The sequence below is a fragment of the Rhodococcus yananensis genome (genome assembly GCF_020515525.1).
Classification (GTDB): Bacteria; Actinomycetota; Actinomycetes; order Mycobacteriales; family Mycobacteriaceae; genus Rhodococcus; species Rhodococcus yananensis.
In genome coordinates, this window is the sequence record NZ_JAIYEP010000001.1 from 57672 (window position 1) to 115342 (window position 57671).

General features: G+C 68.6%; 50 protein-coding genes (1 of these 50 only partly in view). 27 read left to right on the forward strand and 23 right to left on the reverse strand.

Annotated elements, in window-relative coordinates; translation table 11 throughout:
* Positions 1–358 precede the first annotated feature (358 nt).
* Positions 359–2035, reverse strand: a complete 1677-nt coding sequence (dnaA, locus tag LDQ05_RS00285; protein WP_226434892.1) for a chromosomal replication initiator protein DnaA — start codon at positions 2033–2035, stop codon at positions 359–361.
* A gap of 520 nt (positions 2036–2555) precedes the next feature.
* Between dnaA and rpmH the strand changes: the two genes are divergently transcribed.
* From rpmH to LDQ05_RS00330, 9 genes are all read left to right on the forward strand, one after another.
* A complete protein-coding gene (rpmH, locus tag LDQ05_RS00290) occupies positions 2556–2699 on the forward strand; it encodes a 50S ribosomal protein L34 (protein WP_006550910.1) in 144 nt (47 codons plus the stop codon).
* Positions 2700–2719: 20 nt separating this feature from the next.
* Complete coding sequence (gene rnpA, locus LDQ05_RS00295) at positions 2720–3136, forward strand: ribonuclease P protein component (protein WP_226434893.1); 417 nt, start codon at positions 2720–2722, stop codon at positions 3134–3136.
* On the forward strand, positions 3133–3438 hold the full coding sequence (gene yidD / locus LDQ05_RS00300) for a membrane protein insertion efficiency factor YidD (protein ID WP_226434894.1): 306 nt from the start codon (positions 3133–3135) through the stop codon (positions 3436–3438). Before rnpA ends, yidD begins: the two co-directional genes overlap by 4 nt.
* Before the next feature lie 72 nt (positions 3439–3510).
* A complete protein-coding gene (gene yidC / locus LDQ05_RS00305) occupies positions 3511–4590 on the forward strand; it encodes a membrane protein insertase YidC (RefSeq protein ID WP_226434895.1) in 1080 nt (359 codons plus the stop codon).
* A 13-nt stretch (positions 4591–4603) separates the two neighbouring features.
* Positions 4604–5146, forward strand: a complete 543-nt coding sequence (locus LDQ05_RS00310; protein WP_226434980.1) for a Jag family protein — start codon at positions 4604–4606, stop codon at positions 5144–5146.
* Between the two features lie 129 nt (positions 5147–5275).
* Positions 5276–5956 carry a 16S rRNA (guanine(527)-N(7))-methyltransferase RsmG gene (gene rsmG, locus LDQ05_RS00315; protein WP_226434896.1) on the forward strand — a complete coding sequence of 227 codons (681 nt, stop codon included), beginning with the start codon at positions 5276–5278 and terminating at the stop codon, positions 5954–5956.
* Positions 5957–6342: 386 nt separating this feature from the next.
* The gene (locus tag LDQ05_RS00320; protein ID WP_226434897.1) at positions 6343–7338 is read left to right on the forward strand and encodes a ParA family protein; all 996 of its coding nucleotides are present in this window, start codon (positions 6343–6345) and stop codon (positions 7336–7338) included.
* Positions 7335–8558 (forward strand): ParB/RepB/Spo0J family partition protein, encoded by a 1224-nt coding sequence (locus LDQ05_RS00325; RefSeq protein WP_226434898.1) that lies wholly within the window; start codon positions 7335–7337, stop codon positions 8556–8558. Before LDQ05_RS00320 ends, LDQ05_RS00325 begins: the two co-directional genes overlap by 4 nt.
* A gap of 56 nt (positions 8559–8614) precedes the next feature.
* Complete coding sequence (locus LDQ05_RS00330) at positions 8615–9346, forward strand: GNAT family N-acetyltransferase (RefSeq protein ID WP_226434899.1); 732 nt, start codon at positions 8615–8617, stop codon at positions 9344–9346.
* On the opposite strand, the gene LDQ05_RS00335 is transcribed toward LDQ05_RS00330, so the two are convergent.
* From LDQ05_RS00335 to LDQ05_RS00350, 4 genes are all read right to left on the reverse strand, one after another.
* Positions 9330–10532 carry an N-acetylmuramoyl-L-alanine amidase gene (locus LDQ05_RS00335; protein ID WP_226434900.1) on the reverse strand — a complete coding sequence of 401 codons (1203 nt, stop codon included), beginning with the start codon at positions 10530–10532 and terminating at the stop codon, positions 9330–9332. The two genes, LDQ05_RS00330 and LDQ05_RS00335, sit on opposite strands and share 17 nt — an antisense overlap.
* Positions 10533–10695: 163 nt before the next feature.
* Complete coding sequence (gene trxA, locus LDQ05_RS00340; RefSeq protein WP_226434901.1) at positions 10696–11019, reverse strand: thioredoxin; 324 nt, start codon at positions 11017–11019, stop codon at positions 10696–10698.
* Between the two features lie 87 nt (positions 11020–11106).
* Complete coding sequence (trxB, locus tag LDQ05_RS00345) at positions 11107–12075, reverse strand: thioredoxin-disulfide reductase (protein ID WP_226434902.1); 969 nt, start codon at positions 12073–12075, stop codon at positions 11107–11109.
* A gap of 170 nt (positions 12076–12245) precedes the next feature.
* On the reverse strand, positions 12246–13445 hold the full coding sequence (locus LDQ05_RS00350; RefSeq protein ID WP_226434903.1) for an NADH:flavin oxidoreductase: 1200 nt from the start codon (positions 13443–13445) through the stop codon (positions 12246–12248).
* A gap of 96 nt (positions 13446–13541) precedes the next feature.
* On the opposite strand from LDQ05_RS00350, the gene LDQ05_RS00355 reads away from it, so the two are divergent.
* Complete coding sequence (locus LDQ05_RS00355) at positions 13542–14126, forward strand: TetR/AcrR family transcriptional regulator (RefSeq protein ID WP_226434904.1); 585 nt, start codon at positions 13542–13544, stop codon at positions 14124–14126.
* Positions 14127–14133: 7 nt separating this feature from the next.
* On the opposite strand, the gene LDQ05_RS00360 is transcribed toward LDQ05_RS00355, so the two are convergent.
* From LDQ05_RS00360 to LDQ05_RS00380, 5 genes are all read right to left on the reverse strand, one after another.
* Entirely contained in the window at positions 14134–14835 is a 702-nt protein-coding gene (locus tag LDQ05_RS00360; protein WP_226434905.1) for an RsmA family anti-sigma factor, read from the reverse strand.
* 54 nt (positions 14836–14889) lie between these two features.
* The gene (sigM, locus tag LDQ05_RS00365; RefSeq protein WP_226434906.1) at positions 14890–15438 is read right to left on the reverse strand and encodes an RNA polymerase sigma factor SigM; all 549 of its coding nucleotides are present in this window, start codon (positions 15436–15438) and stop codon (positions 14890–14892) included.
* A 174-nt stretch (positions 15439–15612) separates the two neighbouring features.
* On the reverse strand, positions 15613–19608 hold the full coding sequence (gene murJ / locus LDQ05_RS00370; protein WP_226434907.1) for a murein biosynthesis integral membrane protein MurJ: 3996 nt from the start codon (positions 19606–19608) through the stop codon (positions 15613–15615).
* A complete protein-coding gene (locus LDQ05_RS00375) occupies positions 19605–22034 on the reverse strand; it encodes a DUF6049 family protein (protein ID WP_226434908.1) in 2430 nt (809 codons plus the stop codon). Before LDQ05_RS00375 ends, murJ begins: the two co-directional genes overlap by 4 nt.
* Positions 22031–22636: an NUDIX hydrolase gene (locus tag LDQ05_RS00380; RefSeq protein ID WP_226434909.1), complete on the reverse strand. Its 606-nt coding sequence runs from the start codon at positions 22634–22636 to the stop codon at positions 22031–22033. The genes LDQ05_RS00375 and LDQ05_RS00380 overlap by 4 nt, the downstream gene beginning before the upstream one ends.
* 75 nt (positions 22637–22711) lie before the next feature.
* Here LDQ05_RS00380 and LDQ05_RS00385 point away from each other — a divergent pair, with 75 nt between their 5' ends.
* The 9 genes from LDQ05_RS00385 to LDQ05_RS00425 all read left to right on the forward strand — a co-directional run bounded on the left by LDQ05_RS00385 (position 22712) and on the right by LDQ05_RS00425 (position 35477).
* Positions 22712–24166 (forward strand): CCA tRNA nucleotidyltransferase, encoded by a 1455-nt coding sequence (locus LDQ05_RS00385; protein ID WP_226434910.1) that lies wholly within the window; start codon positions 22712–22714, stop codon positions 24164–24166.
* Between the two features lie 230 nt (positions 24167–24396).
* Positions 24397–28455, forward strand: a complete 4059-nt coding sequence (locus LDQ05_RS00390; RefSeq protein ID WP_226434911.1) for a bifunctional nitrate reductase/sulfite reductase flavoprotein subunit alpha — start codon at positions 24397–24399, stop codon at positions 28453–28455.
* A 73-nt stretch (positions 28456–28528) separates the two neighbouring features.
* Positions 28529–29074 carry a TetR/AcrR family transcriptional regulator gene (locus LDQ05_RS00395; protein ID WP_226434912.1) on the forward strand — a complete coding sequence of 182 codons (546 nt, stop codon included), beginning with the start codon at positions 28529–28531 and terminating at the stop codon, positions 29072–29074.
* 217 nt (positions 29075–29291) lie between these two features.
* Entirely contained in the window at positions 29292–30857 is a 1566-nt protein-coding gene (locus tag LDQ05_RS00400) for a GMC oxidoreductase (protein ID WP_226434981.1), read from the forward strand.
* A gap of 90 nt (positions 30858–30947) precedes the next feature.
* Positions 30948–32267, forward strand: a complete 1320-nt coding sequence (locus LDQ05_RS00405) for a lipase family protein (RefSeq protein ID WP_435277802.1) — start codon at positions 30948–30950, stop codon at positions 32265–32267.
* Positions 32268–32408: 141 nt separating this feature from the next.
* Positions 32409–32813 (forward strand): TOBE domain-containing protein, encoded by a 405-nt coding sequence (locus LDQ05_RS00410; protein WP_226434914.1) that lies wholly within the window; start codon positions 32409–32411, stop codon positions 32811–32813.
* A complete protein-coding gene (gene modA / locus LDQ05_RS00415) occupies positions 32810–33592 on the forward strand; it encodes a molybdate ABC transporter substrate-binding protein (RefSeq protein ID WP_372460994.1) in 783 nt (260 codons plus the stop codon). Before LDQ05_RS00410 ends, modA begins: the two co-directional genes overlap by 4 nt.
* A gap of 59 nt (positions 33593–33651) precedes the next feature.
* The gene (locus tag LDQ05_RS00420) at positions 33652–34410 is read left to right on the forward strand and encodes an ABC transporter permease (protein ID WP_226434915.1); all 759 of its coding nucleotides are present in this window, start codon (positions 33652–33654) and stop codon (positions 34408–34410) included.
* The gene (locus LDQ05_RS00425; protein ID WP_226434916.1) at positions 34407–35477 is read left to right on the forward strand and encodes a sulfate/molybdate ABC transporter ATP-binding protein; all 1071 of its coding nucleotides are present in this window, start codon (positions 34407–34409) and stop codon (positions 35475–35477) included. Before LDQ05_RS00420 ends, LDQ05_RS00425 begins: the two co-directional genes overlap by 4 nt.
* A 10-nt stretch (positions 35478–35487) precedes the next feature.
* Here the strand turns inward: LDQ05_RS00425 and LDQ05_RS00430 are convergent, their stop codons facing one another.
* The gene (locus LDQ05_RS00430) at positions 35488–36780 is read right to left on the reverse strand and encodes an MFS transporter (RefSeq protein WP_372460995.1); all 1293 of its coding nucleotides are present in this window, start codon (positions 36778–36780) and stop codon (positions 35488–35490) included.
* Between the two features lie 60 nt (positions 36781–36840).
* Positions 36841–37779: an NAD-dependent epimerase/dehydratase family protein gene (locus LDQ05_RS00435; RefSeq protein WP_226434917.1), complete on the reverse strand. Its 939-nt coding sequence runs from the start codon at positions 37777–37779 to the stop codon at positions 36841–36843.
* A 131-nt stretch (positions 37780–37910) separates the two neighbouring features.
* Between LDQ05_RS00435 and LDQ05_RS00440 the strand changes: the two genes are divergently transcribed.
* Positions 37911–38618, forward strand: a complete 708-nt coding sequence (locus LDQ05_RS00440; protein WP_226434918.1) for a TetR/AcrR family transcriptional regulator — start codon at positions 37911–37913, stop codon at positions 38616–38618.
* Between the two features lie 12 nt (positions 38619–38630).
* Positions 38631–39239, forward strand: a complete 609-nt coding sequence (locus LDQ05_RS00445) for a YqgE/AlgH family protein (RefSeq protein ID WP_226434919.1) — start codon at positions 38631–38633, stop codon at positions 39237–39239.
* A gap of 43 nt (positions 39240–39282) precedes the next feature.
* Here LDQ05_RS00445 and LDQ05_RS00450 read toward each other — a convergent pair whose 3' ends face one another.
* Entirely contained in the window at positions 39283–40248 is a 966-nt protein-coding gene (locus tag LDQ05_RS00450) for a DUF1648 domain-containing protein (RefSeq protein ID WP_226434920.1), read from the reverse strand.
* 19 nt (positions 40249–40267) lie between these two features.
* Complete coding sequence (locus LDQ05_RS00455; RefSeq protein ID WP_226434921.1) at positions 40268–40672, reverse strand: SdpI family protein; 405 nt, start codon at positions 40670–40672, stop codon at positions 40268–40270.
* 103 nt (positions 40673–40775) lie between these two features.
* On the opposite strand from LDQ05_RS00455, the gene leuS reads away from it, so the two are divergent.
* From leuS to LDQ05_RS00475, 4 genes are all read left to right on the forward strand, one after another.
* Positions 40776–43634 (forward strand): leucine--tRNA ligase, encoded by a 2859-nt coding sequence (leuS, locus tag LDQ05_RS00460; protein WP_226434922.1) that lies wholly within the window; start codon positions 40776–40778, stop codon positions 43632–43634.
* Between the two features lie 250 nt (positions 43635–43884).
* The gene (locus LDQ05_RS00465) at positions 43885–44268 is read left to right on the forward strand and encodes a nuclear transport factor 2 family protein (protein ID WP_226434923.1); all 384 of its coding nucleotides are present in this window, start codon (positions 43885–43887) and stop codon (positions 44266–44268) included.
* Entirely contained in the window at positions 44268–45245 is a 978-nt protein-coding gene (locus tag LDQ05_RS00470; protein WP_226434924.1) for an alpha/beta fold hydrolase, read from the forward strand. The genes LDQ05_RS00465 and LDQ05_RS00470 overlap by 1 nt, the downstream gene beginning before the upstream one ends.
* Positions 45246–45273: 28 nt before the next feature.
* Positions 45274–46338, forward strand: a complete 1065-nt coding sequence (locus LDQ05_RS00475) for a DUF6777 domain-containing protein (protein WP_264184213.1) — start codon at positions 45274–45276, stop codon at positions 46336–46338.
* A gap of 9 nt (positions 46339–46347) precedes the next feature.
* On the opposite strand, the gene LDQ05_RS00480 is transcribed toward LDQ05_RS00475, so the two are convergent.
* The gene (locus tag LDQ05_RS00480; protein ID WP_226434925.1) at positions 46348–47037 is read right to left on the reverse strand and encodes an SDR family oxidoreductase; all 690 of its coding nucleotides are present in this window, start codon (positions 47035–47037) and stop codon (positions 46348–46350) included.
* A gap of 142 nt (positions 47038–47179) precedes the next feature.
* Here LDQ05_RS00480 and LDQ05_RS00485 point away from each other — a divergent pair, with 142 nt between their 5' ends.
* Positions 47180–48619: a flavin-containing monooxygenase gene (locus LDQ05_RS00485; RefSeq protein ID WP_372460996.1), complete on the forward strand. Its 1440-nt coding sequence runs from the start codon at positions 47180–47182 to the stop codon at positions 48617–48619.
* 5 nt (positions 48620–48624) lie between these two features.
* On the opposite strand, the gene LDQ05_RS00490 is transcribed toward LDQ05_RS00485, so the two are convergent.
* The 3 genes from LDQ05_RS00490 to LDQ05_RS00500 form a co-directional block, all read right to left on the reverse strand.
* A complete protein-coding gene (locus tag LDQ05_RS00490) occupies positions 48625–49650 on the reverse strand; it encodes a pirin family protein (RefSeq protein WP_226434927.1) in 1026 nt (341 codons plus the stop codon).
* Entirely contained in the window at positions 49647–50552 is a 906-nt protein-coding gene (locus LDQ05_RS00495; RefSeq protein ID WP_226434928.1) for a spermidine synthase, read from the reverse strand. Before LDQ05_RS00495 ends, LDQ05_RS00490 begins: the two co-directional genes overlap by 4 nt.
* A gap of 147 nt (positions 50553–50699) precedes the next feature.
* On the reverse strand, positions 50700–51080 hold the full coding sequence (locus LDQ05_RS00500; RefSeq protein ID WP_226434929.1) for a gamma-glutamylcyclotransferase family protein: 381 nt from the start codon (positions 51078–51080) through the stop codon (positions 50700–50702).
* Positions 51081–51184: 104 nt separating this feature from the next.
* Here LDQ05_RS00500 and ggh point away from each other — a divergent pair, with 104 nt between their 5' ends.
* Positions 51185–52522, forward strand: coding sequence for a glucosylglycerate hydrolase (gene ggh, locus LDQ05_RS00505; RefSeq protein WP_226434930.1), 1338 nt, complete (start codon positions 51185–51187; stop codon positions 52520–52522).
* A 3-nt stretch (positions 52523–52525) separates the two neighbouring features.
* Here ggh and LDQ05_RS00510 read toward each other — a convergent pair whose 3' ends face one another.
* From LDQ05_RS00510 to LDQ05_RS00530, 5 genes are all read right to left on the reverse strand, one after another.
* The gene (locus tag LDQ05_RS00510) at positions 52526–54628 is read right to left on the reverse strand and encodes a PhoX family protein (protein ID WP_264184214.1); all 2103 of its coding nucleotides are present in this window, start codon (positions 54626–54628) and stop codon (positions 52526–52528) included.
* Positions 54629–54712: 84 nt separating this feature from the next.
* A complete protein-coding gene (locus LDQ05_RS00515; protein WP_226434932.1) occupies positions 54713–55921 on the reverse strand; it encodes an alpha/beta fold hydrolase in 1209 nt (402 codons plus the stop codon).
* A 61-nt stretch (positions 55922–55982) separates the two neighbouring features.
* Positions 55983–56777, reverse strand: a complete 795-nt coding sequence (locus tag LDQ05_RS00520) for an LLM class F420-dependent oxidoreductase (protein WP_226434933.1) — start codon at positions 56775–56777, stop codon at positions 55983–55985.
* Positions 56774–57634, reverse strand: coding sequence for a glycosyltransferase 87 family protein (locus LDQ05_RS00525; protein ID WP_308013135.1), 861 nt, complete (start codon positions 57632–57634; stop codon positions 56774–56776). The genes LDQ05_RS00520 and LDQ05_RS00525 overlap by 4 nt, the downstream gene beginning before the upstream one ends.
* Positions 57631–57671 carry the 3' portion of a hypothetical protein gene (locus LDQ05_RS00530; protein ID WP_226434989.1) on the reverse strand. 208 nt of this gene lie beyond the right edge of the window, so only the last 41 of its 249 coding nucleotides appear in the window; its start codon lies off the right edge, out of view; it ends in the stop codon at positions 57631–57633. Before LDQ05_RS00530 ends, LDQ05_RS00525 begins: the two co-directional genes overlap by 4 nt.

The window sequence follows — 57671 nt, forward strand, 5'->3', positions numbered from 1 at the left end:
TCAATGAAGAACTCACAGAAGTAGTAATAGGGCCTGTGGAATCTGTGGACCGATGACGGTCTACGCTGGTGGGGTGGCCTTCTCGAGGCCCCTCCACTCGAGGATGAACTCGAGGAATTCTCGAGGATGAATGTGGATACCTCGAGACTGTTCGCACTCTGTCCACCGTTCGTCCACAAAGATCCCACGTTGTGCACACCGTTGTCCACAGCCGTGGGGATGCCGATCGTCTCGAGATCCGGGATGACGACACACCCCCGGAGTTCGCCCTGTGGATGAACGCCGGGGGTGTGGACAGATCTGGGGATGATGTGGATGAGCGCAGGTCACGGGGTGCGCCGGGTGGGGCGCACCCGCGTCACCGCTTCGACCGCTGCTTGATGCGGGCGGTGAGCTCCTGCACCTGGTCGTAGACCTTGCGCCGCTCGGTCATCTCCTTGCGAATCTTCTTGTCCGCGTACATGACCGTCGTGTGGTCGCGACCGAACGTCTGGCCGATCTTCGGTAGCGACAGGTCGGTGAGCTCCCGACACAGATACATGGCGATCTGTCGCGCCGATGCGAGCGGACGTGCTTTGCCCGGGCCGCAGAGATCGTCGATCGACGTCCCGAAGTACTCGGCGCAGACCGCCATGATCGTCGCCGCGTTGATCTCGAGCGCCGTCGAATCGGGGATGAGATCGCGCAGCACCACCTCGGCCAGGGTCAGGTCGAGTGGCTGCCGATTGAGCGAGGCGAAGGCCGTCACACGGATGAGCGCACCCTCGAGTTCACGGATGTTGCGTTCGATCCTGCTGGCGATCAGTTCGAGCACGTCGTGCGGCACGTCGAGCCTGTCCATCCGTGCTTTCTTGCTGAGGATCGCGATCCGGGTCTCGAGTTCCGGTGGCTGCACATCGGTGATCAACCCCCATTCGAAGCGGGTCCGGAGGCGCTCCTCGAGCGTCGCCAGCTGCTTCGGCGGACGGTCGGACGACACCACGATCTGCTTGTTGGCGTTGTGGAGGGTGTTGAAGGTGTGGAAGAACTCCTCCTGGATGCCTTCCTTGCCCTCGATGAACTGGATGTCGTCGACGAGGAGGATGTCGGTCTCGCGGTAGCGGCGTTTGAAGGCGACCTTGCGGTCGTCGCGCAGGCTGTTGATGAAGTCGTTCGTGAACTCCTCGGTGGACACGTACCGCACACGCATTCCCGGGAACAGTCGTTGCGCGTAGTGCCCGGCAGCGTGCAGCAGATGTGTCTTGCCGAGACCGGACGCACCCCAGATGAACAGGGGGTTGTACGCGCGGGCGGGCGCCTCGGCGATCGCGACCGCCGCGGCGTGCGCGAACCGGTTCGAGGCGCCGATGACGAACGTGTCGAAGGTGTACTTCGCGTTGAGGCTGCTGCTGGCCCCGGCCGCGGTGTCGGGAGGGGGCGGCTGGGTGAAGTAGGACGGCCACGATTCGCGCACCGCGGTCAGCGCTTCGCGATCGTCGTCCACCTCGTCGTGGTCGCCGTGCTCGATGTCGAGTGGCTCGGCCGTCCTGGCCGGCGCATAGCGGCGTCGGTACGCGCCGACGGTGTCGACGGTGTCCGCACCGCCGAGGCCGTCGCGCGGCGTGTGGCCGGAATCGCGCACGGCACCGTCGCGCGGATCGTTGTCGCGACGGCCGGCCTCGCGGGGCCGGTGCTCACGCGGGTGAGGTTCGGCGGGCAGACCCTCGAGAGGAAGGGTGTCGCGCGGTTCGGCGTAGGGATCGTCCGCGGAGGTGTCGGGCCGCTCGCGGGGTTCGACACGCACACCCAGACCTTCGACGCGATGCCCGAGATTGCGATTGAGCACCCGCAGGATCGGCTGCCGCAGGTCGCGTTCGATGGACTGCTGCGCGAGTGCCGACGGCACCGACAGCAGTGCGAACCCCTGGGTGAGCGTGATCGGTTTGACGAGCGCGAGCCACGCCTTCTGACTCTTGGTCAGACCGCCGTCGTCGACGGTGAGTTCGGCGACGACGTCCGCCCACACGTCGGCGAGTGCGTTCGGTTCGTCGCTCACGAAGCTTCCTCCCACAGGGTCGACAGGGTTGTCCACACGATTATCCACAGGTGTGGACAACCGGGGGAAATGGCCCGGTGGAGGTGTGGATGAACCCGGTGTGGTGTGTGGAGAAGGCCCTCGTGGCCGTGATGTACGACGTTCGGCCGATGCTGTAGGAATCGCGTGTGTCACGTGGTGACGATGTGACACCGTACCCGATGCCGTGCGCAGGCCTGTGGATCCCCCGCTTCCGTTCCCTGGTGAACACTCCCCGACAGTTCTTCGAGCAGAAGCGTACAGCAGCGTGACCGCCGTCACGGGGTTCTCCGGCGAGAATCCCGCGCCGACGGCGGCGGCGTGTCGGGTTGCGCATGCCCCCACGTCGCGGTTTGATTTCGCGCGCTCGCACGAGTAGCCTCGAAAAGTCACTCGTACAGCAGTGGCGGATCCGTGCTGCGCCTGGCGCGTTCGGATCATGCGAATTTCTACCTGACCCAGGGCGCCATACCGGTGCCGCAATTCTCGAGGAGTGTTGACCGTGGCCAAGGGCAAGCGGACGTTCCAGCCGAACAACCGACGCCGCGCGCGCGTTCACGGCTTCCGTCTCCGGATGCGGACCCGTGCGGGTCGCGCTATCGTTTCCGCGCGTCGCCGCAAGGGCCGCGCTTCGCTCACCGCCTGATCCCGTCACGGGAGCTCGGGGTGCTACCTGAGCCGTATCGACTGCGGCGCCACTCGGACTTCTCCGAAGCGGTGCGTCGCGGTCGCCGGCAGGGGCGCCGGGATCTGGTCGTGCACGCCTATGTGCGGGATCGCCCGGATCCTGTGGTGAGTGGTGTCGACGGGCCGCGTTTCGGTCTCGTCGTGAGCAAGGCTGTCGGGCCGGCGGTGATTCGACATCGAGTCGCACGCCGGCTTCGTCATATCTGCATCGGGTTGGTCGATGCGGTACCCGAACACACCGATGTCGTGTTGCGGGCGCTTCCGGGTGCCGCAGCGGCGACGTCACGAGATCTCGAGCGGCAGATCCGATCCGGGCTGACGCGCCTGGGACTGCTCGACACCCCTCCTGATTCCGCGCCGGCGGGGTCACCGACCTCCGATACGGGTGTCGCATGAGCCCCGCGAGGACGATCCGGTGGCGAAGCGTGCGCTCGGCTCCGGCGCGGGCACTCATCTTCTGCATCGAGCTCTATCGCACGTATGTGTCCCCGACCCGCATGCCGACCTGCCGATTCACACCGACCTGCAGTGAATACGCGGTGGAGGCCCTCCGCGGCCGGGGTGTCGTCGTCGGATCGGTGCTCGCAGCTGTGAGACTGCTCAAGTGCGGTCCCTGGCACCCCGGTGGGTGGGATCCGGTTCCCGAACGGCGACGTTCCGCGGCGCCACCGGAGCGGCCACACCTCGCGGAAACCTGACGGGCCTCCCCGACACCCGAGACCGACGCCGCTGGTTGGCGACCATGGACGACCCGAGGAGTACACAGACTCGTGCTCAACTTCATCTATTACCCGGTGTCATGGATCCTGTGGTTCTGGCACAAAGTGTTCTCGTTCGTGCTGGCACCGGACAGCGGGCTGAACTGGGCACTGGCCGTGGTGTTCCTCGTCTTCACGCTCCGCCTCATCCTGTACAAGCCGTTCGTCAAGCAGGTGCGTACGACGCGGCAGATGCAGGAGTTGCAGCCGCAGATCAAGGCGCTGCAGAAGAAGTACTCGAACGACCGGCAGCGCCAGGCGCTCGAGATGCAGAAGCTCCAGAAGGAGCACGGCTTCAACCCGTTGATGGGTTGCCTCCCGGTGCTGCTGCAGGTGCCGGTGTTCATCGGTCTGTTCCACGTGCTCCGGTCGTTCAACCGCACGACGTCGACGGCATTCGGCCCGTTCGGATCGGGGCAGGAACTGACGCCGGAGGAGAACCGGCAGATCGGTAACTACGCGTTCAGTCCGGAGGACGTGCAGTCGTTCCTCGACGCGCGACTGTTCGGCGCGCCGATCTCGTCGTGGATCACGCAGCCCACCGAATCGCTCGCGGCGTTCGGCGGGGACATCCCGACGCGCTGGGAGATCGCTGCCGTCGCCGTGCCGTTGATGATCATCGCCGGTATCGCCACGCACTTCAACGCTCGGGCGTCGGTGGCGCGGCAGAGCGTGCAGGCCGCGGCCAACCCGCAGTCCGCGATCATGAACAAGCTTGCGCTGTACGTGTTCCCCCTCGGTGTGATGGTCGGTGGTCCGTTCCTTCCGATCGCGATCCTGATCTACTGGGTGAGCAACAACGTCTGGACCTACGGCCAGCAGCATCTGGTCTTCCGTCGCATCGACCACGAGGAAGAGCAGAAGCGGGAAGCGGCGCTGGCCCGCCGGAGCGAGAACGCCCCGAAACCGGGTGCGAAGCCGAACCGCGACAAGAAGAAGGGTGCGGCCGCGGCGACCGGATCGACGGACGACTCGGGTGTCTCCCTCGGTAAGTCGGACGCTCCGGAGTCGACCGGTGGTTCGGGTTCGGCGCCGACCGCTCCGAAGCCGGGAAGCCGACCGAAGAACTCCAAGCGCAAGCGACAGAAATAGAAGAGGGCTGATGATGGCGAGTGACCTGGACAAGGCACAGGAGGAGCTCGAGGTGGCGACGGAGCCGCGCGAGTCCGATGTCGAGACCGACGACGACGAGCTCCTGATCGAAGAGGGTGAGATCGCCGGCGATTATCTCGAGCAGCTCCTCGACGTCCTCGACTTCGACGGCGACATCGACCTCGATGTCGAGGGTGATCGCGCGGTGGTGAGCATCGACGGCGGCAAGGATCTGTCGAAGCTCGTCGGTCGCGGCGGTGAGGTCCTCGACGCGCTGCAGGAACTGACGCGACTCGCGGTGCAGCAGTCGACCGGTGAGCGGAGCAAGCTGATGCTCGATATCGCGGGTTGGCGCGCCGGTAAGCGGGCCGAGCTCACCGAGCTCGGTGAGGCCGCTGCTCGGCGTGTTCTCGAGTCCGGCGAGCGTGAGGAGCTCACGCCGATGACGCCGTTCGAGCGGAAGATCGTGCACGATGCGGTCGCGAAGGTCGACGGCGTGTCGAGTGAGAGCGAAGGCGCCGAGCCGCAACGCCGAGTGGTGATCATCAAGGATTGATCCGAGTACCGCATTCGAGTCAGGAATTCGAGTGCGACGCGGAAACGACAGGAGGGGCCCGGCTCGAGCCGGGCCCCTCTCGTCGTTGCAGGAGCCGAATGTTGTCGCGTCGACACGCGGCGGGAGAGGATGTTTCACGTGGAACATGACGAGTCCGGTATTCCGGCGACAGTGCAGCGGATCTTCGGTGAGCGCACCGAACTGGCGGAGCGCTATCATCGATCGCTGTCGACGGACGGTGTGGAGCGAGGTCTGATCGGACCGCGGGAGGTCCCGCGACTGTGGGAGCGGCACATCCTCAACTGTGCGGTTCTCGGGGAACTGATCGAGAGCGGCGAATCCGTCGTCGATGTCGGTAGCGGCGCCGGCCTTCCGGGGATTCCGTTGGCGATCGCGCGACCGGATGTGCGGGTGACGCTGGTCGAACCGCTGCTGCGACGGTCGATCTATCTCGCCGAATTCGTCGAGTCGAGCGGTCTCGACAACGTCCTCGTGGTGCGGGGGCGGGCCGAGCAGCCGGGCGTGATCCAGGAGGCCGGTGGTGCCGACGTCGTGACATCCCGCGCGGTGGCTCCCCTCGCGAAGCTCGTCAAGTGGTCGTTGCCGTTGATTCATGAGGGCGGGCGGATGCTCGCACTGAAGGGTTCGTCGGCGGCCGAGGAGATCGAGCGTGACCGCGCCGAGTTGACGCGGCTCGGAGTCGGGGACCTCGAGGTGCTCGAGTGCGGAGCCGATCTTCTCGAGGTGCCGACCATCGTCGTCAAGGCGGTGCGGAAGCCCAAGCAGTCCCGTCGGCGTGGCCGACGCTGACAACACGGTGCGATTCGGGCGAATGGAACATCGTCGCCGGCCCATGCTTCGCTGCCCGGCAGTTACGTCACTGTGACAGTAGGGGCAGGCGCGTTGTTTCACGTGAAACATCGCGACATCCGCACCCCTCCCCTCCCCCGCGACAAGCCGTCATGTTTCACGTGAAACATGACGGCTTGTCGTTTCACGTGAAACATCGGGTGCGAACGGGCGCCGCGTTTCGATCGTTCGCCGCTCTGGAATACTGAAGCGGTCGAGGGTGGGGGTGGTGAACTCCCGTCGTGTTCGACCCCGGTCCGGTCTGCGCCCCCGCGTGTGGCGCGCGCCGGACGAGGTGAAGGTTGTAGCGTTGCCAACCGAACGGGTCTACGTATAAGGAGCGTTCCATGTCGAGTGGATCTGAGTCCGCTGTTTCACGTGAAACCGAATCCGGCACTCGCGTGAACGAGTCCCAGAACGACGACGAATACTTCCCGGTCTCCTACGAGGACATCTCGATCGCGGACACTCCCATCGGAGCGGCGGCGCACCGAGCGAGTCAGATCCTGCATCCCAGTGCGACGGAATCGCTGCCGAAGCCGCGCGAACGGCGAGTCTTCACCATCGCGAATCAGAAGGGTGGGGTCGGTAAGACCACGACAGCCGTCAACCTCGCGGCGGCGCTCGCCATTCAGGGACTGTCGGTTCTCGTCGTCGACCTCGATCCGCAGGGAAATGCGAGTACCGCGCTCGGGGTCCCCCACCACTCCGGTATCCCGTCGAGCTACGAGGTGCTCCTCGGCGATGTCACCGCGGCCGAGGCGATTCAGCAGAGTCCGCACAGCGACAAGCTGTTCTGCATCCCGGCGACCATCGACCTCGCCGGCGCCGAGATCGAACTCGTCTCGATGGTCGCCCGCGAGAACCGCCTACGCAACGCGCTGACCCCCGCCGCGCTCGGTGACAGGGAGTTCGACTACATCCTCATCGACTGCCCGCCCTCGCTGGGGCTGCTGACGGTCAACGCGTTGGTCGCGGGGAAGGAAGTCCTCATCCCCATTCAATGCGAGTACTACGCGCTCGAGGGTGTGGGTCAGCTCCTGCGCAACATCGAACTCGTGCAGGCGCACCTGAATCCGGATCTCCACGTCTCCACCGTCCTGTTGACGATGTACGACGGCCGCACGAAACTCGCCGACCAGGTGGCGGCGGAGGTGCGTCAGCACTTCGGTGCCGCGGTGTTGCGATCGGTGATCCCCCGCAGCGTGAAGGTATCGGAAGCTCCGGGCTACGGGACGACCGTTCTCGACTACGATCCTGGTTCGCGGGGCGCGATGAGCTACCTCGACGCCGGTCGTGAACTGGCGGCACGCGGGCTACACGAGAATCAGGGGAAGGCATGAGCGCGACACGTAAGGGTGGGCTCGGACGAGGACTTGCTGCGCTGATCCCGACGGGCCCGCCCGTCGCGACCCCGCCGGCCGAGACGGACGAGCCCGCGTCCGCGTCGGAGGAACCCACCGCGGCCGCCGCTGCGGTGGCCACCGCAGCGAAACCGGCCGCGAAATCCACGTCCAGGACGTCGTCGGTGCGCCGCGCCCCGGCCGCCGGACTGACGATCGCGCCGTCGGGGTTGGGTACCGCCGCCGCCGACGTCGTCATCGGTGACGGGACCCCGGCATCCGCACCCGCCGGTTCGGATCCCGACGACACGGAGCGCGGGACGGCCACGCCAGCGAAGGGCGCGAGCAACCCCGACCGCGCCGCGGCCGTGACCGCGGCGGAGGGTGACCCCCTCCCCTCCCCCACCGGAGCGGTCTATCTCGAGATCCCGATCGATCGGATCGACCGGAACCCGAAGCAGCCGCGTCAGGTGTTCGACGAGGATGCGCTCGACGAACTCGTGCATTCGATCCGCGAATTCGGACTGATGCAGCCGATCGTGGTGCGTCGCATCGAGGACGATCGTTTCCAGCTCATCATGGGTGAGCGGCGTTGGCGCGCGTCCCAGCAGGCCGGTCTCACCACGATCTCCGCGATCGTCCGTGACACCGAGGACGATGCGCTGCTGCGTGACGCGCTGCTCGAGAACATCCACCGCGTTCAACTCAACCCCCTCGAGGAGGCCGCGGCCTACCAGCAGTTGCTGGAGGAGTTCGAGGTCACCCACGAGGAACTCGCCGCCCGTCTCGGTCGCTCGCGACCGGTGGTCACCAACATGATCAGGCTGCTGAAGCTGCCGATTCCCGTGCAGCGACGCGTGGCCGCCGGTGTTCTCTCGGCGGGGCACGCCCGCGCACTGTTGTCGCTCGATGCGGGCGCCGACGCACAGGAGGTGCTGGCCGCCCGGATCGTCGCCGAGGGCATGTCGGTGCGCGCCACCGAGGAAGCCGTCGTCCTCGCGAATCGGGGTACCGCTCCCGACACTCCGTCACCGCAGCGCCGCAAACCGATTCAGATGCCCGGTCTGCAGGATGTGGCCGAACGCCTGTCGAACTCGTTCGACACCCGTGTCACCGTCAGCCTCGGTAAACGCAAGGGCAAGATCGTGGTGGAGTTCGGGTCGGTCGACGATCTCGAGCGCATCGTCACGATGATGGAATCCCAGAAGGGTGCTTCCTGACTCCGCATTCGGAGCACATGGACGTGTGGATCAAGGCGTGGAGGCGAAGCTAAGCCGTGTCGACCCGAGTCGTACCGCTCACCCTGAGCGGCATCGAGCAGTTGCCGTTCCATGCCCGACGATGCGTCTTCTGGGAGATGGATCCCGCGGCGGCCGCCGAATCACTCGGCTTCGTGGACCCCGAGTTCGAGAAGGAGGCGTGGCTGTCGACGGTCATGCTGCAGTGGGGTTCGTGTGCCCGGATCGCGTCGATCGGCGACCGGATCGCCGGATGCGTGTTCTACGCGCCGCCCAGCATGGTGCCGCGGGCGCAGTGGTTCCCGACCTCCCCGGTGAGTGCCGACGCCATTCTCCTGACCACCATCAGGTTGGAACCCATCGCGGACGACACCGACGTCGCCGGTGACCTGATCCGCGCGGTCGTCGACGATCTGGTGCGCCGCAACGTCCGCGCGATCGAGGCATTCGGAATCAGGGGTGACGTGGCCACCCGGAAGCCGGCGGACACTCCCACCGCAACCGCCGGGCGCGAGTGTTCTCCCGCCGAATGCATGATTCCCGCGGACTTCCTCGAGGACATGGGGTTCGACGTGATCGCACCGCATCACCGGTATCCGCGGCTGCGCCTCGAACTGGATCGTGATCACGGTTGGAAGGAAGAGGTCGAGGCGGCACTCGATCGTCTCCTCGAGGCCGCGTCGCTGACCGTGGAGGATCTCGTCGTCAAACCGGCGGGGGCCGTGGTCGTCGACCACGGCGCTCCCGGATCGGTCAGCGGGTCTCGGTGATGGACAGTTCTTCGGCGAGAAGCTCGGCGAACGTGTAGGTGCCGGTGGGCTGATCGTCCTGGCCGAGCAGGTACAGACGTTTGACGGCGACGAGGATCGCCTCGGCGATCGTGTCGCGGTGGCGGGGATCGGACAGGACGGTGGAGTCGTGCCCGTTGGTGAGGTACCCGAGGTCGATCTGAACCGTCGGCATGTTCGTCAGCCGGAGCAGGTCCCACGTGCGACCGTGGCTGCGGCAATCCTGCAGCGGTGTCCGCGCGACGATCTCACGTTGGATGTAGCCGGTGAGAACCTGGCCGATCATCGATTCGGAGCCGTGGGAGTTCCCGTAGTGGAAACTCGCGATGCCGTTGGCAAGGGGGGACGAACTCGAATCGCATCGCAGGGAGATCATCAGATCGGCCCCGAAGGCGTTCGAGGTGCCCGCCCGCTCGATGTCGGTGGGGTCGGCGTGATACGGACGCGACAGGAACGTCTCCATGCCCGTCGCGGCCATCCGCCCTTCGAGTCGGCGCGCGAGATCCCACAGGATGTCGGCTTCGGAGATCACACCGTGCCGGTTCCGCACGATGTACCCGTGATGGTTTCCGCCGAGCCCCGGATCGACGACGATCCGCTTCCCGCTGAGCTGCGAACCGGAGCGTCGGACGATCTCCTCTTCGCTGATGGCGTGCGGCGACCCACCCGACACCCGCGTGCCGAGCAGGTCGAGCGCGCGCAGCGTCTCGGCGCCGCAGATCCCGTCCGGGGACAGGCCGATCTCCCGCTGGAACGAGCTGAGTCCGTCGTGTGTCCGCGGGCCGAAATAGCCGTCGACGCGATCCACGTAGAACCCGAGATCCTGCAACCGTGTCTGGAGCGACGCGACGTCGTCGCCGTACAGGGGGGCCGACAGCTGGTAGATCAGCGTGCGCGCACCGAGCCGGTACGACGCCTCACGCAGCGAGCGGTACGTGGCGGGACCGACGACGCCGTCGACGAGCAGACCACGCTGCTGCTGGAACGCGCGTACCGCACCGTCGAGGAGTCGATCGAACACGGCATCCTCGAGCGCGGGATCGAGTTCGCCGCCGCCGTCGATTCCGCCGTGCGCGGGCGTCCCGTCGTGGAGGAATCCCAGACCCGCCAGGATGCTGCGGATCTCGGCGACGGCAGGACCGTGATCGCCGTGACGAAGAGGACGCATGTCTCGGGCCTTTCCGTGCTGATCCGTACTGCGCTGATCTGAACTGACTGGGTACCGCTCGGTCGCGCCCGGCCCGAGGGCCGGGCGTCACCCGGACGGATTGTCTCAAACACGCTCCGAACAGGCTTTCCCGGGCGTATCCGAGGCTGATCCTGGGACGGTACTACAGCACGTCCCCCAGTTCGCGCAGCAACGCCGCCTTGCCCTTGGCGCCGACGATCGTCTTCACGGGCTTGCCACCGGAGAACAGGATCATCGTGGGGATCGACATGACCTGATAGTCACGCGCCGACGACGGGTTGGCGTCGATGTCGAGCTTGGCGACGGTCAGCTTCTCGGCGTGCTCACCGGCGATCTCCTCGAGGACCGGCGCGACCATCTTGCACGGCCCGCACCACGTCGCCCAGAAGTCGACGAGGACGGGCTTGTCGGCTTGCAGGACGTCCTCGACGAACGACGAGTCGGTGATGGTGACGGTGTTGGACACTGTGCCTCCTGGAATCGGGTGAACTGATGCGGGACGGCGGTTCGAGGTGGTGCCGGACCGGCCGTGGGGGTATCGACGGGGTGGGGCTCAGACGGACGCGGAGACCGCGGCGACAGCTTCGTCGCGATTCGCGGCGAGCCACCGCTCCGCGTCGATCGAGGCGGAACAACCGGTGCCGGCGGCGGTGATGGCCTGCCGGTAGGTGTGGTCGACGAGGTCTCCCGCGGCGAACACGCCGGGCAGCGACGTGGCGGTGCCGGGTGCGGTGACCTGCACGTAGCCCTCACCGTCCAGGTCCACCTGGCCGGTGACGAGGCTGCTGCGCGGATCGTGACCCACGGCGACGAACAGACCGGTGACGGCGAGGTCGCGGCGTTCACCGGTCACCGTGTCCTCCACGACGAGATTCTCGACGCTGTTCTCACCCTGCACCTCCACGACACGGGTGTTGGTGGCGAACCGGATCTTGTCGTTCTCGCGGGCTCGGGCCAGCATGACCTTCGATGCGCGGAAGTTCTCGCTGCGGTGGATGAGGGTGACGCTGCGCGCGAAGCGGGTGAGGAAGGTGGCTTCCTCCATCGCGGAGTCGCCGCCGCCGACGACGGCGATGTCCTGATCGCGGAAGAAGAACCCGTCGCACGTGGCGCACGCCGAGACACCGCGGCCGAGCAGCCGCTCCTCCCCCGGTACCCCGAGATAGCGGGGTTCGGCGCCCATCGCGAGGATCACGGCGCGGGCACTGTAGGTTTCGCCGTTCGCGACGACCGTCTTGACCGCACCGGTGAGGTCCATCTCCTCGACGTCCTCGGTACGCAGATCGGCGCCGAAACGCAGCGCCTGCTCGCGCATCTGATCCATCAGTTCGGGACCCATGATCCCCTCACGGAATCCGGGGAAGTTCTCGACCTCGGTCGTGGTCATCAGTTCACCGCCGAACTGGGTTCCCTCGAACACCAGCGGTGCGAGTTCGGCGCGGGCGGCGTAGATCGCCGCGGTGTATCCGGCCGGTCCCGAACCGACGATGATGATGTCGTGGATCGTGGGCGCTGTCGACATGTGAGCCTTCCGGGTCGTCTGGGGCTGGGGTTTCACATACCAACACCAGGGTAAACGGTGTTGTTCCCCGTATGCCGTGCCTCACGCCACACATCGGGACACCACCGTGTCCATCCGGTCTCCCGCGGACGGCTCCGGGACGGGCCGGGAGCCGGAGGCGGTCGCACGGTTCACACGCCGAGTTCGACGTCCCGCAGAGTCTCGCGGATCACGCAGCGGGTTCCCGTGTAGATCGTCGGCATGCACTTGTTGCAGTGGATGCACAGACCCTCGTGCGCGACCTCGCGCCGCATCTTGTCGACGACATACGGATCGCGCAGGAGCGCGCGGCCCATCGCGACGAACTCGAAGCCTTCGTCGAGCGCGGTCTCCATCGTGTCGCGGCGGTTGATTCCGCCCAGCAGGATCAGCGGCAGCGACAACTCCGACCGGAACTGCCGCGCCATCGGCAGGAAGAACGCCTCCTCGAACGGGAGCTTCGGGAAGATCCTCGGGCCGTACAGCTTCAGGCCCCAGCCGACCAGTTTCGGCTGCGACTCCTGGAATTCCTTCATCGGGACGTCGCCGCGGAAGAAGTACATGCCGTTGAGCAGGGAGCTTCCGCCCGTGAGCTCCATCGCGTCGATGTGCCCGTCCGATTCGATGAGTTTCGCGATGGGCAGCGATTCGTCGAGCCACAGTCCCTTGGGTACGCCGTCGGTCATGTTGAACTTCGCGGTGATCGCGACGTCGTCGCCGACCGCGCGCCGAACGGCTTCGAGGACGCGACGGGGGTAGGCGCTGCGATTCGCGACGCTGCCGCCGTAGCGGTCGGTGCGCTTGTTCAGGTTGGGACTGAAGAACGAGCTGAGCAGATAGTTGTGCCCGAGATGGATCTCGAGCGCATCGAAGCCGGAATCCACGGCGTACCGCGCGGCGGTGGCGTAATCGTCGACGATCGTGTCGAGTTCGGCGAGGGTGGCACCCTTCACGAGTCCCATTCCGGGCGCGCTGATGCGTGTGGACGGGGCGGTGCTGCGCATGCCGTTGGAGATCTGGTTGGCGACGAGGCCCGCATGACCGATCTGCGCCGACGCGAGCGCACCTTCGGCGTGGACGGAGTCGGTGAGCCTGCGGAGTCCGGGCACGGCGTCGGCATCCAGGACGAGGGTGTCGCGGTGCACGCGGCCGGCGGGTGACACGGAGCAGTAGGCGACGGTCGTCAGTGCCGTTCCGCCGCGTGCGACCTCGGTGTGGAACTCGACGAGGTCGTCGGAGACGGCGCCGCGCGGCATGACTCCTTCGAATGTGGCCGCTTTGACGATGCGGTTGCGCAGCGTCAGCGGTCCGAGACGGGCGGGTTCGAACACGGTCGGTCGCGGCGAAGACATGCCCCTACTTTCGATGCCGGTGGTATCGTAATTGTGGTCCGACTATAGCCTTGCGGGACATCGCACCGCCACCGTCGATTCAGAAAACAGGGACGAATGCCTGACGCCGCACCCGGACGCCCCCGCGACCCGCGTATCGACGCCCACGTCCTCGAGATCACCCGCAGGATGCTCGTCGAACGGGGGTGGGACGGACTCAGCATGCGGGCGCTCGCGGGTGAGGCGGGAGTCGGGCGCGCAACCCTGACCCGCCGGTGGCCGACCAAGGCGCACCTGGTTCTCGACGCGCTGCTGGGCTCCGCACCGGATCTCGCCCCGTACGGCGGCATCGACCGGCGAGGGTGGATCGAATGGGTGGTCACGGCCAGCGCCGAACTGTTCTCCCGCCCCGATGTCCGGGCCGCGCTGCCGGGGTTGCTCGCGGCGCTGCGCGACCACGAGGATCTGCGGACGGCCCTGTGGCGGACGTTCAGCGGTCCGAGCACCGCGCTGTTCGTCGACGGGGGAACCGACTCCGGTGATCCCGAGCTGTCGGATGCGCAGTTGGACGCGCGCGCAGTGCTGGTCATGGCAGCGGGATCGGCGCTCTTCGCCGGTCTGATCGCGGCCGAGGACGACACCCCGGCGCTGCGCGCACGCATCCTCGAACTGCTCCTGCCGGTTGCGCGCGATCGCGGGTGAGCCCGCGTCAGCCGAGAACCTCCACCTGCACTGTCGCGGGATCTGCTGCACTGCAGTGTGTTCCGACGACCAGCGCGGTGAGTTGGGGTGGCACGGGGCCACTGAGCAGCAACGCGATCACCTCGTCGCCCGCTCCCCGGATCACCTGGGAACCGACGATCACCGAATCGGGTGCGAAACCGTTCGCCGACAGGCACTCCCCCAACCGGTCGGGATCCGACAGCGGGCCGAGCCCGGAACTGCCGACGACGGCGCGAAGTGCGTCGGGGGGCAGTGTGCCGTCCACGAGGTGGGTGCCCCCACCGGTCGCCGGCTGCGCCTGCGGCGCGGTGTCGTCGCCGCCCGGTCGCAACCCGAACGCGATGACGGCGGCGCATGCCGCGGCGACACCGATCCCGGCCGCGGCCGCCGCCCAGCGTCCGACCCGTGCCGGAGCGGGCCGTTCCCGAGCCGCCAGCGCGGTGTCGATCCGCGCGGCGATCTCGGGTGGGATCCGTCCGCCCTCACCCGCGCCGTCGACGTCCGGTACCCGCAGTTCACGCAATTGCAGCCGGATGTCATCGAACCGGTCGAGAATCGCCATGGCGTCGGCGTCGCGGCGGACCGACGACCACAGTCGCTCGGCGACGGCATCGTCCAGAACCCCCGCGTGCAGATCGGCCAGCAGCGCGACAGGGTACGGCGGACGGGGAAGATCGTCCTCGTTCATGCGCGGAACTCCTCGGCGGGTCGGATGCACTCACCAGATTAAGACGGACCGAACTCACGATCGGTTCCCTCGACCCCGAAAATCCCCGAGAAGTTGCGCGAGTACGGTGCGGCCCCGCGAGCACCGGCTCTTCACCGTGCCCTCCGGAACCCCCAGCAACCTGGCCGCATCGCGCACCGAATAGCCCTCCACGTCGACGGCGACGACCGCGGCACGCTGGTCGGCAGTCAGCGATCGCAACGCCGTCGCGATGTCGAGGGCCGTCTCCACATCGACGATGGGATCGTCGTGGCTCACCGACGCCGACAGTGCATCCTCGATCAGCGGCACGGTGGGCCGTGCCCGGGAACGCCGGATCCGATCCAGACAGGCATTGACGACGATGGTGTGCAACCAGCTGCGCACCGCGGCGTCCTCACGGAACGTCGCGGCCCTCCGATGCGCCGACAGCAGCGCGTCCTGAAGGGAGTCGGCGGCGTCGTCCACGGACGGACTCACCCGGCGTGCCACCTGCCACAGGTAGTCGTAGTGGCGGCGCACCAGTATCCGGAAGGCGTGCTCGTCGCCCGCCGCGTGCGCAGCCAACAGCGCGGTGTCCGGCACCCCCGTGTCCGGGCTCCCCGTGTCCGCTACCCCTGTGTCCGCTACCCCTGTGTCAGACCCGTCCCGGAACGAGGACACGGCGATACCGGCGATCCCCCCGAATATTCGCACGCGCGGATGTTATCCGATTCGTCGGATGCAGCGCCGTTCGTGAGGTTCCGGTCGGAGCCCGGATCAGCGTGCGGCTTCGAACGTCACCTCGGAGATCGCGCTCTTGTTGCTGCCACCGCTCGTGCTCAGGTCGGTGATCCACAGCAACACGTGCGACGTACTGCCGTTCGCCTCCACGGGAATCGCGGTCTCGCCCGAACCCAGTGTGGCGGAACCGATCACCTGGGTCTGGTCGAGTGAGGGATTGTCGGACGGAGCACTGCGCACCTCCACGACGGTGCCCGGGGTGTCGGTGGTGACGGTGACGTCGGTGAGCGTGGCGGGTTCGGCGAGCGTGACGAGCAACCCGACACCGTTCTTCAGCGACGGAAACGGATCGAAGTAGGCGTCGGTGCTCCACTCGGTACTCGGATCCCCGTCGATCGCCTGCGCGGCCGTCGCCGGCGAATCCGGTGTTCCCTGGGGGGAATACACGCTGACGGAGGTGGCCGCGACCGGACCGGACGCGACGGCCGGTGTCGCGGCGCCCGTCGGGTCCGCGGGAGGAGCGGGCGCCTCCGCGGTGGACGTGAGACCGAATTCCTGGCTGGTGAGCGGCAGATCGTTTGCATCGCCCGCAAGCAGATTGGTGATCCACCACCCGATGAGCGCGAGCAGCACCACCGTGGTGATACCCAACCCGATCAGCGCGGTCATCATGCGCTGCGAATGCTTCTTCTTCTCGGCGAGCGCTTCGGGATCGCTCAGTGCATGGTTCTCGGTGACCGCGGAACGCTGACCGAGTCGCAGCGCCGGCATCATGTCCGTCTTCTGATCGACGACCGACGCCTGATCGAGAATGTGCTGAACCGTGGCGGCGGTACGGATACCACCGTCCGTGGACAACGCGCGGACCGCGACGGCGGAGATCTCGAACGGCACATCCGGTCGCAGGACCCGCGGCTCGACGGGCATCCCACCACCGCCGCGTTCGGCCGGGGGCATACCTCCGACGGTGCCGCCCTTGCGCGCGGTGTCCGCCCCGCGGGCACCCGGCGCCGCGGGTTCGTCGAGCGGCCACCGACCGGTGATCAATCCGTACAGGGTCGCGCCGAGACCGTGGACGTCGGAGATCGCGTCGGCATCGGAGAAGGTCGCGGGGAAGGCCAGCACCGCGTCGCCCGCGACACTGATGCGGATCCGGTCGGGATGGTCGATCGACAACGCGCTGCCCGCGCGATGAGTGGACTCCGCGGCGGCGGCGAGGGCACGCACCGCCCGGGCCGCGCCGATCGGGGACGGCTCCGTCGTCGACATCTCACGCAACGACCGACCGGGCGTCCACTCGGACACGACGATGCCACCCGAACTGCCGCGCACGACGTCGAGCACACGCGCGAGACCGGGCGAATTGATCCGTCCGAGTCGCAGGGTGCGCGACAACACCGACTGGGGTGAGTCCGGTCCCGTCGCGTCGACGGCCTGCTGCTCGGCATCGACGAACGTCAGTGCCACCTCGCGGTCGAGCTTCACGTCGAGGGCCTGCCAGAACCGCAACCCGCGGGCGCCGCCGTGCGGGGCGAGCAGCCGGTACCGCCCACCGGCCACCGACGCGCCGGCGATCAGTTCGGGACCGCGCATCGGACGTGCCGGTGCGGATCCAGCGACGCGCACCGGAGGCAACTGAGGGGAGCCGATCGGGATGATGCCGGTGTCGAGGTTCGGTTCGCGTGCGGGACGCGCCGGTCGCGCACCCTGCGGCGCCTTCGTCCGGGGCGCGTCGGGTGCCGTCGGAGCGGGTACCGCCTGCGTGGCCGCGCCGTCGCTCGGGGCTCCGGGAGCGGCGGACTCGTTCGCTGCCCCGACCGAACCGGAATCCGTCGGCTTCGTCTCACGGGAGCCGGAATTCGCCGGCTTCGCCTCACCCGACCCGTCCGCACCTGCGCGGTCCTTCGCATCGAGCATGGACTTGCCGGCCGCGTGGTCGTCGCTCACCATCACTCCTTCGTCGTCGACTCGTCCACCACTGCCCGTGCGGAGCCTGGGGTCGCCGGGAGCCACGAAATAGCGCGGACCGCGACGCCCCGACCGGATCTGCTGACGACCAGGGTACGGGAGTTGTTGCTGTGACCGGTCGCGACCGGGGAAGTCCCGGATCGCCGGGATGACCTCTGTGATCGCGTCGTACGGACCGACACCGTATTCGCCGTAGTCGATGCGTGGCAGCACCACCGTCCGCTCCGCGTCGTACTCGCCGTACACGTACGGCGGCAGCGGCGGGACGGGGCGTCGCGGCGCCGTCGCTGCCGCCGCGCCGCCGGGGGTCTCGTCGGGGGTGTCGGCCGGTTCGTCGCTCGCGCCGCCGCGCAGCCTCCGCCGGACCGCGGCCTCGACGGCCAGGATCTCGGGCACTCTGAGCAGCCACATCACCACGAGCGAGACCAGCACCATGAGGACACCGGTGATGCCGACGCGGATGAACGAACCGATGCCGCCGAGCCGGTCGCTGAGCGCGTCGAGTTGCAGCAGCCGTTCGGTGAGCAGCACCGTGACCGCACCCGCCGCCGACGCGGCCAGGACCTGCCACACCGTGCGGCCGACGTTGGTCATCTGCAGGTTCCCGAGCGTGCGGTGCAGCAGGAACCCGCCGATGAACGCACCGACCGTGAAGGCGACGCCCGTGGCGACGCCGAGCAGGACGATGACCTGATCGCTGTCGGACGCGACGACCGGGGCCAACGCGGACAGCGCGATCTTGACGGCCGTGATCCCCAGGATGATCCAGGTCGGTGTCCAGGCCTGTTCCCGCGCGTAGAAGACCCGCAGGTGGATCAACACCAGCGAATACGGGATGAGGGTGAACGCCGACCAGCTGACGGCACGGCCGAGCAGGTCGGCGTTGCCGGCACCGAAACTGCCGTACGCATACAGAGCGGTACCGATCTGGGGTCCGGCGATCGTGAGGAAGGTGACGATGGGGATCAGCGCGATCATCGTCAGGCGGGTCGCGACGGACAGATCGTCCACGACGGCGGGTGTGTCGCCCTCGGCCGCGTTGCGGCTCAGCCGCGGCATGATCGCCGTCAGCACCGTCACACCCAGCACCCCGTAGGGCAACTGCAGCAGCAGCCACGCGTTGTTGTAGATCGCCGGTCCCGCCTCGTCGGCTGCCGACGACACGCGGGTCGCGAAGATCATGCCGACCTGACTGATCAGCACGTACAGGATGATCGCGGCAGCCATGCCACCGAACTGCCGCAGCCGATCGTCGAGTCCCCACAGCGGTTTGAGGCTGATGCCCTCGCGGCGCAGGGCGGGCAGCAGCGACATGGCCTGCGTGACGACACCGAGCAGCACACCGATACCGAGTACCAGCAGTTTCGGGTCGCTCATGCGCACCGGGTCGAGGGTGATCTCGCCGGGCATCAGGTAGTACAGCACCAGCACACACAGCACGACGACGTTGTTGAGCACGGGCGCCCACGCCCCCGGCTTGAACACCTGCCGGGTGTTGAGGATGCCCGTGAACAGGCCGGACAACCCGTAGAACACGATCGCGGGCAACAGCAGGAACGAGAGCGCCGTCGTCAGCGATGTCGACACCTGCCCCGAATCGTCGAGGAAGATGTGCGTGGTCAGCAACGGCGCCGCGGCCACGGCCAGCACGGTCGCCGACCCGAGCAGCACCAGCGCGGCGGTGAACAACCGCCGGATGAACTTCTCACCACCGTCGGGATCGTCCCGTTCTGCACGGACCAGCACGGGCACGACGATGGAGGTGAGGACGGCACCGAGCACCAGCTCGGAGATCATGTTGGGGATCTGGTGCGCGACCGTGAACGAGCTGGCGACACCGGCGCCCAGGAGGGTGAGGATCAGCAGCTGCTTGAGGAAACCCGTGATCCGGCTGATCAGCGTCGCCACCGCGATGGATCCGGTCGCGGCCAGCAGGCTCTGTGCGCGCCGGCCACCCCCCGACCCACCGGAGGTGCCGGTCACGTCGGGAGAGGTCGTCGGAGCCGACACCGTGCCCGCCGTCCGCGCCCCGGCGCCCGCGTCTCGCGTCGAGTTCCCGCTCATCGCGTTTCGTACCCTTCGTCGGCCGGGTCCGGTTCGCCCCGGAACCTGTGCAGAAGTCGTCGTCCGGCGAGGAACAGCAGCAGTGCACCCGCGCATCCCGTGACGATCGCGATGATCCTCCCGTACGCGTTGGACCGCACCGTCACCTGCGCGGTACTGCCGAGCGGCAGCCCGGACTCGGTCGTCAACGCGAACTCGATGTCCATCTTCAGGGATTCGCTGATCCGTGCCGGCACGGTCAGGGTTCGGCTGCCGCGCGGGGGAAGCTGCGTCGGCCCGATATCGGTGATCTCCACCCCGTCGGGAACGTCGACGTGCAGGCGCACGGTGATCCCCACCGGCAGATCGTTGCGGACGACCAGCACCAGCGGGCTCTGTTCCGAGGTCAGGGTGTAGACCCCGCCCGGCGACAGCACCGTCACCGATTCGAACACCCGGTCCACCGCCTCGGTGGTCTCGTGGAGGCGGTTCAGCGCGGCGGCGGCAGCGGCCTCCGGATCGGTGCCGCGTCGGTCGGCGGAGGACAGTGCGCGGACAAGGCCGTGCCGCAGGGGTGCGGTGAACCGTCCGGGGGTGAGCTGTGCCTGGGGATCCTCGACGAAGGCGTCCTGCAGGGTGTCGAGCCGTTCGGCCTGGTCGGCGGCGAGCGTTGCCGACGACACGGGGACACCGTCCTCGAGTGCCTCCTCGGGGTAGGTGAGGAGCCGGGCCTCGACGTCCCCGGCCTTCGCCGCCGCATCCGCAACGACCTCCCGGAACGGACGGGGCGTCGCGAGCCCGGACCGCACGAGCGTCCCGAGCAGCGACACCGTCGCCGCCGCGTCGTCCGGTGACGGCGACCACACCTGCGGTGGGGCGAACACCACGGGATCGGTGGAGCCCCCCGCGGTCGCGGTGCCGTCCGGGGCCGAATCACCCGCGGCGTTCAGCGCCGGCCACGCGACCGCGGCGAGCGCATCCTGCAACCGCGCGGTCTCCGTGTCCTCGGTCAGGTCGTAGCGTGCGCTCTCCGGCACGAACGACGGGGTCTGCGGCCGGTCGCCCATCGCGGCGAAGGCCGCGGCGGACGCGCCGTCGAACACCGCCGCGGTCAAACCGTCGACGCCGCTGACCCGCATCGTCGACGGACGGGCCGAATACCCGGAGTCGAACGCCGCGTCGGCGAGCAGCGCGGTCACGGGACCGTCCTCGGCGAGCAGTAGCCCCGCCTTCTCGGTGAGGACACCGGCATCGGGCCACACCACCGAGTCGAGCGAGTCGACGCCGAGAAGTTCGTCGACGATCACGGCGGGGGCAGCCAGGGCCGTGCCGACGAGCGAGTCCCGCCCCGCGGATTCCGGGAGTTCCGCCAGCGCCGTCACATCGACCTGGGCGAACGGGAGCGGGGTCGTGCACATCCGTGTCGCCAGGCCACGCAGTCGCTCGAGCCAGCCGATCGCCGCATCCGTCCCGGAACCCGGGGTGGCGGCGCCGAGCGGGTCGGCGGGGTCGTCGACGACGAGGTATTCGGTGGTCATGCCGGCGACGGAGACGAGCAGGTCGGGATCGACCGCGAGGCACATCGCGTCGGCGACCCGCGGATCGTTCGCCGCGGTGTCCTCGGCGGCGCGCAGCAACCCGTCGAGCCTGCCGCCTTCCGTCAACGACGTCGCGAGCGTGTCGTCGACGAAACGCACCGGGTCGGTGGCCGAACCCGGGACACCCGCCGCGATCCGCGGCGTGTCCGCGAGCGGCCACAGCAGCGTCGTCGGGACGGGTTCGGTGGGGGTGGCGTCGACGGCGGGGAACACGGCGTCGTCGGTGCCGCCCGTGGATTCTCCCGCTCCGGACTCCCCCGCTCCGTACTCGTCGGCCTCGTACCCGTCGGCACCGTGCTCCCCGGACTCCGGAACACCGAGCACGGGCAGCAGGAAACGGGCGTCGTCGAGACGCGCCTGCCCGCCGTACTCGGGGGTGCCGTTGACGTTCACCAACAGCGGGTACACCCCCGGCGACGCGATGTTCAGCGACGGAACCAGGGAAGACCGCAACGGCAGCTCGAGCCGGAAGGTCCGACGCGCTCCCTGCTCGAGACGGTCGGCGACCTCCTCGAAATTGCCGACGGTGTCGAATCCGGACTGGTCGAGGGTCAGCGACGAGCGGAGCTCACCGGAATCGGTGACCTGCGGGGCGCGCTGCAACCGCACCCACACGTCGTCGACCGCCCGATCACCGATGTTCGTGACCGTTCCGCTGACCGTCACCACGGGATCGCTCGACGTCGACACCACCTGAGGCGTGATCTCGTCGATGCTCAACCTCAGGAACCGGGGTTCGTCGACGGGCTGCGCCGTCGCGGTGACGGGAAATCCCGCGACCGTGACACCGAGAACGAGCGTGAGCACCGAGACGACCGCGGCCGCGGCCCGGGAGAGAACCGATCTCATGCGAGATGGGCCCCCGGTCCGTCGGCATCCGGCAACCAGGCGGGGTCGAGATCGGCGATGAGCCGGTCGGCGATGGCGGCGAGCTTGCGTTCGTCGGCGTACGCCAGCCGCGTCCGCAGCTCCCGCAGCGGCACCCACGCCACCTCCGTGACCTCGACGTCGGCGTCCGACAACTCCCCTCCGAGATATCGCAGCAGATAGTGATGCACAGTCTTGTGGACGCGCCGGCCCTCCGTGACGAACCAGTAGTCGATGCTGCCGAGTTCGGTGAGGACGGTGCTGCGCACCCCCGTCTCCTCGTGCACCTCCCGCATCGCCGTCTCCTCGGCCGTCTCACCCTTCTCGATGTGACCCTTGGGAAGCGACCAGAGCAACCGGCCGCGGCGGTCCGTACGGCCGATCAACGCGGCGCACAATTGATCGGTGGGCCCGCCGAGACCGTCCACGACCAGACCCCCGGCCGACGTCTCCCGCACGGTTCGTAAACGCCCCTGAACTGCGGGAGCGCTCGCCGCGGAGCCACCGCGGACGGGGTTCTTGCCGCCCGACCCGCGCCGCCGCGAGCTGCGGCGGTTGCGGTTGGCACGTTCTGAGGGCGACACCTCATAGATAGTAGATGTAAAGGAGTCGGTGCCTGTCGAACCATGCTCCCGGTCCGCTCGGTAAGGTTCGAAGACGTGAACTCCCCCTCCGCGGACGCCGACCGTCGCACTCGGCTGCTGGCCGGCGCCGAGTCGACGCTGCGTGCCCTGTCGGATGTGCTCGCTCCGCTCGGTACCCGATTCTCGGAGGCCGGGCACGAGCTCTACCTGGTCGGCGGCAGCGTTCGTGACGCCGTGCTGGGCAGGCTCGGCACCGACCTCGACTTCACCACCGACGCGCGCCCCGAGGTCGTCCAGGAGCTGCTGCGCGGCTGGGTGGACCACCAGTGGGACACGGGCATCGACTTCGGCACGGTCAGCGCGGTCAAGGGTGCCGACCAGATCGAGATCACCACGTACCGCAGCGACGCCTACGACCGCGTCACCCGGCACCCGATCGTCGAGTACGGCACCCGGCTCGAGGACGACCTGGTCCGCCGTGATTTCACGGTCAACGCGATGGCGATCCGCATCGGACCGGGCGGGGCGGAGGACTTCGTCGATCCGCTGGGCGGGATGGACGATCTGGTCGCCGGGGTCCTCGACACCCCGGCGCTCCCCGAGGACTCCTTCCACGACGATCCGCTGCGGATGCTCCGCGCGGCGCGGTTCGTCTCGCAGTTGGGGTTCACCCTGACCGAACGGGTGCGGGATGCGATCGCGCGGATGGCGGACGAGATCCTGCGGATCAGCGCCGAGCGGGTGCAGGCCGAACTCGACAAGTTGATCCTCGGCGACTATCCCGTCGAGGGCATCGACATCATGGTCGAGACCGGTCTCGCGCAGCGGGTGCTCCCGGAGATCCCGGCGATGAAACTCGAGATCGACGAGCATCACCAGCACAAGGACGTGTACTGGCATTCGCTGACCGTCCTCCAGCAGGCGATCGACCTCGAGGACGGCGATCCCGATCTGGTGTTGCGGTGGGCGGCGTTGCTGCACGACATCGGCAAGCCCGACACGAAACGCAACGAGCCGGGCGGCGGCGTCAGTTTCCACCACCACGAGGTGGTCGGCGCGAAGCTGGTGCGTCGGCGGATGCGGGCACTGAAGTACTCGAAGCAGATGGTCGACGACGTCGGTCAGCTCGTCTTCCTGCATCTGCGCTTCCACGGTTACGGCAAGGGGCAGTGGACGGACTCCGCGGTGCGTCGGTACGTGCACGACGCCGGTGCGCTGCTCCCGCGGCTGCACAAGTTGGTGCGTGCCGACTGCACGACCCGCAACAAGCGGCGTGCCGCCGCCCTGCAGGCCACGTACGACGATCTCGAGCAGCGGATCGCCCGGATCGCCGAGCAGGAGGATCTCGCGCGGGTGCGTCCCGACCTGGACGGCAACGCCATCATGGAGATCCTGGGTGTTCCCGCGGGGCCGGTGGTCGGTGAGGCGTGGAACTTCCTCAAGGAACTCCGTCTGGACCAGGGTCCGTTGGAGCGCGCGGACGCCGAGACGCGGCTGCGGGCCTGGTGGGAGCAGCGTCAGCAGGTGTGACCGTCCCGGCATCGGACGGGTACGCCTCGTGCCTCACCCGGTCGTTCCGTGTCGGGCACCGCGCACTCGGGTGTGTCCCGGACGCTGCGCATGTTTCGCATCCCTCACAACCTCGGGCGTGCGGGGTGAGCCAGTTGTCACATCCCGATCACCGCGATTGATCCTGTCGCAACACCGTGTCCGCAGCATGGACACCGGCCTTTCGAGACGGTGCCGATCAGGAGCGGGACATGCAGGATGCGATCACGTCGGTGAAGACCGCCTGCTCGTACTGCGGTGTGGGTTGCGGCATGATTCTCGACGTCGCAGTCGACCCGGAGACGGGCGCGCGGCGGGTCGTCAAGGCGTACGGCGACAAGGATCACCCCACGAACCGGGGCCGGTTGTGCACCAAGGGTGCGACGAGCGCGGAGATGCTGGCCGGTGGCGGCCGACTCACCGGTGCCCTCGTGCGCAGTGCGCGCGGTGCCACCCCGATGCCGGTTCCCGTCGACGATGCGATCGCCGAGACCGCCCGCAGGATGCGGTCGATCATCGACGAACACGGACCCGACGCCGTCGCCGTGTACGTGTCGGGTCAGATGTCGCTCGAGTCGCAGTACCTGGCGAACAAGCTGACGAAGGGATATCTCGGCACCAACGGCATCGAATCGAACTCGCGACTGTGCATGGCCGGTGCCGGCACCGGATACAAACTGTCGCTGGGTTCGGATGCACCCCCTGGGTCGTACGAGGACTTCGACCACGCCGACGTGTTCTTCGTCATCGGCTCGAACATGGCCGATTGCCACCCGATCCTGTTCCTGCGGATGATGGACCGCGTCAAGGCCGGCGCCAAGCTGATCGTCGTGGATCCGCGTCGTACCGCGACCGCCGACAAGGCCGATCTGTATCTGCGGATCGAACCGGGCACCGATCTGGCCCTCCTGAACGGCCTGCTGCACCTGCTCGTCGAGAACGGGCACGTCGATCGGGAGTTCGTGGACGAACACACCGAGGGGTGGGAGGCGATGGAGGAGTTCCTCGCCGAGTACACCCCCGGCGCGGTCGCCGCGATCACGGGGATCCCCGAGGACGACATCCGGACGGCCGCCCGCTGGATCGGTGAGGCCGGCGACTGGATGACGTGCTGGACGATGGGGTTGAACCAGAGCACCCACGGCACGTGGAACACCAATGCGATCTGCAACCTGCATCTGGCGACCGGCACGATCTGCCGCACGGGCAGCGGCCCGTTCTCGCTGACCGGCCAGCCCAATGCGATGGGTGGCCGGGAGATGGGCTACATGGGGCCGGGACTGCCCGGTCAGCGCTCCGTCCTGTCCGATGCGGATCGCGCGTTCGTGGAGCAGCAGTGGGGCCTCGAGCCCGGCACCCTCCGGATCGAGGTGGGCACCGGAACCATCGACATGTTCGAGCGGATGGCGGCCGGGGAGATCAAGGCCTGCTGGATCATCTGTACCAATCCGGTCGCGACGGTCGCGAACCGCGGAACCGTTCTCGAGGCACTCGAGAAGGCCGAACTCGTCGTCGTGCAGGACGCCTACGCCGGAACCGAGACCGGGGAATACGCCGACATCCAGTTGCCGGCCGCGTTGTGGTCCGAATCCGACTACGTCACCATCGGATCCGACCGCACCCTCAACCTGATCCGGCAGGCGGTCGACCCGGTCGGTGACGCCCTGCCCGACTGGCGGATCATCACGCGGGTGGCCGAGGAGATGGGCTTCGGTGAAGCGTTCGCGTACTCGAGTGCCGAGGAGATCTTCGACGAGATCACCGGGTTCGCGAATCCGTCGACGGGATACGACCTGCGCGGAATCACCTACGACCGTCTCCGGCGCGGACCCGTGCAGTGGCCGTGCCCGCCCGGCGGCGCCGACCGCAATCCGGTGCGGTATCTCAACGACGGAGTGTCGCAGCCGAAGCTGGAACACACCGACGGAACCGTACCGAGGCTGCGCTTCGCCACACCGAGCGGGAAGGCGAAGTTCCTGGCCCGGCCGCATGTTCCGCCCGCGGAACTACCCGACGACGACTTCCCGATGGTGCTCAACACGGGGCGGGTGCAGCACCAGTGGCACACCCTCACCAAGACCGGCAAGGTCGCGAAACTGAACAAGCTCGAGCCGGGGCCGTTCGTGGAGATCCACCCCGTCGATGCGGACCGGTTGTCGGTTCGGGACGGCGACCACGTCGAGATCGTCTCGCGGCGTGGCCGTGCGGTGCTGCCCGCCGTCATCACCGACCGGGTCTCGGAGGGGAACTGCTTCGCGCCCTTCCACTGGAACGATGCCTACGGCGCGGATCTCGCCGTCAACGCGGTCACCAACGACGCCACCGACCCGGTCTCGCATCAGCCGGAGTTCAAGGTGTGTGCGGTCGCGTTGGCGAGGGTCGACACGCCCGTATCCGGTGACGGCGACGGCGTTCTCGCGCGGCTCGCCGAGGAGATCGGACTCGGTGACGTGGCGGCACCGGTGCTCGACGACACGGCCCGCACCTACCTCGCCGGTGTGCTCGCGGGTCTGCGCACCGGCGAGATCACGACCGTGCCGGTGCTGCCCACGTCCGCGCCGATGCCCGCCGCGACCCGCGTGTGGGTGGACGGGCTTCTCGCGGGTGTCTTCTCGCGCGGAGACGGATCACCTTCTTCCGGAACGGATCCGGAGGACGAACCCGCGGGTGCGCCCGTGGTGCTCGCCTGGGCGTCGCAGACCGGGAACGCCGAGGAGTTCGCCGGGACGGTCGCGGAGCGCCTTCGGGCGGGGGGTCGCGCCGTACGTTCGGTACCGATGGACGACCTCGCCGTCACCGACCTCACCGACACGGCCGATCTCCTCGTGGTGACCAGCACGTTCGGCGATGGTGACGCCCCCGACAACGGCGGCAGATTCTGGAAGGCCCTGACCGGCCCCGACGCACCGTCGTTGTCCGGAACCCGATATTCGGTTCTGGCGTTCGGGGATTCGAGCTACGACGATTTCTGCGGGCACGGTCGCAGACTCGACGAGCGGCTCGCCGAACTCGGCGCGACACGGATGGCGCCGCGGGTGGACTGCGAGCCGGACTTCGAGGATGCCGCGCAGGAGTGGCTCGCCGCGGTCGTGCCGCTCGTGGCGTCGGACACCGCGCCGACGTCGCCTCCGCCGCCGGCGCCCGCGGGGCCGCGCTTCTCGCGGAAGTCCCCACTGGTGACACGGCTGACGCACAACGAGCCGCTCAGCGGCGCGGGTTCGTCGAAGGATGTGCGGCGCTTCGGCTTCGAACTGTTCGATCCGGAGTTCGAGTACAGCGCCGGGGATGCACTCGGGGTGCTGCCGACGAACGGTCCGGATGTCGTCGACGAATGGCTGCAGGTGACCGCGCTCGATGCGGAGGCACCCGTGGAACTGCCGGGGAATCCCACGATTCCGTTGCGGGAGGCGGCGACCCGTCACCTGGATGTCACCCGTGTCACCCCGGACCTGCTCCGGTTCGTGCAGCAGCAGACCGACAGTTCCGAACTCGCGAAGCTGCTGCGCCCGGGCAACAAGATCGAGCTCCAGCGTTGGCTGTGGGGCAAGCAGGCGATGGACGTGATCGCGGAGTACCCGTTCAAGGCTCCGCTGGACGAGTGGCTGCCGATCCTCGAGCGGCTCCAACCGCGCATGTACTCGATCTCGTCGAGCCCGAAGACGAATCCCCGCGAGGTGCAACTGACCGTCTCCGTGGTCCGGTACAGCAACGACGGCCGTGACCGTGCGGGAGTGTGTTCGAGTTTTCTCGCCGATCACAGCAAGGGCGTCGACATCCCGATCTTCGTGCAGCGCAGTGCGCATTTCCGTCCGCCGTCGACCGCCGACACGCCGATGATCATGGTGGGGCCGGGGACGGGTATCGCGCCGTTCCGCGCGTTCCTGCACGACCGGCGCGAGTCGGGACACACGGGGCGCAACTGGTTGTTCTTCGGCGATCAGCGGTCTGCGACCGACTTCCTGTATCGCGACGAAGTGGAGGGGATGCACGCCGACGGGTTCCTGACCAACCTCGACCTGGCGTTCTCGCGGGACCAACGCCAGAAGATCTACGTCCAGGACCGCATGCGTGAGCACGGTGCGCAGCTGTGGCGGTGGCTCGAGGACGGCGCGCACTTCTACGTGTGCGGTGACGCGAGCAGGATGGCGAAGGACGTCGACGCGACACTGCGGGACGTGGTTCAGGCGCACGGACGTCTCGACGCGGACGGTGCCGCCGCGTACGTGGACGCACTGGTCGCGGATCGCCGGTACGTCCGCGACGTGTACTGACGCCGCACCGTCCGCGAGCCGGATCCGGGAGTGGTCGCCCGGTCGCCCGCGGTGACGCGGGACAATGCGGTACATGCGCTCGCACACGAAGATCACCGAGGCCACCCGGGAACTGATCGGCACGAGGGGGTTCGACGCCGTGACGATCGCGGCCGTCGCGGATCGTGCGGGTGTGTCGCGGCAGACGGTGTACTCGAACTTCGGAACGCGCGAGGAGATGGTGTCCCGGGCGCTCGCGGAGCATATGGGTTCGCTGGTCGCGGGTTTTCCCGATCTGTTGGCGACGGCGGAATCACCGGTCGCGTTCGTCGTCGATCTGATCGTCGAATGTCGACGGGCGTTCCGCACCGACGCGATTCTCGGTGCGTTGTTGCGATCGCAGGCCGGTAATCCCCTCTTCGATCCCGGGGCGGCCGATCGTGCCGTCGAGGTGTCGGCCGGTTTTCTGGTGCCGATGCAGGAACGTTTTCCCGAGGTGGAGGGTCGCCTCGAGGAGATCGCCGAGATCGCGGTGCACCTGGGGTGGGCGGTGGTGTGTCTCGACGACCCGGTCGCGCGTCCCGACGATGTGCTCCGTGCCTTCCTCGAGCGCTGGCTCACTCCGGCGCTGTCGGTGTGACCATCTCCCTCCGGTAGCTCTGTCGCGACCTCGACCACTCCCCGCACCTTGACACTCTTGGCGAATGTGTCTAGTTTTCTCGTATCACCGGGGGGTCGAATCGCATCACCGACGCCCTCCCCCGCTCCTGACACCGAAACCGGGATGCTGCACCGGCGTGCAGCGGGAAGAAGGCCGAGTGACCGACAACCGACGCGCGTTCGGTCGCCGCGCGTTCATGGGTGCCGCGGTGGCAGCAGGGCTGGCGGTCTCACTGCCGCACACTGCGGGAGCGCGCCCGATCGGTGCTCGCGCGCAGCGTGTTCCGCTCACGCACGAGGAGCACCGCGTCGTCGTCATCGGATCCGGATTCGGCGGCGGCGTCAGTGCTTTGCGGCTCGCGCAGGCCGGGGTCCCCGTGGTGGTGCTCGAACGCGGTGTCCGCTGGCCGGCGGGCCCGAACTCGACGACCTTCCCGAGCGCATCCGCCCCCGACAAGCGGGTGTTGTGGCACAAGTCGAACCCCGAACTGTTCGGTAGGCCAGTCGCGTTCGAGCCGTACACCGGCCTGCTCGAAGCCGTTGCCGGCGACAACATGACCGCGCTGTGCGCCACCGGTGTCGGCGGGGGATCGCTCATCTACCAGGGCATGTCGCTGCAGCCGACGGAGGAACTCTTCGCGCGCTGGTTCCCCGGCGGATTCGACTGGGCGCAGATGGACGGCATCTACTACCCCCGGGTGGCGAAGATGCTGGGTCTCGCGACCGCACCCGACGAGCTCATCGAGTCGCCGACCTACGAGGCGGCCCGGATCTTCGCGAAGCGGGTCACCGAGCAGGGACTCCCGTTGCAGAAGATCCCCATGCCCATCGACTGGGACTACGCCCTCGCCGAGCTGCGCGGTGAGATGACACCGTCCTACACCAACGGCGACGGTGCACTGGGCGTCGACAACGGTGGGAAGAACTCCGTCGACGTCACCTATCTCGCTCAGGCGGAATCGACCGGACGGGTCGACGTGCGTACCTGCCACGAGGTCACCTCGATCGAGCGTGCCGCCGATGGCCGCTGGGTCGTTCGGGTCGACCGGACCGACACCACCGGAACGGTTCTCGAGAACCTCGTGCTCACCGCGGGAACGCTGATCATGGCGGCCGGCAGCGTCAACACCACCCGGTTGCTGGTGCGCGCCGGGGCGCTCGGTGCGATCCCCGATCTGCCCGATGGACTCGGCGACGGATGGGGCACGAACGCCGATCGCATCTACCTGTGGACCGATCCCACCTGCGACTTCGGGATCGAGCAGGGCGGCCCCGTCGTGTACGGCAGCCTCAACTGGTCCGACCCGGAGCACGCGCACACGGTGATCCAGGCATCGATCCCCTCGCTGTCGATGGATCTGCACAGCACCGTGCTCGTCGGGTACGGCGTCAGCGACGGACGCGGCACGATCCGCTACGACGCGGGCCGGGACCAGGGTGTGCTGTCGTGGCCGCACGACGGGGACGGCGGAATCCAATGGGGCCACATCGATCCCACGGTTCGCGCGATCGCAGGACCGACCGCGGTGGTCACCGACACCAACGCGGTGATGCCGTCCACCTGGCATCCGCTCGGCGGCGCGAACATGGGCGTGGTGTGCGACATCGACGGGCGTGTGCTCGGCCAGCGCGGGCTCTACGTCCTCGACGGTGCCCTCATGCCCGGCAACACAGCGGCATGCAACCCGTCGATGACGATCGCGGCGGTCGCCGAGCGCGCCCTCGACAACCTCGTACGACGGGATGTCGGCTCGATCATCTGACCGCGACCCGAAACGACCATCACCTCTGCACGACACGTGCACCGACCGGAGGAGTCCGGGATGTCCACCTCACCCAACCGCTTCGCGAGAATGCGACCGCGTCGCCACCGGCTGCTGCGCACGCTGCTCGTGGTGTGGAGCGCCGTCGGAATCGGCGTGACCGCCTCGGGGCTCGCCGCTGCCACACCCCCGGACGAGGCTCCGCCGACCCCGTTCTACCTGCCGCCGGCCGACCTTCCCGGTCGACCGGGCACGGTGGTGCGGACCGAACCCGTCGACGTTCTCGCGACGGCACCGACATCGGACGGAACGTGGCCGGTGGACTCGCAACGCGTGATGTTCACGTCGACGAAGGAGGACGGCAGCACCGCCGCGGTGACCGGGATTTTCATGGATTCCGAGGGGCCGTGGAACGGGCCCGGTGAGCGTCCCACGGTCGTGATCGCCCCCGGCACCACGGGGCAGGGCGACCGATGCGCCATCTCGCTGGCGATGCCGCACGGGCTCTACGCCGACCTGAACGGGGAGCCGACGTTCTCCGCGAACCAGGAAGCCCTGTCCGCGGCCGTGTGGACGTCTCTCGGAGCCCGGGTGTTCGTCACCGACTACGTCGGGCTCGGCACCCCGGGCATCCACACCTACGTCAATCGCGTCGAGACCGGGCACGCCGTGCTCGACGCCGCCAGAGCGGCGAATGCGCTGTCCGGCGGTGATTCCGACGCACCCGTGCTGCTGTGGGGATACTCGCAGGGAGGGGGCGCGACCGCCGCCGCCGCGGAACTTCAGGCCGCCTACGCGCCGGACGTGAACCTGAAGGGTGTGTGGGCGGGTGCACCGGTCGCCGACATCCGCGCGACCCTCGACCAGGTCGACGGAGCGCTCATCGGTGGTGTGATCGGTTTCGCAGTCAACGGCATCCTCGATCGTCACCCGAACCTGCAGCCGTACGTGGACGCGGCGATCAACGAGCGGGGGCAGGCGCTGCTCGGTGCGGCCCGCACGGCCTGCATCGGTGACATCATCCTGAAGCATCCCTTCGTGGACACCCGCGAGATGACCGTCGACGGTCGGCCCCTCGGTGCGTGGCTCAACGAGATTCCCGAAGCCCAGCCGGTTCTCGACGATCAGCGGATCGGAACCGTGGCCCCCGCGGCTCCCGTGCTCATCACCAGCGGGGTCAACGACGACACCGTCCCCTACGGTCAGGCGGCGCAACTCGCGCAGGACTGGTGCGGCCGCGGTGCGGACGTGACCTTCGAGACCAACACCCTGCCGCCGATTCTGCCCGGCGCGACACTTCCCGGGCATTTCGGTCCGCTGCTCATCGACGCCTTCGGCGACGACAAGGTCGTCCCGTACCTGATGAGCACGCTGGGTGACGAACCGCCGTCCGGGTGTGTGATGGGCTGAGCCCTCCACTCGGCGCGGGTCGACGCGCCCCTTCCGGCACCCTCCACCACCACGCGGTGCCGGAACGGGGCGCGTCGGCGTTCGTGTTGCCGCGACTACGTTCCGTTGTGTCTCCGAAGGTGCGGAAGTAATGTCTCGATCATGACGAATGTGCGGATACGCGATGCGGCTGTGCTGATGGGCGTCAGCGACGACACCGTGCGTCGATGGATCGATCAAGGGCAACTCGACGCGCACAAGGACGAATCCGGCCGCAAGGTGATCGCGGGACGCGACCTCGCCGACTTCGCCCGCACCCAGGCCGACGACGCACCCGACCTGCTCGGGGTCGGTAGTTCCGCCCGGAACCGCCTCGTCGGTCTCGTCACCCGCGTGTTGTCCGACACCGTCATGTCCCAGGTCGAGATGCAGTGCGGACCCCACCGGATCGTCTCCCTCATGAGCACCGAGGCCGTCCGCGAACTCGGTCTCGAACCGGGCAGCGTGGGAGTCGCCGTCGTCAAGTCCACCACCGTCATCATCGAAACCCCCGGGGAGCGCGCGTGAAACTCCGTACACCGGCACTGGTTGCCGTCTCTCTCGCAACAGCATTCACACTCGTCGCGTGCAGCAGCGACAGCGACACCGAGACGGCGACCGGCGCCGACCGGACCACCGACCTCACGGTCTTCGCCGCGGCATCCCTGAAGGCGACGTTCACCGAGATCGGGGAGCTCTTCGAGCAGCAGCACCCCGGTACCACCGTCACGTTCTCGTTCGCCGGATCGTCCGACCTCGTCGCGCAACTCGAACAGGGAGCCCCCGCAGACGTGTTCGCATCCGCCAACACGAGCACCATGGACCGTGGCGTCGAGTCCGGAGTCGTCGACGGGACACCCGTCGACTTCGCGACCAACGTGCTCACCATCGTCACCGAACCCGGAAACCCGGTGGGAATCAGCTCCTTCGCCGACCTCGCCCGGCCCGATCTCCAACTCGTCGTGTGCGCCCCGCAGGTTCCGTGCGGATCCGCCACGAAGAAGGTCGAGGAATCCACCGGAGTGCACCTCACCCCCGTGTCGGAGGAATCGTCGGTGACCGATGTGCTCGGAAAGGTCACCTCCGGTCAGGCCGACGCCGGCCTGGTGTACGTCACCGACGCGACCGACGCCGGAGACGCAGTGACCGCCGTGCCGTTCCCCGAAACCTCGGGCGCCGTCAACACCTACCCGATCGCCGTCACCGCCGACTCCGCGAACCCCGAACTCGCCGGTGACTTCGTCGATTTCGTCACCGGTCCGGAAGGCACCGCCATCCTCGGCGAAGCGGGCTTCGGCGCACCGTGATCGAGGCTCGACCCCGAAGGGCCGGATCGGGGCGTACGTCCACCGGTGTTCCCGCGTGGATGTACGTCCCCGCGGCGGTGGGACTGCTGTTCGTGGCCGTCCCACTGCTCGCGATGCTCCTGCGCGTCGACTGGGCGAACTATCCCGCGTTGATCACCTCCGAGGAATCGGTGCAGGCGTTGGTGCTCAGTGTGCGCACCGCGCTCACCAGCACGGTCCTGTGCCTCGTACTCGGCGTACCGATGGCGCTCGTGCTGGCGCGCAGCAACTTCCGCGGGTTGTCGGTGCTGCGCGCCGTCGTGCTTCTGCCGCTCGTGCTGCCCCCGGTCGTCGGAGGTATCGCCCTGCTCTACACCTTCGGTCGCCGCGGTTTGATCGGTGAACACCTCGAGGTACTCGGCGTCGGCATCGCGTTCTCGACGTCCGCTGTCGTCCTCGCGCAGACGTTCGTGGCCCTCCCCTTCCTCGTGATGAGCCTCGAAGGGGCACTGCGCACCGCCGGGCACCGCTACGACGACGTCGCCGCGACCCTCGGTGCCCGGCCCACCACCGTGTTCCGTCGCGTCACCCTGCCCATGGTCGTGCCCGGTCTCGCTTCCGGTGCCGTCCTCGCGTTCGCGCGTGCACTCGGCGAATTCGGTGCCACCCTCACCTTCGCCGGCAGTCTCCAAGGAGTGACCCGCACGTTGCCGCTCGAGATCTACCTGCGGCGCGAGACCGATCCCGACGCCGCCGTCGCGCTGTCGCTGCTGCTGATCGTGGTTGCGCTCGTGATCGTCGTGGCCGTGCACGTCCGTCGACGGCCGGAGGCGACATGAGCCGGTTGCACGTGCACGCCACCGTCGACGTGCGTGGCGTCGACCTCGATCTCGACGTCGAGTCGGGCAGTGTCGTCGCGGTCCTCGGACCGAACGGTGCCGGAAAGTCGACTCTGCTGGGGATCGTCGCCGGACTGATCCGACCCGATCACGGGCTCGTCGAACTGGGCGGTCGCACCCTGACGGACACCGGAACCTCGACGCACGTCCCACCGCATCGACGGTCGGTGGCACTGCTGGCTCAGCAGGCCCTGTTGTTCCCGCACATGACTGCGCTCGACAACGTGGCGTTCGCGCCGCGCAGCGCGGGCCTGCGCCGCCGCGCGGCCCGGGAGCGGGCCGAGACCTGGCTCGCGGCCGTCGACGCCGTTTCCCTCGCCGATCGCCGTCCCTACCAGCTGTCCGGTGGGCAGGCGCAGCGGATCGCCATCGCCCGGGCCCTCGCCGCGGACCCCGAGTTGTTGTTGCTCGACGAGCCGATGGCGGCGCTCGACGTGTCCACCGCCCCCGCGGTCCGGTCGCTGCTCCGAACGGTTCTGCGTGAATCCGGTCGCACGGCGCTGATGGTCACCCACGATCCGCTCGATGTGCTCGCGCTCGCCGATCGCGCGGTGGTCGTCGGCGACGGTCGCATCGTCGAGGACGGTTCCGTCCACGACGTCCTGACCCGTCCGCGCAGCGCGTTCTCGGCGCGGATCGCCGGAACGAACCTGCTCGCCGGTGCTCTCGTCGATGCGGGTGTCGACACGGAGGTCGGTGTCGTGCACGGGGTGTGCGACGCCGACTGCGAACCCGGTGCGGCGGGTGCGGCGGTGTTCCCGCCGTCCGCCGTCGCCGTCTACTCCGACGCCCCGCACGGCAGCCCCCGCAACGTTCTCCGCGTGACGGTCGCCGAACTCGAGGCCCGCGGTGCCACCGTTCTCGTCCGATCCGGCTCGGGTGTCGCGGCCGAGATCACGACGGCCGCGGCCGCGGATCTGCGACTGGAACCGGGTGCGGAGGTGTGGTTCGTGGTCAAGGCCACCGAGGTGCACATCCACCGGGTCTCGGCCAGGCGAGGCGGGTAGGCGGCCGTCCTCAACCGGCGTCGCGCATCCGGAACCGCCGGACGGCCACCACGCCGACGAGTCCGAGCACGTACACCACGACCCCGGCGACGGCGAGACCCGGCGAATGCCCGTCGGGGGCGATGACGGTGGCGGCCGCGGCGATCGCGGCGAGGAACGCCGTGTTGAACACGGCATCCTGCAGTGCGAACACGCGACCGCGCCGCGCGTCGTCGACGTCGATCTGCATCGCGGCGTCACCGGTGAGTTTGATGGTCTGCCCGGCGAGTCCCAGCAGGAATGCGGCGGCGAGCAGCGGTCCACTCTGCACCGACGTGACCAACGCGGCCTGCACGATCGCGGCGACGATCAGTCCGACGGTCACGGTGCGCGGCCGCCCCAGACGCGGGATCAGGATCGGTGCGACGATCGCGGCGAGCAGCATTCCCGCCGCGGTCGCGGCGACCGCGACACCGAATCCGGCGAGTCCCGACGACACCGACTCGGTCTCCGGATCGCCGCGCAGCACCAGCACCATGATGAGGGTGTCGATGCCGAAGACGACGCGGTGCGTACCGATCCCGACCATCGCGGCGGTCACCCCGGGTGCCTGCCACACCGCGACAGCGCCGGTGCGCAGCCCGGCCAGGACGGTCCGTACCACTGCGCGTGGGCGCGCGCCTTCCGGTCCCAGCGCCCGCGACGTGAAGCCACCCGCGGCGACGGCCCCCACCACCGATCCGCACACGCCCAGAGCGACGGCCGTGCCGGATCCGAGGTCGCCGGCTCCGACGAACCCGATCGTGGCGACGGCGACGGCCGCACCGGCTCCGGCGACGGCCGCACCGACGGTCGCGAGCACCGAATTGACCGGTACGAGCCACGATTGGGCGACCACGTGCGGTAGCGACGCCGACACCCCGGCGAGGACGAACCGGCTCACCCCGACCGCGGCGAGTGCCAGCAGCATCAGCGGTGTCTGTCCCCCGCCGGTGACGAGTACCGCCGCGGCGGCGACGATGAGGAGTCCGCGCAACATGTTCGCCCACACCAGGACGAGGCGCCTGTCCCAGCGGTCCAACAGTGCCCCGGCGAACGGCCCGATCACCGAGTACGGCAGCAGCAGCACCGCGAACCCGGCGGCGATCGCCAGCGGATCGGTGTGGCGTTCGGGGTTGAAGAGGATGGCGCCGCCGAGCGCGGCCTGGAACAGTCCGTCTCCGAACTGGCCTGCGAACCGCACGACCGTCAACCGCGCGAGTCCCGGCGAGTGCCGCAGCGCCGCGACCGTCGACGACCACGCTTGACGCTTCGACTCTCTCACGATGGTCGAGCCTATGTGTTCGGGTGTCGATGTTCCGGACACATCGGGTTTCGGCTGGTGTCAGCGGTTCTGCCACCAGCGGACCGTGGCGGCGGCGGCCTCCGGCAACGGCGTCGGCGACGATCCGAGGGTCTTCTCGGTGGCCGTCGAGTCCATGACGAACGGGTCGGTGAACTGGTAGAGCATCTCGGCGAGTTCGCGCATGTCGCGGGAGACGCCGCTGCCCGCGCGCACCATCCACGACGGGATCGCCCCGACCGACGGTGACGGCAGTCCCGCGGCGGTGGCGTATGCACCGGCCAGTTCCCGTTGGGTGAGTGCGGGTGCGGTCGGTGCGTGCAGGACCCGGTTCCACAGGTCGGGTCGGCCGACCGCGGCGATCATCGCCGCCGCGAGGTCCGGTACGTAGGTGAACGAGTGCGGGACGTCGGGTGATCCGAGCACCCGCACGGTACGGCCGGCGAGGACGACGGGCACCATGCGTTCGCCGGCATGGGCGGTGCGGACGTGCGGGCCGAAGAAGTCGGAGGCGACGACGCTGACGGTCGGGGTGGCGTGCGCGGCGCGGGCGGCGAGCAGACGTGTACGCACGCCGCGTTTTCCGCCGCTCGCGTCGCGCGGGGAGTCCTCGGTCATCGGCCGGTCGGTGTCGCGGTACGAGTAGAGGCTCTCCGGAAAGACGACGGCGGCCCCGACCGCGCCGGCCGCGTCGAGGACGGTGGTCTCGGCGCCGGGGAGTTCGCGTTCCCACACGTCGGCGCGGTAGGCCGAGCCGTGGATGCACATGTACACGGCGACGGCGGTGCCGGTTCCGTCGCGCACGGCGCTGGCGAGCGCGTCGCGGTCGTTGACGTCGACGCGGAGACGCTCGACGTTCGGATGGTCGGGGCCGCTGCCCGACCGGGTGAGGACCCGGACGCGGTGGCCCTGCTCGGCGAGTTGCGCAGCGACGGTGTGGCCGACGGGTCCTGCTCCGGCGACGACATGGAGTTCCTGCACGGCGGGTCCCTTCCCGAAAATGTGAGCACTGCTCTCTGTTTCTGGTTCCAGGCTCCACCCGCAACGTCCGCTTGTCAAGAGCAGTGCTCACATTTGTTGACAGCGCTCCCGGTTCGCGGGAGGGTGATCCCATGACGACACCCCGGGCCCGGGCACGTGCCCGCACGATGGACGACATCCTGCGCATCGGGCGCGAACACCTCGCGACCGAGGGCGCGGCAGCGCTGTCCCTGCGCGCGGTCGCGCGCGACCTGGGTGTCGTCTCGTCGGCGGTGTACCGGTACGTCGCGAGCCGCGACGAACTCCTCACGCTCCTGGTGATCGACGCCTACGACGACCTCGGTAACACCGTCGACGAGGCCCTGGTGGACGTGCACGATCCGGCGGAGCGGTTCCGGGAGCTCGGTCGCGCCGTCCGAGGCTGGGCGCTCCGCGAACCGGCGCGATACGCCCTGGTGTTCGGCAGCCCCGTCCCCGGCTACCACGCGCCTGCCGAGCGCACGACCGAACCGGGCACACGCGTCGTCACGCACCTGGTCCGGATCCTCGCCGACGCCCACGCCGCCGGAGCGCTCACCGCACGGGACACCGTCGCGGTGTCCGACACGCTCGCCGCGGATCTCCGGCGGATCCGGCGTGACCTGGCCGTGGACCTGCCCGACGAGGTGCTCGCGCGCGGGGTACTCGTGTGGGCCGGGTTGTTCGGAACCGTGAGCTTCGAGGTGTTCGGGCAGTACGGCACCGACACGTTCGCGGATCCGACCGCCATCTTCGAGCATCACCTCGCGGTACTCGCGGAATCTGCCGGTTTCATCCCCGCGCAGCGGGCCGCACGGTGAGAGAATGTCGGAGTGGCGCAGCACCAGGACGACCCCGAGGACCGCACCGCACCGTCCGTCCCGAGGGTCCGGCCGGGCTCCCTGCTCGTCTCCGCGACCGACCTCGCCGAACCGACTTTCCGGCGGACCGTCGTCTACGTGATCGAACACAACGACTCGGGTAGCTTCGGGGTCGTCGTGAACCGCATCAGCGACACCCCGGTGGCGCAGATGCTGCCGCACTGGACCCCGCTCGCCGCGGATCCGCCGGCGCTGTTCGTCGGTGGTCCGGTACAGCGGGATTCGGCGCTGTGCCTCGGCACCGTGCGGGTCGGCGCGAAAATCGACGGCGTATCCGGAATCCGGCGGGTCGACGGTCGTGTCGTCATGATCGACCTCGACACCGATCCCGCCGTGGTCGCCCGCTACGTCGACGGGCTGCGGGTCTTCGCCGGATACGCCGGGTGGAGCGCCGGCCAACTCGACGGTGAACTGCGCAACGAAGACTGGATCGTCGTCTCGGCGCTACCGCAGGACGTCCTCGCCCCCACCGGAATCGATCTGTGGGCCCGGGTGCTGCGGCGACAGCCGCTCCCGCTCGCGTTGCTCGCGACGCATCCGATCGAGGTGGAACGGAACTGACCGGTCGTCGGCCGGAACACCGAGCGTGGACGTCGAGGGTAGGTCAGTCGGGGTCCCGGCGATCCGCGAGGGTGTTCAGGGCCCCGGCCATCTCCTGCGCCCGCCGCGTGGTCACGGTGAACTCCTGACCGGACTCGGTGGTGACGACGAGTGCGGGCCCGGTGTTCGTGACCAGTCCGTATCGACCCCGGCCCTTGACCCGCATGCCCCAGCCACCCCAGTCCTGGAACGGGCGGGTGCGGGTCACCTTCGCCCCGACGACCTCGTCGATCCCGTAGAAGACGGCATCGGCACCGAGATTGCGGACCGACAGGCCGGTCTCGTCCACCGTGACGGTGAACCGGAGCAGCCCCAGCACCACGATCAGCAGTGGCGCCGCCACCAGGATCGGCCACACACTGCCGAGGGCGCCGCACACCAGCACCACGGGAACCAGCACGACGAGCGCCACCACCGCGGTGGTGCCGGTGCCCGTGCCGACCTGTTCGACGAGGGGGAGTTCCGCGGGGCCGCGCGGCAACGACGGATCGGGCCGCCGCGTCGCCGGGGTACGGGGACGCCCGTCGCGCAGCAACCGCGCTCCGACCCACCCCACGACCGCACCGGTGACGGTGCCGACCCCCAGCGACCAGGCCGGGAACCGCACGTCGGCAGGGTCGGTGACGTCGAGTTGCGAGGCGAGTGTCGCGACCTGCACGGCCAGCATCAAGAACGTGACGGTCAGCCCGATCACCAGCATGTAGCGGCGCATCATCAGCTGTGCCTGCGCCAGCGCTGCGATCGCGCAGCAGCCGCCGCCGATCAGCAGGATCAACAGCGCCATCGTCCACGCTGTCGACATCGGGCTGCCGAACGAGTCGGCGGCCGTGCCGCTCCAGTGCGTCGCGATCTCCGACGGCAGCCGGGGCGTCCATGCCGATGTCAGCCACACGACGCCGACGGCGCACAGGACGGGGATGCCGAGGCCGAACAGGGCCCCGATGGGATCGATGGTCCGGCGGGTGGTCACCGCCACAGAATAGGGCCGCTCACGCGGTCGGTTCGCACATGCCCTTCAGGCTGCAGGCGCCGCACGACGATCCGCATCCCTCGGATTCGGCGGGCTTCGTGGCAGCGGCGACGCGCGCGGCGATCGACCCGCCGGCACCGGCGGTGAGCGCGGCGGCGACGACCGTCACGATCACGGCGATGACACCGCCCACCACGGGCAGGGTCAGGGAGGCCACACCGCCGACGGCCAACAGCACGGCGGCGCCGAGCATGCTGGGGGCGGCGACCTTGTTGGTCAGCGCGAAGGCCTCGTCGTCGCGCAGCGAATCGGCGGTGCGGACACCCGCCCAGCGGTTGCGCGACAGTTTGCCGGTCAGCGCCGCGACACCGACCGCGCCGACGGCGACGGCGAGAACGAAGAGCAGGCAGGCGACGATCAGCACCCGGCCAGGATACGCCCGGGCGTGGCCGCCTGGCCCGCCGGGTGGGGGCACGTTCTACCCTGGTTGGAGCCGACAAACGCCGTCCGAGTAGATAGCGATCACAGTGACCCGTCCCGATCAGACTTCCACACCGTCATCCGACGCCGCCCCGCAGCACCGGTACACCGCCGGGCTCGCCGGGCGGATCGAGCAGCACTGGCAGGAGCTGTGGCGTGAACGGGGCACGTTCCGCGCGCCCAACCCGGTCGGCGATCTCGCGGGCGACGTCCCCGCCGACAAATTGTTCGTGCAGGACATGTTCCCCTACCCCTCGGGTTCGGGTCTGCACGTCGGCCATCCCCTCGGATACATCGCGACCGACGTGTATGCCCGCTACCACCGCATGCTGGGTCACAACGTGCTGCACACCCTCGGCTACGACGCCTTCGGTCTGCCCGCCGAGCAGTACGCGGTGCAGACGGGCACGCACCCGCGCACCACGACCGAGGCGAACATCGCGAACATGACGCGCCAGCTCGGCCGTCTCGGTCTCGGCCACGACGACCGTCGCTCCGTCGCGACCACGGACGTCGACTTCTACCACTGGACGCAGTGGATCTTCCTGACGATCTACAACGCCTGGTACGACGCCGAGGCCGGCCGCGCCCGCCGCATCTCCGAACTCGAGGCCGAGTTCGCCGACGGCACCCGCTCACTCGACGACGGCCGCAGCTGGTCCGAGTTGACCGCGGCCGAGCGTGCCGCGGTCCTCGACGCGCACCGTCTCGTCTACCGCTCCGATTCGCTGGTGAACTGGTGCCCCGGGCTGGGTACGGTGCTCGCCAACGAGGAGGTCACCGCCGACGGACGGTCCGAGCGCGGCAACTTCCCCGTGTTCCGGAAGAACCTGCGCCAGTGGATGATGCGGATCACCGCGTACTCCGATCGGCTCATCGACGACCTCGAGTACCTGGACTGGCCCGACAAGGTCAAGACCATGCAGCGCAACTGGATCGGGCGGTCGCACGGCGCCGAGGTCACGTTCACCGTGGACGGATCCGGCGAACCGATCGAGGTGTTCACCACTCGTCCCGACACCCTGTTCGGCGCGTCCTACGTCACGCTCGCGCCCGAGCACACCCTCGTCGACGAGATCGTCCGCGATGCCTGGCCGGACGGCGTGGACGAGCGCTGGACCGGGGGTGCCTCCACCCCCGCGGAGGCCGTCGCCGCGTACCGCGCGGCGATCGCCGCGAAATCCGATCTCGAGCGGCAGGAATCGAAGGAGAAGACCGGTGTCTTCCTCGGCGCCTACGCCGTGAATCCGGTCAACGGCGAGAAACTGCCCGTGTTCATCGCCGACTACGTGCTCACCGGCTACGGCACCGGCGCGATCATGGCGGTCCCCGCCCACGACCAGCGCGACTGGGAGTTCGCGACCGCGTTCGGTCTGCCGATCCTGGAGGTCATCGCCGGCGGCGACGTCACCACCGCGGCGTACACCGGTGACGGTGCACTCGTGAATTCCGGTCTGCTGGACGGGCTGAGCGTCGACGACGCGAAGAAGACGATCATCGCGGAGTTGGAGAAGAACGGAACCGGTTCGGGCACCGTGCAGTACAAGCTGCGCGACTGGTTGTTCGCCCGGCAGCGCTACTGGGGCGAGCCGTTCCCGATCGTCTACGACGCCCGCGGCGGAGCGCACGCGCTGCCCGAGTCGATGCTGCCGGTGGAGTTGCCGGAGGTCGAGGACTACGCGCCGGTGTCGTACGATCCGGACGACGCCGATTCGCAGCCGTCGCCGCCGCTCGCGAAGGCCACGGACTGGGTGAACGTCGAACTGGATCTCGGTGACGGCCTTCAGCACTACACGCGCGACACGAACGTGATGCCGCAGTGGGCGGGCAGTTCGTGGTACCAGCTGCGATACATCGATCCGACGAACTCGGAGGAGTTCTGCGCCAAGGAGAACGAGGCGTACTGGACGGGTCCGCGTCCGGAGTTGCACGGTGCGAACGATCCGGGCGGCGTCGATCTGTACGTCGGTGGTGTCGAGCACGCGGTGCTGCACCTGCTCTACTCGCGGTTCTGGCACAAGGTGCTGTTCGACCTCGGCTACGTCACCTCCTCGGAGCCGTACCGCCGCTTGTTCAACCAGGGATACATCCAGGCGTACGCCTACACCGACGAGCGCGGCGTGTACGTGCCCGCCGACGAGGTCGTCGAACGCGACGGTGCCTTCTTCTGGACCGGGCCCGACGGTGAGCAGCAGGTGAACCGCGAGTACGGGAAGATGGGCAAGTCGCTCAAGAATTCCGTTGCGCCCGACGAGATCTGCGACGAGTACGGCGCCGACACCCTGCGGGTGTACGAGATGTCGATGGGTCCGCTGGACCAGTCGCGTCCGTGGGCGACGAAGGATGTCGTCGGCGCCCAGCGTTTCCTGCAGCGCGCGTGGCGTCTCGTCGTCGACGAGGAGTCGGGCGACGTACGGGTCACCGACGAGCAGCCGGTGGACGGCACCCGCCGCGCGCTGGCGAAGGCCGTCGCCGGCGTGTCCGACGACTATGCGCATCTGCGTGACAACACCGCGATCGCGAAGCTCATCGAGTACACCAACCATCTGACGAAGCAGTACCCGTCCGGTGCGCCGCGCGAATCGGTGGAGCCGCTGGTGCTCATGCTCGCACCGGTCGCGCCGCATCTCGCGGAGGAACTGTGGTCACGCCTGGGGCACACCGGATCGCTGGCCCACGGACCCTTCCCGACGGCCGACGAGAAGTGGCTGGTGGAGGACACGGTCGAATACCCGATCCAGGTCAACGGCAAGGTGCGTAGCCGCATCACCGTCGCGGCCGACGCGCAGCCCGATGCGATCGAAGCGGTGGCGTTGGCGGACGACAAGATCGTCGATCTGTTGGGTGGTGCGGCACCCCGGAAGGTGATCGTGGTGCCCGGAAAGATGATCAATATCGTGAAGTGATCCCGGTCGACGCTGCGCGTCGAGCACGGTGACGTGGGCGAGGGGTGCCCGGAAATCGTTCCGGGCACCCTTTCCCTTCTCATCCTCCGGTGCGGGTCGGCGCGATGTCCTCCGCCGTGGGATTCTCGAGGTCGGGGCGGAACACCGGACCCCCGACCTCACTCCCGAGGCCCCCGATTCCCGCACTGTCCCAGGCCCCGATCGTGCGCTACCCTCCGGTGAAACTTGTTTCAGTTCTGAAGGGGACGACATGGCACCGGCACCCGATTCGATCCGCTCCACCGTCGAGAACTACGTACGTTCGGTCGCGAAGGGAACCACCGACGAGATCCTGGCGCTGTATGCGCCGGGAGCGACCGTCGAGGACCCCGTGGGAACACCGGTCCGCACCACCGACGAGGAACTCCGCGAGTTCTACTCGGTGCTCGAGTCGCTCGACCAGACGGGTGAGGTGATCACCGTGAAGATCGCCGGAAACACGGCCGCCTTCCTGTTCCGGCTGGTCACGCACCTCGGGGAGCAGGACATCGTCATGGAGGTCATCGACGTGATGACGTTCGACGACGACGCCCGGATCACCGGCATGAAGGCGTACTGGAACCAGGAGGACATGCAGACGGTACCGGCGGGCTGATGGAGACGCGCCGCATCGACGTCGACGGTTTCACGTGGAACATCCACGATGCGGGATCGGGACCTGCCGTCGTGTGCTGCCACGGTTTCCCCGGGCTCGGCTACAGCTACCGTCACCAGACCCCGCCGCTCGTCGACGGTGGATACCGGGTGGTCGCACCCGACATGCCGGGCTACGGTCACACCGACCGCCCCCGCGCGGTCGAGGAATACACCGACGTGGCGGTCGCGGATCGACTCGTGGGCCTGCTCGATGCCCTGGACATCGACGAGGCGGTCCTCGTCGGACACGATTTCGGGGCGCCCGCCGTGTGGACCACCGCGTTGCGGCACCCCGAGCGGGTCGCGGGTGTCGTCCTGCTGTCGGTGCCCTACAACGCCGACCGCAGCCCGGTGCGTCCCAGCGAGGCGTTCGCGGCGATGGCGCGCCGTCACTTCCTGCACCTGCACTATTTCCAGGAAGTCGGCGTCGCCGAGGCGGAACTCGATCCGCGGGCCGGCGAGTTCCTGCGCAGACTGTTCTTCGCGTTGTCCGGTGGCTACCGCTACCTGGACATCTGGACGCACCCCTCGGAAGGCAACGGTTACCTCGACGTCCTCCCCGAGGCCCCGGACCTGCCGTGGCGTTGGCTCACCGAGGCGGAACACGCGCACTACGCGGACGAATTCGCCCGCACCGGATTCGGTGGCGGCCTGTCGTGGTACCGGGCGTACGACGCCAACTGGTCCGCGTCGCGCGACTACGACGGTGTCTCGCTGGGGGTACCCACGCTGTTCATCGCGGGGGCACAGGACCCCGTCGTCGCCATGATGGGGTCGGGCGCGCTCGACCGGATGCGGCAGTCGGTTCCGGACCTGCGAGGCGTCCACCTCCTCGAAGGAGCCGGGCATTTCGTGCAGATGGAACGCCGATACGAGGTCAACAAGCTCATCCTCGGGTTCCTGTCGACGTTGTATCGGCGCAAACGATCCGAATAACCTGTCGCGACGCGCACTCCGCCATACGATGGCGGGCGTGGCCACCGACACCGCAAGACGCGGATTCGGAACGGTGCTCGTGCTGGTCGCGCTCGCGACGGGGGCATGCACGTCGGGAGGTGCTCGCAGCGCCGAACCCGTCCGCCTCGACGTCGCGACCGCGCAGGGCGACCACCCCTGGACCGGACTGTTGCTGCCGGCCCAGGTACCCGTCGCGGTCCCCGCACCGCCCGCGGACGCCGTCGGCGATGCGGGTGATCCTGTCGGCGCCGTCGGAACGCCGGCCGTGTCCGGAAACCGGACGGCGCTCTACGGGGGCAGCCTCGACCGTGAACTCTGCGACCGCAACGAACTCGTCGCGACCCTCGAGGACGATCCGGCCAAGGCGGCCGCGTGGATGGGGATCGTCGGAACCAACGACATTCCCGCCTACACGCGGTCGCTCACCCCGGTCCTGCTCCGGGCCGACACCCGGGTGACCCGCTACGACTACGAGGACGGTGCGGCACGCCCGGTACAGGCCGTACTCGAGACCGGCACCGTCGTCCTCGTCGACGATCGCGGTGTCCCCCGTGTGCGGTGCGCGCGCGGTAACCCGCTGTCGACGCCGGTGCTCGCGGCGTCCCCCGAGTTCGAGGGCACCGAATGGCCCGACCTCGACACGGAACGGCTGTTCGTGGTGCAACCCGCACCCGAACCGATGGGTGAACTGACCGTCGTCGACATCACCACCGGCAACCTGCTGCCCGTTCCGATCGGTGCCGGGTTGCTGGCTCCCCCCGTCCCGGATCCCGAACCGGCCCCGACTCCCGAACAGGTCGCGACACAAGCGGCGCAACCCGAGCCCGAACCAGCACCGGCACGGCGGAACAACACGCCCGCACCGGCACCGGCACCGGCACCGAACCCCGAGCCGCCACCGCCCCCGCCACCGCCCGCCCCGGAACCCCCGCCCGCACCGGCACCGCCGCCGGAACCGGTTCCGGCTCCGGTACCGCCTGCGCCCGCGCCCGTACCGGCGCCGGCACCTCCACCGCAGATTCGGATCGAGATTCCCGGAGGTCCGCCGGTCGTCATCCCGATCCCGTTCTGACCGGAGTCGTCAGCCGCGAGGTCGAACCACGATCTCGGTGGGATGTGCATCCGCCGGGGTCTCGATGGCCTGTCGCACCGCCCGGGCCACCGTCGACGCCCTCAGGAAGCGGGTGGCGTCGTACTCGGCGCCCTCGGTCGCGACGATCGCACGCTGCATGTCGGTGTCGATACGACCCGGATGCACCGACGTCACACGCAGGTCCGGCTCCTCCTGGCGAAGCGCGTCCCCGAATGCACGCAACGCGAACTTGCTCGCCGCGTACGAACCCCACCCCGGATTCGCGCGCAGACCCGCGCCGGAGTTGATCAGCACGACGTGTCCGCGTGCGGCCCGCAACATCGGCAGCAGCAGCCGCGTCGCCGCGACCACCGAGAACACATTGGCCTCCATCGCGCGCCGCCACTGGTCGACGTCCGACTCCGCGACGGTACCGAGTTCGGCGACACCGGCATTGTGGACGAGCACGTCCAACCGGCCCATCCCCCGCTCTCGGAGTGCGTCGACGGCGCGCGCGAGCGCGTCGTGGTCGAGCAGATCCACCGGCCACGGCGTCGCCCCGGGTAGTTCGTCGAGGATCGACGTCAGCGACTCGGGTCGCCGCGCGCCGAGAAGCAGGTCGTGTGTGGGGGCGAGTTCGCGTGCGATCGCGGCGCCGAGTCCGCGGCTCGCTCCGGTGACGAGAGCTGTCGGTCGCATGCCGTCGACCCTATCCCCCACCCGAGTGTGGGCGAATGTATCGCCCGATCGAATGAGGAGGCTGGACGATACATTCGCTCGATCCGCCGGAGGCGGAACGGCCACGACGGCCACAATGGAGGCAGCGGACTCGCGAGAGGAGTTGCCCGTGGAACACGTCGACGTGCTGATCGTCGGTGCCGGACTGTCGGGGATCGACGCGGCATACCGGCTGCAGACGCGGTGCCCCGACCGGACGTACGCGATCCTCGAGGCACGTGACGCGATCGGCGGAACCTGGGATCTGTTCCGGTACCCGGGCGTGCGGTCGGACAGCGACATGTTCACACTCGGGTTCCCGTTCCGACCGTGGCGCGGTGACACCTCGATCGCCGACGGCGGCGACATCCTGCAGTATCTGCGCGACACCGCCGCGGAGTTCGGGATCGACCGGCGGATCCGGTTCGGGCACGAGGTGGTGGAGGCCTCCTGGGATTCGTCGAGTGCGCGGTGGACGGTACGGTCGGTCGCCGACGGGGTGAGCGTCGAGACGAACTGCTCGTTCCTGTACCTGTGCAGTGGATACTACGATTACGAATCCGGTCACCGGCCGGACATTCCCGGGCTCGGCGACTTCGCGGGGACCGTCGTGCATCCCCAGTTCTGGCCCGAGGAACTCGACTGCGACGGCCGGAAGGTCGTGGTGATCGGCAGCGGCGCCACCGCGATCACGCTCGTTCCGGCGCTCGCCGAGAAGGCCGAGCACGTCACGATGCTGCAGCGCTCCCCGTCGTACATCATGTCGCTGCCGGCACACGATCCGTTCGCGCGGTCGGTCGGGAGGGCGCTGCCCGACACGGTCGCGCAACGGCTGGTCCGGGTCAAGAACATCATCGCGAATCTCGGCTTCTACCAACTGTGCCGGCACGCGCCGTTCGTCGCGACACGGTTCCTGCGGTGGGTGGCCACCCGGAACCTGCACGAACCGTCCCTGGTGGATCCGCATTTCACCCCGACGTACCGGCCGTGGGATCAGCGACTGTGTCTCGTCCCCGACGCCGACCTGTTCCGCACGTTGAACTCGGGCCGCGCGACGGTGGTCACCGACCGCATCGACACGGTCACGGAGAAGAGCATCCGTCTCGCATCGGGCGCGGAACTCGAAGCGGACGTCATCGTCACCGCGACCGGACTGAAGTTGCTGCCGGCGGGCGGGATCACGGTGACCGTCGACGGGGAGCGGGTCGATCCCGCCGACACGTACATCTATCGGGGGACGATGCTCGGCGGCGTCCCGAATCTCGCGTTGTGCCTCGGTTACACGAACGCGTCGTGGACCCTCCGCGCCGACCTGGCCTCACTGTTCGTCTGTCGTCTGCTGAACCACATGGGCCGGAACGGTTTCCGAATCGCCACGCCGGACCGCCACCGCGATCCGCGACCGAAACCGCTGCTCGGGTTGACGTCCGGTTACGTGACCCGCGCCGCGGCGATCCTGCCGAAGCAGGGGTCGCGTGGTCCGTGGCGGATGCGACAGAACTATCTGCTCGATCTACCGGAGATGCGGTTCGGTCGGCTCGACGACCACATGACGTACTCCTGATCGCATCAAGGCTTTTCGACGTGCCCGTCGGGGTACCGGGCGAAGCGTCCGGCGTCGACGGAATGGACGGGCCCGTCGTCGTCCCACGGCCAGCCGCCGAACCCGGTGCGACGATAGTCGGCGAACGCCTGCCGCACCCCCGCCTCGTCGGTGAGGACGAACGGACCGTAGGACACGACGGGTTCGCGGATCGGCCTGCCCTGCAGCAGAAGAATGCGGGTGGTGTCGGCACCACCGGTGACGGGCAGCGGCATCGACGCATCGACGACCGCACCGTGGCCGGCAGTCACCGGCCGACCACCGATGGTCACGGGCGCACCGTCGTACACGTAGAGCACCCGTTGCGTGTCGGTGCCCGCGGCGGACGGAATCTCCCATCGCACACCGGCCGACAGGTCGATGTTCCAGATCGCGACGTCCGTGTCGGGTCGCGACGCCCACGAATCCGGTGGTGGCGGAGGCGCGGTCGCGCCGCCGAGCGTTCCGGCGAGCACGCGGACGGACGCGGTGCGCCCGGCGTCGTCGTCGAACGTGACGGTGGGGGTGTCGCCGTCCCACAGCATCGAGAAGTGCGGGTCGGCGCTCTTCGATTCGGCGGGCAGGTTCAGCCAGATCTGGAACAACTCGAGCGGGTTCTCCCGGTCGCGGTGCAGCAGCGGGAACATCTCGCTGTGCACGATGCCACGCCCGGCGGTGAGCCACTGGGTGTCGCCGTCACCGAAACGCGCCGAGGCGCCCACGGAGTCGGAATGATCGACGAAGCCGGAGCACACGAAGGTCACCGTCTCGAAGCCGCGGTGCGGGTGTCCGGGGAAACCCGGAACCACCGTGCCGTGGTACATGTTCCAGCCCGCGGGGTTGCCGAAGTCCTGGCCGAGGGGGCGGCCGTCGAGCGGTGCGTCCGGGCCCAGGGCGTCGTTGCCGGCCGGGTAGTCGTCGACGTGGTGGGCGACGAACAGGAACGGATCGATGGTCTGCCAGGGCGAGCCGAGCTCGAACACCTGCAGGACCGGGGAGCCCGCGGAAGTCATGGCGTGGTCGACACCGCGGCACACGGCGTTGTTCCCGGTCGGTGCGGCACCTCGTCGTCGTCGAGGATCCTCGCGCCACCCGCGAACGCCGTGACCTGGGCGTCGCGTCGGAGCTGCGCGGGAACCGCGCCGCCGAGCAGGTCGTGGACCAACGACGCGGAATCGCCGAGCGGGGCATCGCTTCCGGCGATCACGATGTTGCCGTAGCGGCGCCCCTTGAGCATCGCCGGGTCGGCGATGATCGCGGTGTGTGCGAACACCGAACCGATGGTCGCGGCCTCCCGCTTCGCGGTGGTCAGGTCACGGGTGTCGCCACAGTTGACGACGTAGATGCCGCCCGGCGCCAGCACCCGGTGGGCGTGTCGGGTGAACTGTTCGGTGGTCAGTGCGACGGGGGTACGGTTGATCGCGAACACGTCGCGGACGATCACGTCCCGAGAGGCGTCCGTGAGGGTTGTGAGCACCGCACGTGCCTCCCCCGCCCGGATGCGCAGCAGCGGAGCGCGAGGCAGATCGAACCAGTCGCGGACGAGTTCGGCGAGACGACCGTCGATCTCCACGACGACCTGCCGCGCATCGGGGTAGACCGCGGCGAACCACCGAGCCATCGTGCATGCCCCACCACCGAGGTGCAGGACGCGGATCCGCTGGTCGCGAGGGTGGCGGTCGCCGACGAGCATCGCGATCCACCGCATGTACTCGAACTCGAGCAGCGTCGGATCGTCCAGATCGATGTGTGAGCTGGGTACGCCGTTGACCTCGAGGATCCAACCGTCGGGCCGGTACCGGTCCTTGATCAGCTCACATGTTCCCGTGTCGATGTCGTACCGACCTTCGATCGGACCGCGACCCGCAGTGCCGTCCGGCACCGACGCGGCCCGGCCACTCCGTTGCCTGCCCATGCCGACCAGTCTATTCGCGTCCGCCGGGGGCCTCGCGTGGCACCGGTGTCGGAACGTGTTCGGGTTGCGTCCGTGAGGATGGTGTACGAGCCGGGTCGGACCCAGATGACCACTGCCCGACGTGATGGCGCAGGTCGAGGGTCGAGCTCAGGCACCGTTGTTCTCGGCCGCGAACGCGGCCCGCAGATCGGCGGCCTCCTGCGCCGACGCATACGCCCAGGCACGGTGCCCCGATGCGAGGACCACCTCCACCCGCTCGTAGTCGTCGACCTCGTAGCGGTCGGCGGCGGCCAACTCGCTGTCGGTCAGTTGCAGGCGTCCGCCGTGCACCGATGCACCACCGGGATCGCGCCGCAACATCGGATGCCGGTCCAGTCCGCTGGCCGCCAGGACGTCGGGGTCGGTGATCAGGACGTCCTCCACCCGGAATCCGGGCAGCGAGTCGTCCTCGCAGTCGACGAGCCGGCCGAACACGGCCTGTTGGACGGCGGGATCGCGCAGGGTTCCGTATGTGAAGAGCAGGTGCATGTTTCGCAGAGTAGTTGCGGTCCGGCACGGGAGAACGTGCGGTTCCTCACGTGACGGTCACCGCATCGGCGTACGGATCTTCGGCGAGGGTCGAGAATGGGACGATGCAGGACCGTGGATTCACCCCGACCCAGCTCGCCGCGCGCGCCGCGTATCTGCTGCGCGGCAACGATCTGGGCGTGATGACGAGCGCCGCCCCGAAGCTGTATCCGCACATGTGGAGCTGGGACGCGGCGTTCGTGGCGGTCGGGTTGGCGCCGCTGAGCGTCGAACGTGCGGTCGTCGAACTCGACACCTTGTTGTCGGCGCAGTGGCGAAACGGGATGATCCCGCACATCGTGTTCGCGAACGGCGTGGACGGCTACTTCCCCGGACCCGCCCGGTGGGAGGTGAATCGCCTCGCCGCGAATGCCCCCGAGACGGCACAGACGTCCGGGATCACGCAGCCGCCGGTGCACGCGATCGCGGTGCAGCGCATCCTCGATCACTCGCGCCGGCACGGGCGCAGCACCCGGGCGGTCGCCGACGCGTTCCTCGACCGGCGCTGGCCGGATCTGATGCGGTGGCACCGGTGGCTGGCGAGGGCGCGAGATCTCGACGGCAACGGCCGCATCGCCCTCTACCACGGGTGGGAATCGGGAATGGACAACTCGCCGCGGTGGGATGCGGCGTATGCGAACGTGATCGCGGATGCGGTCCCGGCGTACCGACGCGAGGATCTCGTGCACGTCACCGACCCGGGACAACGTCCCAGCGACGGTGAGTACGCCCGCTACCTGTGGCTGCTCGAGGAGATGAAGCGCGTCCGCTACGACGACGACGAGTTGGCGACGGCGATGAGTTTCGCGGTGGAGGACGTGTTCGTCAGCGCGGTGTTCGCGCTGTCGTGCGAGGTGCTCGCGGACATCGGTGAGGACTGTTCCAAGCCCCGTGCGGACATCCGTGACCTGCGCGAGTGGTCGGATCGGTTCCGGCGCGGGGTGGTGGACACCACCGATCCGCGGTCGGGGGCGGCGAAGGATTTCGATCTGCGCGACGGACGGTGGGTGGCCACCGACACCCTCGCGATGTTCGCGCCGCTCCTGTGCGGTGGCCTGGATCGGCCGGTGGAGCGGGTGTTGCTGCGCACCTTCGACGGACCGAAGTTCTGCGGTCACCCGGATCTGCGGTACGCGCTTCCCACGTCCACGTCGCCGGTGTCGGCCGATTTCCGTCCGCGTGAGTACTGGCGCGGTCCGGTGTGGCCGGTGATGACGTGGCTGTTCTCGTGGGCGTTCGCGCGCCGGGGCTGGGCTGAGCGCGCGAACGCCTTGCGGGCCGAGGGTTTACGTCAGGCGGCGGACGGATCGTTCGCCGAGTACTACGAGCCGTTCACGGGTGAACCGCTGGGCAGTATGCAGCAGTCCTGGACGGCTGCAGCGGTTCTGGACTGGCTGGGCTGAGCGTCAGAAGCCGATGCGTCCGCCACCGGACTTCCAGGCGGCGACGACGGCGGGGCGTGGCTGGGTCCGCCCGCCGTCGGGCCAGTGGGAACTGGGGCTGTCCCACGACGCGTCGTCGGTTTCTCCCGGATGCTGCACGCACACGACGACGCGGTCGTCCTCGATGATGGGGCCGCACGTCTCACCGCCGACCGGCACGGTGAGGAACTGCTTGGTCTCGCCGCGGCGCGGTCCGTCGAGGACGACGGCGAACAGTCCGTCGTTGGAACCCAGAGCGTTGCCGTCGGTGGAGATCCACAGGTTCCCGTGCGGGTCGAACGCCAGGTTGTCGGGGCAGGAGATGGGGCTGACCTGCGACTTGTCGAAACCGCCGAAGTAGGTGTCGGCCTCGTTCGGGTCGCCGCACACGAGCAGCAGGTTCCAGGTGAACGACGTTCCGGCGTGGTCGTCGTCGATCTCGAGGACCTGACCGTTCTTGTTGTTCACGCGCGGGTTCGCTTCGTCGGCCGGCGGATTGCCGTCGACGCCGCGCTTGGTGTTGTTGGTCAGCGCGACGTACACCTTGCCGGTGACGGGGTTGGGTTCGAAGTCCTCGGGGCGGTCCATCTTCGTGGCGCCCACCGCGTCGCCGGCGAGGCGCGTGAACACGGCGACCTCCTCGGCGGTCATGCCCTCGACGAGTGATTCACCGCGGCCGTCCTCGTCGGTGCGCAGGATCGGGATCCATTCGCCGCTGCCCATGAACTGCCCGCCCTCCGGCAGGGTTCCGGAGCCGTCGACGGCGTCCGGGTGGTCGCCGGTGAGCTTCGCGACGTACAGGGTGCCGGCGTCGAGGAGGGTCATGTTGTGGCGGACCGCGGCGCGTGAGTTGCCGTCCTGCATCTTCCGCGACGACACGAACTTGTACATGTAGTCGAATCGTTCGTCGTCGCCGCTGTACGCGACGACGGTGCCGTCGTCGGTGATGTGGATCGTGGCGGCCTCGTGCTTGAAGCGGCCCAGTGCGGTGTGCTTGACGGGGGTGGACGTGGCATCCCACGGGTCGAGCTCGACGACCCAGCCGAAGCGGTTGACCTCGTTGGGTTCGGCGGCGATGTCGAAACGCGGATCGAAGCGCTCCCATTTGCGTTCCGATTCGGCGCCTTCGATGCCGTATCGGGCGAGCCGTTCGGCGACGACCGGATCGGTGACGGACTCGGCGTTCGCGAAGTACTGGTTGAAGTTCTCCTCACCCGAGAGCACGGTGCCCCACGGGGTGACTCCGCCGGCACAGTTGTTGAATGTGCCCGCGACCTTCGTGCCGGTGGGGTCGGCGGTGGTCTTCACCAGGTCGCTGCCCGCGGCGGGTCCGGTCAGCAGGAACTCCGTCGTACCGGTGATCCGACGGTTGTGGTCACCGAACACCGGGGTGAGCCGGCCGGATCCGGACTCGCCCCGGACCTCCACGACGGACAGGCCGTGGTTCGCGATACCGATGCGCACCTGCTCCTCGGTGGGATCGTCCGGGTCGTATCCGGCGAACATGAACGGTTCGCTCGTGTACTCGTGGTTGACGACGAGCAGGTAGGCGCCGGGCACGCCGTCGACGGGAAGCAACCCGGCGAAGTCGTTGTTGTAGCCGAACTGCTTCTCCTGCGCGGCCGCGGTCTGACGGTCGAGGTCGAAGTCCGGTGCGTCGGGCAGCACCGCGTCGCCCCAGCGGATCACCACGGCCTGCTCGTACCCTTCGGGAACGACCACCGCATCGTCGGTGTTGGGGGCGACGGGCGTGAAATCGGTGCCGGGTGCGCTCGGTCCGAGGTCGACGGCTCCCTGCGCGGCGCCGTCACCACCGCCGGTGGCCGCGGCCGAATCGTCGGAGCACGCGGCGAGAACACCGCCGGCGCCGACCGCGAGGACTGCCATCGCGCCGCCGCGCAGCACACCGCGCCGCGACATGGCGTGCCGAACGATGTCGCCGAAGTATTCGCCGCCGGAGGTGTTGGGGACGCGATGCGAGCAGGCGTCACCGCACTTGTACTTGCAGGTGATGTTCGCGCGCGACGACGTGCCGTCGTGTGCGACGAACAGGGGCAGTTCTCTGCGGGCCACGGATTGTCTCCTCATCGATGGGCTTCGACGGCCGGACCGTAGAAGCCGTAAACGAGTCGGAGACGACGAGGCGGTGAACGGAGGATGAGGATTCGGTGCTCAACCCCCACCGGACGCCGGTGTCGGCTCCCCGACCCCACCCTCGCCGGTGTCGTCGCTGCCGGTGTCGTCGGTGTTCTCGCCGGGACGCAGATCCAGGAACGGGACGATCCGTCTGTCGATCGCCGTGTTGTAGGCCTCGGGTGCCTGGATGGGGTTCGCGTGTCCGATGCCGGTGAGCTTCGCGACGAGCAGGGTGCCACCGACTCCCCCGGACTGGTCGATCAGGACGCGTTGGGTGTAGTCGACGTCGACCACCGGGTCGGCGAACGCGTTCCGCGGGCGGATGAACACGACCGCGGGTCGCAGCTTGTCGTCGTGTTCGGCGGCGAGTGTCTGCAGATCGTCGATCGCACCGGACGCGACGATCGCCCGGAACTGGGACTCGATGAGTCCGTTGCTGGCGGCGTCGGTGGTGAGGATCTTGTCGCGGAGCACCTCCTCGACGACGTCCGTGAACGCGTCGGTGTCGATACGCCGGTAGGTGCGCGGTGACGGCACCACGAATCGGTCCTGCCGCGCGGCGATCTCGACGACGGTACGCAGGATCCGGCTCTCGCGGGCGCCGGGCAACCAGCCGATCCAGCGCAGTAGTTCCTCGCCCGCGTCGCGGCTGTCGGGCCGGACGGCGTGCAGGTCGACGGGCGTGCAGTCGAGGATCACACCGAGGACCTCGAGCGGGGTGTCGCGGTACAGGTGCCGGGCCACCTCGAGCGCGATGATCCCGCCCATGCTGTGCCCGACGAGCACCACCGCGTCGACGTTTTCGAACGCGGCGCGTTCGGCGACGAGACGGCTGACGACCGCGGTGTCGAGACCGCTGTTGTCGTATTCGACGGCCCAGACGCGCCCGATGTCGCGCAGGGCGGGCAGGGCCGCCGCGGTGGGGGTGGCGTCGAGGTTGCCGAGGCCGACGAGGTCGACGACCGCGACGTCACGGTTCGCGGCGGTGGCCGAGTCGTACACGTCGTGGATCACGGGTCGGGTCTCGGCGAGTTGCGCCCGCATGGGCGCGACATCCCACTCCCAGTACTGGGTGTAGAGGGCGACCAGCGGAACCAGCGCCAGCGCGAGGCGCACGAGCGTGCGCCGCAGCCGCCCGAACCGCACCCAGTTCTGCCCGGTACGGGTGGCACGCAGACGCTGCCGTCGTCGAGCGTCGTCCCAGTCGTCGACGGTGCACGGGGGAAGCGTCGGTGTCGCGGGCATGCACCCCCGATCGTACGAGCGGGGGCTCCCGGCGGTGTTCGTGCTGGATGCGGAGGGAGGTTCAGGCCAGGCCCGAGAGCGGCGGCGGCGAGTTCTCGTCCCGCCACCCGATCGCCTCGGTCAGTGCGGTCAGGTCGTAGTCCGGCCCGCCCACACCGACCGTGAACATCGTGATGCCCGCGTCGACGTGCTTCGCGGCCTCGTCGAGCCCCGGCCACGAGGTGGATCGTTCGATCTCCGCGGGCGAGCGGCCGACTTCCGCGCACCGATCGGCGAGGATTGCGGATTTGTCCTCGTGGGTGCCGAGTTCACCGAAGCTGTGCCAGATGTCGGCGTACTTCGCGACGAGCGGGATCGTCTTCTTCGGTCCTCCGCCGCCGATGAGCAGCGGGATGTGCCGCGTCGGCGGAGGATTCAGCGTGCCGAGGCGGCCCGTGATGCGGGGCAGATACTCGGCGAGGAGATCGAGACGCGATCCCTTCGTGCCGAAGTCGTAACCGTACTCGTCGTAGTCCTTCTCGAACCAGCCCGATCCGATCCCGAGGATGAGTCGTCCGCCGCTGATGTGGTCGACGGTGCGGGCCATGTCGGCGAGCAGGTCGGGGTTGCGGTAGCCGCCGCCGGTGACGAGCGCCCCGATCTCGACGCGCGACGTCTGCTCGGCCCACGCACCGAGCATCGTCCAGCATTCGAAGTGGGCGCCGTCCGGGTCGCCGTAGAGCGGATAGAAGTGGTCCCAGTTGAACACCACGTCGGCGCCCGCGTCCTCGGCGCGCAGCACCGTGTCGCGGAGAACGCCGTAGTCGGGTTGCTGTTGGGGTTGGAGTTGGAGACCGATGCGGATGGGGCGGGTCATGCGTCCACGGTAGGCCGATCGTCGCGGTGCCGTAGGCGGATCCGGGCAGGGCGGTTCGCGACGATCACCGTCGTGACCACGCCGAGGTGGACGATCGGGTAGGCGGCCTGCAGCAGTGCCGTCTGCACCGGCGGCCCGGGTGTCATGAAGGTGCCGATCGCCACGACGCCGTCCGGATACGAGCGGTACCAGGCCAGCAGCGGCACCGCGACGGCGAACGGTAGCAGGTGACCCCACCAGCGGCGCCACTGCGCGGCCCGGTGCAGGCACAGCACCAGCAGCGGGATCGTCCACACCCAGTGGTGGCCCCACGAGAACGGCGCGACCATCGGCGCGGTGAGCCCCGCGACGGTCAGGCCGAGGAGGCGGTGACCGTTCCGGTCGGCGAGGTACGCGGCCCACAACCCGAGGACACCGACGAGGCCGGTGCACAGCAGCCACAGCCATACCGGTGGCGTCTCGGTGTGCAGGCTGCGGGCGAGGATGCCGCGGACCGACTGGTTCGCGGGCGACGACACCAGCCCGATCCGGTCCGAGTGGATGATCGTCGACGTCCAGAACTGCACCGAATCGGAGAAGACCACGACGAACCCGACGGCGACCGTCGCCGCGAACGTGCCGACCGCGACGGCGACCGCCCGCCACTGTCGCAGCACCGCGAGGTACGCGACGAAGAACAGCGGTGTGAGCTTCAGTCCGGCTGCGATACCGACCCCGACACCGCGCAGACGGGAGCCCTCGGGCCGGCCGAGATCCCACAGCACGAGCACCAGCAGCACCAGGTTGATCTGGCCCGGCCAGATGGTCATGCGGACCGGTTCCAACCACGTGAACAGCACCGCAAGGGTGATGCTCACGAAACGGGTGCGGGCGGAGTCGACGTAGCCGAGCTGC

Excerpts from the sequence above, each read along its gene's own strand:
- LDQ05_RS00500 (WP_226434929.1), bottom strand. The coding sequence starts at position 51,080 with ATGCACCTGCTCTTCACATACGGAACCCTGCGCGATCCCGCCGTCCAA.
- LDQ05_RS00475 (WP_264184213.1), top strand. The coding sequence starts at position 45,274 with ATGGCGGGCGTGGCCACCGACACCGCAAGACGCGGATTCGGAACGGTG.
- LDQ05_RS00495 (WP_226434928.1), bottom strand. The coding sequence starts at position 50,552 with ATGGGCAGGCAACGGAGTGGCCGGGCCGCGTCGGTGCCGGACGGCACT.
- LDQ05_RS00310 (WP_226434980.1), top strand. The coding sequence starts at position 4,604 with ATGGCGAGTGACCTGGACAAGGCACAGGAGGAGCTCGAGGTGGCGACG.
- LDQ05_RS00335 (WP_226434900.1), bottom strand. The coding sequence starts at position 10,532 with ATGCGTCCTCTTCGTCACGGCGATCACGGTCCTGCCGTCGCCGAGATC.
- LDQ05_RS00325 (WP_226434898.1), top strand. The coding sequence starts at position 7,335 with ATGAGCGCGACACGTAAGGGTGGGCTCGGACGAGGACTTGCTGCGCTG.
- murJ (WP_226434907.1), bottom strand. The coding sequence starts at position 19,608 with ATGAGCGGGAACTCGACGCGAGACGCGGGCGCCGGGGCGCGGACGGCG.
- LDQ05_RS00375 (WP_226434908.1), bottom strand. The coding sequence starts at position 22,034 with ATGAGATCGGTTCTCTCCCGGGCCGCGGCCGCGGTCGTCTCGGTGCTC.
- LDQ05_RS00360 (WP_226434905.1), bottom strand. The coding sequence starts at position 14,835 with ATGAACGAGGACGATCTTCCCCGTCCGCCGTACCCTGTCGCGCTGCTG.
- LDQ05_RS00440 (WP_226434918.1), top strand. The coding sequence starts at position 37,911 with ATGACGACACCCCGGGCCCGGGCACGTGCCCGCACGATGGACGACATC.
- LDQ05_RS00520 (WP_226434933.1), bottom strand. The coding sequence starts at position 56,777 with ATGACCCGCCCCATCCGCATCGGTCTCCAACTCCAACCCCAACAGCAA.
- LDQ05_RS00355 (WP_226434904.1), top strand. The coding sequence starts at position 13,542 with ATGCCTGACGCCGCACCCGGACGCCCCCGCGACCCGCGTATCGACGCC.
- LDQ05_RS00410 (WP_226434914.1), top strand. The coding sequence starts at position 32,409 with ATGACGAATGTGCGGATACGCGATGCGGCTGTGCTGATGGGCGTCAGC.
- LDQ05_RS00470 (WP_226434924.1), top strand. The coding sequence starts at position 44,268 with ATGGAGACGCGCCGCATCGACGTCGACGGTTTCACGTGGAACATCCAC.
- LDQ05_RS00420 (WP_226434915.1), top strand. The coding sequence starts at position 33,652 with ATGTACGTCCCCGCGGCGGTGGGACTGCTGTTCGTGGCCGTCCCACTG.
- LDQ05_RS00490 (WP_226434927.1), bottom strand. The coding sequence starts at position 49,650 with ATGACTTCCGCGGGCTCCCCGGTCCTGCAGGTGTTCGAGCTCGGCTCG.
- LDQ05_RS00480 (WP_226434925.1), bottom strand. The coding sequence starts at position 47,037 with ATGCGACCGACAGCTCTCGTCACCGGAGCGAGCCGCGGACTCGGCGCC.
- LDQ05_RS00400 (WP_226434981.1), top strand. The coding sequence starts at position 29,292 with ATGGGTGCCGCGGTGGCAGCAGGGCTGGCGGTCTCACTGCCGCACACT.
- trxB (WP_226434902.1), bottom strand. The coding sequence starts at position 12,075 with ATGTCGACAGCGCCCACGATCCACGACATCATCATCGTCGGTTCGGGA.
- rsmG (WP_226434896.1), top strand. The coding sequence starts at position 5,276 with ATGTTTCACGTGGAACATGACGAGTCCGGTATTCCGGCGACAGTGCAG.
- LDQ05_RS00320 (WP_226434897.1), top strand. The coding sequence starts at position 6,343 with ATGTCGAGTGGATCTGAGTCCGCTGTTTCACGTGAAACCGAATCCGGC.
- yidD (WP_226434894.1), top strand. The coding sequence starts at position 3,133 with ATGAGCCCCGCGAGGACGATCCGGTGGCGAAGCGTGCGCTCGGCTCCG.
- LDQ05_RS00405 (WP_435277802.1), top strand. The coding sequence starts at position 30,948 with ATGCGACCGCGTCGCCACCGGCTGCTGCGCACGCTGCTCGTGGTGTGG.
- LDQ05_RS00510 (WP_264184214.1), bottom strand. The coding sequence starts at position 54,628 with ATGAGGAGACAATCCGTGGCCCGCAGAGAACTGCCCCTGTTCGTCGCA.
- LDQ05_RS00465 (WP_226434923.1), top strand. The coding sequence starts at position 43,885 with ATGGCACCGGCACCCGATTCGATCCGCTCCACCGTCGAGAACTACGTA.
- LDQ05_RS00515 (WP_226434932.1), bottom strand. The coding sequence starts at position 55,921 with ATGCCCGCGACACCGACGCTTCCCCCGTGCACCGTCGACGACTGGGAC.
- LDQ05_RS00350 (WP_226434903.1), bottom strand. The coding sequence starts at position 13,445 with ATGTCTTCGCCGCGACCGACCGTGTTCGAACCCGCCCGTCTCGGACCG.
- LDQ05_RS00395 (WP_226434912.1), top strand. The coding sequence starts at position 28,529 with ATGCGCTCGCACACGAAGATCACCGAGGCCACCCGGGAACTGATCGGC.
- LDQ05_RS00390 (WP_226434911.1), top strand. The coding sequence starts at position 24,397 with ATGCAGGATGCGATCACGTCGGTGAAGACCGCCTGCTCGTACTGCGGT.
- LDQ05_RS00425 (WP_226434916.1), top strand. The coding sequence starts at position 34,407 with ATGAGCCGGTTGCACGTGCACGCCACCGTCGACGTGCGTGGCGTCGAC.
- ggh (WP_226434930.1), top strand. The coding sequence starts at position 51,185 with ATGCAGGACCGTGGATTCACCCCGACCCAGCTCGCCGCGCGCGCCGCG.